The sequence below is a fragment of the Micromonospora orduensis genome (assembly GCF_006228125.1).
Classification (GTDB): Bacteria; Actinomycetota; Actinomycetes; order Mycobacteriales; family Micromonosporaceae; genus Micromonospora; species Micromonospora orduensis.
Genome location: NZ_VDFY01000154.1, coordinates 56,178 through 110,402, shown reverse-complemented (window position 1 = coordinate 110,402; position 54,225 = coordinate 56,178). Strand labels below are relative to the sequence as shown.

Here is a 54,225-nt window from a genome sequence, read left to right as displayed (position 1 = left end):
GTGGAACGTCAACTCCAACGGCACCATCAGCAGCGTCCAGTCCGGACGGTGCCTCGACGCCTGGAGCACCGCCAACGGAGCCCAGATCCAGCTCTACGACTGCCACGGACAAACCAACCAGCAGTTCCGGCTCGCCGCCCTCGGCGGTCCCACCTCAACGCCGACGCCGACGCCGACCCCGACGACGCCGCCGCCGACCGGCGGTACGTGTGACCTTCCCTCCTCGTACCGGTGGTCGTCGACGGGCGCGCTGGCGCAGCCGAGGTCCGGCTGGGTGTCGCTGAAGGACTTCACCCACGCGCCGTACAACGGCCAGCAGTTGGTCTATGCGACGACGCACGACACGGGCACGACGTGGGGCTCGATGAACTTCGGTCTCTTCTCGAACTGGAACCAGATGGGGTCCGCGTCGCAGAACCAGATGCCGTTCGCGGCGGTGGCGCCGTCGTTGTTCTACTTCGCGCCGCGCAACGTCTGGGTGTTGGCCTACCAGTGGGGTGGGCCGGCCTTCTCGTACCGGACGTCGTCCGACCCGACAAACGTGAACAGCTGGTCGTCGGCGCAGACGCTGTTCACCGGAAGCATCTCCAACTCCTCGACCGGCCCGATCGACCAGGCGGTCATCGGTGACGACCAGAACATGTACCTGTTCTTCGCCGGGGACAACGGCAGGATCTACCGGGCCAGCATGCCCATCGGGAACTTCCCGGGCAGCTTCGGGTCGAACTACACGACGATCATGACCGACTCCACGAACAACCTGTTCGAGGGTGTCCAGGTCTACAAGCTCCAGGGCCAGAACAAGTACCTCATGCTCGTCGAGGCGATCGGCGCGAACGGGCGCTACTTCCGATCGTTCACCGCCACCAGCCTGGGTGGTACGTGGACGCCGCAGGCCACGTCCGAGAGCAACCCGTTCGCCGGCAAGGCCAACAGCGGTGCCACCTGGACCAACGACATCAGCCACGGCGAACTGATCCGCAGCAACGCCGATCAGACCATGACCGTTGACGCCTGCAACCTCCAACTGCTCTACCAGGGGCGTTCTCCCAGCTCCGGCGGCGATTACGGCCTCCTGCCGTACCGGCCGGGCCTGCTGACGCTGCAACGCTGACGATCGGACATCACCGGGGGCGGGCAGGCTCGACACAGGACGAGCCCGCCCGCCCCTCGCTCTCCCACCACCAGGAGGTACCTACAGTGCGAGGACCCGCAGACCACCCCCCACCCGCGGGAAACACCCGTGCCGACCGAGTGTCGCCCGGCTTTCGAGGCAGGCTGTTCACGCTTGCCGCAGCCGGGATCGCAGTCGCAGTCGGGTTGTTCACCATCACCGTGGCGACCGGGTCGGCGTCGGCCGCCGACAACCCGTACCAACGCGGCCCGGACCCCACCCGGACCAGCGTCACAGCCGTGAACGGCCCCTTCGCCAACACGTCGGTCAGCGTCCCGACCGGGTACGGCTTCAACGGCGGCAGGATCTACTACCCGACCGACACCAGCCAGGGCACCTTCGGGGCCATCGCGATCTCGCCGGGTTACACCGCGTTGTTCTCCGCCGAACTGGCCTGGATGGGGCCGTGGCTGGCCTCCCACGGTTTCGTCGTGATCGGCATCGAGACCAACAGCCGCAACGACTTCGACACGGCCCGGGGCACCCAGTTGCTCGCCGCGCTGGACTACCTGACGCAGCAGAGCCCGGTACGCGACCGGGTCGACCCCAACCGGTTGGCGGTCGCCGGTCACTCCATGGGCGGCGGTGGCGCGTTGAGCGCGGCCATCCGGCGTCCGTCGTTGAAGGCAGTGGTCGGCATCGCCCCGTACTCGCCGTCCTCGAATCTGGCCAACGACCGGGTGCCCACGATGATCTTCTCCGGCCAGGCGGACACGGTGGTCACCCCGTCCTACGCCACCGGCCTGTACAACAGCCTCCCGGCCACGACGGAGAGCGTCTACCTGGAGGTCGCCGGCGCGGATCACGGGTTCATGGTCGGACGGTCGAACCCGGTGATGGTCCGGACGATGCTGCCGTTCGTCAAGATGTTCATCGACGACGACGCCCGGTACAGCCAGTTCCTCTGCCCGCTGCTCGACAACAGCGGCGTCGTCACCTACCGCAGCACGTGTCCGTTGCTGCCGACGACACCGACCACTCCGCCGACCGGCACGCCGACGCCGACCCCGACGCCGACCCAGACCACGCCGCCACCCGGCTCTGCGAGCCAGATCGTCGGCACCCAGTCGGGCCGGTGCGTCGACGTACCCAACGCCTCGACCACCAACGGCACCCGGGTCCAGCTCTACGACTGCAACAGGCAGACCAACCAGGCCTGGACCTACACCTCGACCAAGCAACTGCAGGTGTACGGCACCATGTGCCTCGACGCGGCAGGCACCGGCAACGGCGCCGCAGTGCAGATCTACAGCTGCCACAGCCAGACCAACCAGCAGTGGAACGTCAACTCCAACGGCACCATCAGCAGCGTCCAGTCCGGACGGTGCCTCGACGCCTGGAGCACCGCCAACGGAGCCCAGATCCAGCTCTACGACTGCCACGGACAAACCAACCAGCAGTTCAGACTCGCCGCCCTCGCTTGATGATCATGACCGACCCGACGAACAAGCTGCTCGGAGGCGTGCAGATCCATGAGCGGCGGGGCGAGATCCTAGGCACCTGACATCCGCGGCCGAACTGACATCGGGCGGGCTCGGCGTCACGCTGGGCCCGCCCGGACCATTGGTTGCGCGCAGGTGCCGCCGAGCCGGCGGTGCAGCCTCGATTTCGGCGATGACCGGGCCGGCGAGGTCCGCCGGTGCGGGTGGGCAGCCGACCTGTGGGCTTGCGGTGCATCGCCGCCGCCAGGGTCTCGTAGACCGGCGGATTGATGCTGTCGCGCTGCTCGTGCCGCGTCTTCACGGTGGTCTGCGGCCAGTCCGGGTCGGTCAGGAGTTCAGCCACCGCGTACTGCTTCACAATGCGGCGATCACGACCTCGGCCGCCTGGGCGATCAGCGCGTTGTCGTAGCTGGCGTCCTTCTCGTCGCGGCTGGACAGCACCGCGAGGACGATCGGCGCACGATCCGGCGGCCAGATCACCGCGATGTCGTTGCGGGTGCCGTAGCCGCCGGCGCCGGTCTTGTCCCCCACGACCCAGCCGTCCGGCACACCGGCGCGGATCAGCTCGCCGCCGGTGGTGTTGCCCCGCAGCCAACCGGTGAGCACGTCGCGGTCCGCCGGTTCGAGGGCGTCGCCGACGACGTACGCCCGCAGATCCTGGGCCAGTGCCCGCGCGGTGCTGGTGTCCCTCCGGTCACCCGGCCTCGCCTCGTTGAGCTCGGTCTCGTAGCGCGCCGGATCGGTGACGCTGTCGCCGACTCCCCGCAGTTCCTTCTCGAACCGCTGCGGCCCGCCGAGCTGGCGCAGGAGCAGGTTGCCGGCGGTGTTGTCGCTGTACCGTACGGCCGCGTCGGCGATCGCGCGCAGCGTCATGCCGTCCGCGACGTGCCGCTCCGTGATCGGCGAGTAGGTCACCAGGTCGTCCGCCGAGTACCGCACCACCCGGTCCAGCTCGGCGTCGGTGGTCCCGTCGAGGACCTCGGCGGCGGCCAACGCCTTGAACGTCGAGCAGTACCCGAACCGCTCGTCGGCCCGGTACCGCACCGTGCGACCCGTGCCGGTGTCGATCGCGTAGATTCCCAGCCGCGCGTCGAACCTCTCCTGCAACAGCCGGAACTCGCGGTCGCGGTCCGCGACGGTGGACGCGGTCACCCTCACCTCGCGGTCCCCCGCCGGCTGCTCTGCGGCGTCCACGGGGCCGCACGCGGCCAGCGACACCGCCGTCGCTGCGGCCAGCAGTCGTTGTGTCGCCAGAACCATGATCACTCCTCGTTGGTGCCGTAGTCGCGCGCCAGCGCTTCAGCGCCGGTCGACCAGTTTCGACGCTCGCAGCGATCCCGCATGCGGTCGAAGACCACCACGTCCGCGACGGCGGTGGGGACGTGGTCCGCCGCGCCGACGACGGCGCCGCCGTTACAGCCAGTCGTGTTCGCGGGCGTAGCGGGCCGCTTCGTGGCGGGTCCGGGTCTGGGTCTTGCGCATCGCGTTGGAGAGGTAGTTGCGAACGGTACCCGGGGCGAGGTGGAGCCGAGCGGCGATGTCGGCGACCGAATAGCCCTCGCTGGTGACCCTCAGGACGTCGGCTTCACGGTCGGTGAGGGGGCAGTCCTCGGTGACGGCGAGCGCGGACACCTCCGGGTCGATCCAGCGTTTCCCGGCGTGCAGGGTGGCGATGACGAAGGTGATGTGGGCCGGCTCGGCGGACTTGCTGACGAAGCCCTGGACGCCGAGCCGCAACGCCTTGCGCAGCACGCCGGGGCGTGCGTGCCGGGTCAGCATGAGGATCACCTGCTCCGGGCGCTCGCGGCGGATCTCAGCGACCGCGCCCAGGCCGTCCACGCCCGGCATCTCCAGGTCGATGACCAGCACGTCGGGCTTGTGTCGCAGGGTGGCGGCGATCGCCGTCCGGCCGTCCTGCGCCTCGGCAAGTACAGTGATGTCACCCTCCAGGGGCAGCAGCGCGGCCAGGGCCGTGCGCAGCAGCGCCTCGTCGTCGGCGAGCACGATGGTGGTCACTGGCCGTCCCTCCCCATGACCGTCGGGACCGCGTCGGCCCGAGTGGGTGGGAAGACCGCTGCGGTCAGGAAGCGCTCGTCCTTCTGTTCCACGGTCAGCTCACCTCCGTCGCCCGCGATCCGTTGCCTGAGTGCCGCCAGTCCCCTGAGCTCGGGGGGCGCGGTGGCGGTCGCGCCGTCGTTGACGATGGTGATGCCCGACGTGGCGAGCGTGATCTGCACCTGGGTGGCCTGGGCGTGCCGCAGGATGTTGGTGGTCGTCTCGCGCAGCACCTGGCCGAGCAGTTCGCTGGCGCGGGCGTCTACCTCGGCCTCCCGGGTCACCCGGACCCGGATTCCGGCGGCCTCGAACAGGTTCTTCGCGTTCTCGATCTCCGCGGTGAGGTTGAGCCGACGTTGCGCGTAGGCGAGTTCTTTGGTCTGCGCGATGGTGTCGCTGACCAGCGCGTACGTCTCCCGCAGCTCCATGTCCGCCCGAGCGGTGTCACGAAGGAGCAGTCGCTGGGCCAGGGCGATCTTCAGCTTGACCACGTGCAGGGTGTGGCCCTGGATGTCGTGCAGGTCGCTGGCGAACCGCACGCGCTCCCGGACCACGGCCAGCTCCGCCGCACGTTCCCGGGTCTGTTCGAGCTCTCGGATGAGGTCGTAGAACCGCTCGCCCACCACGGTGAAGATCGTCACGACGACGGTGAGGGCGGTCGGGATGAGCACGTAGGTGACCAGGACGTGACCGATGTCGTCCCGCTGCACCAGCAGCCGCGCCGCGCCGACGGCCGCGACGTAGGTGAACAGCCCGGCCATCGCCAGCTTCCGGTGCCGTCGCACCTCGCGCAGGGCAAGCGAGCCCACGGCGCAGAAACCCCAGTAGGCGTTGGGGCTGCCGATCACCAGGACCCCGAGCGGCCAGACCGCCGCCGCCACGACCAGGCAGGGCAGCGCGACCCGGGCGAGGTCGTTGGCCGTCCACCGTTCGAAGGCCACCACGCCCGCCACGGCCCCCGGCGCCAACACGACGACGTGCCACCAGGTACGCGCGTCGGTGTAGAGCAGGACCACCGCGGCGAACACCACAGGCGGTAGTGACGTGGCGAGGTTGAGCCGGCGCAGTCTTCCCTGCGTCGACTCGGTGAAGCGCGGCGATCTCGCGGTCACCACACCAGTATCCGGCAGCCAGGGGCCGCGACCAGTGACACCACGTCACATGCGGTGGTGACGTGGTGTCACTGACGGGTCGGCCGCGCCCGCGCTGTCATGGGTGCATGTCCACCACACCTGTCATCGAAGTCGAACGGCTGAACCTCACCTACGGCGATTTCCACGCCGTGAAGGACCTCTCCTTCGAGGTCCGGCCCGGAGAGCTGTACGCGCTGCTGGGCACCAACGGGGCCGGGAAGACCACGACCCTGGAAGTCGTCGAGGGACACCGGAGGCCGACCTCGGGCACGGTACGCGTCTTCGGGCACAGCCCCGCCGAGCGCCGAGCGGTACGTCCCCGGATGGGCGTCATGCTCCAGGAGAGCGGATTCTCCCCGGACCTCACCGTCCGTGAGTCCGTCGGCCTGGTCGGCCGACTCACCCGACGCACCGACAACGTCGACCGGGTGCTCGACCTGGTCGACCTCACCGGCCGAGCCGGCCGCAAGGTGTCGCAGCTGTCCGGCGGGGAGAAACGGCGGCTGGACTTCGCCACCGCGGTCTACGGCACCCCGGAGCTGATCTTCCTGGACGAGCCGACCACCGGCCTCGACATCCAGTCCCGCGATGCCGTCTGGACGACGGTCGACCGACTGCGGGAGAACGGAGCGACCATCGTGCTCACCACGCACTACCTGGAGGAGGCGCAACAACGCGCGGACCGGATCGGGCTGATGCACGAGGGCGCCTTCCACCGGGAGGGCACCGTCTCCGAGCTGACCCGCACCCTGCCCGCGGTCATCCGCTTCTCCGTCCCGGTGCCGGCGCCGATGTTGCCGGTGCGGGCCGACGTCGCCGCCGACGGCACGGTCATGGTCGAGACCTTCGAGCTGCAGAAGGACCTGCACCTTCTGCTCGGCTGGGCCCAGGACCACGCCGTGGAGCTGCGGGACCTGGCGGCGGGACCGACCCGGCTCGACGACGTCTTCCGCGCCATCAACAGTTGATTCGTTCTTCCGAGAGGTGCGTCACCGTGTTGTCCATCGCGTCCAGCGAACTGATCCAGATTTTCCGTAACCGGCTGGTGCTGATCACCAGCCTCATCATCCCGGCCGCGGTCTCCGCGTTCTTCGTTCGTCAGCACGAGACCTACGCCGCCATCGGGAGCCTCGGCTACATCGCCGCGATCGTGATGTTCACCGTGGCCGCGTTCGGGCTCTACGCCACGGCCGTCACCACCCTGGCCTCCCGGCGCCAGAATCTCTTCCTCAAGCGACTGCGCTCCACCGCCGAAGGCGACGCCGGCATCCTCGCCGGCCTACTGCTGCCCGCGCTCCTCCTCACCCTGGTGCAGGTGACCGCGATCCTGACTGCACTGGCCGTGGTCGCCGGCGGACCGGCCAACGTCGCCCTGCTGATGGTGGCGGTCCTCGCGACTGTGGCCATGATGATCGGCTTGGCGCTGGCCACGGCCGGGCTGACCAACTCCCCCGAACATGCCCAGGTCACCACCCTGCCCGTTACCCTCGGTGTGATCGCGATGGCCAGCTGGGTGGGCATTTCCGGCACCGAGAACCTCGCCTGGCTCAAGCGGCTGCTGCCCGGCGGCGCGACCACCGAACTGACCATGAACGCCTGGAACGGCGGCGTCGCCGTCACCGACTCCCTGCTGCTGCTCGCGCCCACGCTCGGCTGGGTCGTCGTCGCCGTCGCCCTCGCCACCCGACTCTTCCGTTGGGAGCCCCGCCGATGACCCCCGACCCCCGGTCGGACGCCCCGACCCTGGCCGAAGATCTCCTCCTGCTTCTCTTCCAACCCAGGTCCGGGACCATCGCGGGTGAGAACACCCTCTTCTATGTCCTCGGCGGAGCGGTCCTCGCGGACCTCGCCCTCGGCGACCACCTGACCACGGTGGCTCGGGGGCGGGTCAGCAGCGTGGCGGGTCACCCACCGTCGGACGACCTCCTGCGCCCGGCGTGGGACTACCTCGCCGGGAAACCGAGGGGGGTGCAGATGGCACTGGCGGCGATCGGTCCCGCCCTGCGCAAGCCGGTGTTGGAGCGACTCGTCGCGCGCGGCGACATCGACCAGGAGCCCCGTAAGGTGCTCGGCCTGTTCCGGACGACGGCTCTGCGCGACGGCAGAACCGAGCGACGGGCTCGCCTGCTCGCCGACGTTCGGCAGGTCCTCGTGGACGGTGCCGAGCCGCAAGTCCGTGTCGCGGCGCTCGCGGCGCTGCTCTCGGCGAGCGGAACGCTCCCGCAGTTCCACCGCGAGATCCCGTGGACGTCATCGGTGATCAGCCGAGCCAAGGAACTCGAGCGGGGCGACTGGGGTGCCGACGCCGCAGCGGCGGCCGTGACGCGCACCGTGACGGCCACTGTCGTCAACAGCGCCATCGTGGCCATCACCGTGCTTCCCAGGGGCTAGTACGCCGAACGGCCGAAGGCGCCACGCCCGCGCAGATCGCACTGGCCTGGCTCCCCGCGCAGGGCGAGGGCATCTCGCCCATCGACGGTTGACCAGAGCAGACGTACGCAGCGGCCACGCCGCGGTCGCAGGTCAATGAAAGGAGCGGCACACCATGCGGAGCAAGATGATTCGAGTCGGCATCATCGGCGCGGACACCAAGGCCAGTTGGGCCGGGGCGGCACACATTCCAGCGTTCGCGGCACAGCCGCAGTTCGTCCTGGCCGCCGTAGCCACACGTCACGAGCAGAGCGCTCGCGAGGCTGCGGCGGCCTTCGGCGCCGAGCGCTGGTACGCCGACCCGCTCGAACTCATCCACGATCGGACCACCTCGGCGCCATCGTCAAGACCTCGTCGGGGGCCACCGTGGGTGTGCAGATCCTGGCCGGCGTGCCCCCAGGGACGCCGGCTCCAGCCTGGATGTCCGCGGCTCGGACGGCTGACCGGCAACCACCCGACGGGGGTTCAGGTCGGTGACCTCACGCTGTCGTCGAGCGTCGACTTCGCCGTACCCGACCGCCCGATCGCCAGCGGCACCGGCCCGACCGCCGCGGAGATCTGGACCGGCGCGTCCATCACCGTGGGCGAGGTGTACGCCAGCCTCGCGCGCGACATCGCCAACGGAGCCCATCGCACCCCGGGCTTCGGGCACGCCGCGCACAACAGCCGCCTGATGGCCCGGGTCGGCTGACAGCCTGCGGCTAACCGAACAATGCGGCCAGCTCGGCATCCGACGTGGCCAGGGCGGCCCGGTCGAAGGTGCTGCCAGCGGCGACGAGCTCCGCGGCCCCGGTGCGGTCGAGCAACTCGGCGAGCTCGCGTTCCACCTGGGCCGGCGAACCGGCGATCGCCGCCGCAGCGGTCTGCTCAAGATACTGCTGCTGGCGCGAAGTACGGTGAGCTGACCGCACCGCCTCCACCGGTTCCAACGGCGGGAAGACCCCGGTGGTCTGGCCTTGAGCCATCGCCCACGCTTCAGGCAGCAGCAGGTCGGCGGCCTCCGCGGCGGTGTCGGCGATCAGCACGTCGAGGCTGACCGCCACCCACGGCTCCGGTTGCTGTGGCGAGGGCTGGAAGGTGCGCCGGTACCCGGCCAGTGCCGCCAGCCCGGGCGCCGGGTCGCCGCCGACTCCCAGGAGAGGGCCACCCACGATCACCGGCAGGCCGAGCTCGGCCGCGATCCGCAGGCCGCTTCCGGTGGCCAGCGCGTACAGCGGCAATGGTCCCCGCGGCTGCGGGTGCATGGTGATCTCCGCTGTCCCGGTGAGAAAGTGGCGCAGCTCGACCAGGTCGGCGGCGAAGTCGCTGTCGGTCTGCCGCAGCGCACGGCGCACGGGCGCGGTGAAGCCCGGCGAGCGGCCCAGTCCCAGGTCGACCCGGCCCGCTGCGAAAGCGGACAACGTCGCGAACTGCTCGGCTACCACGAGCGGCTGGTGGTGGGGCAGCATCACCCCGGCCGAGCCGATCCGGATGGTGGACGTCGCACCGGCGACGGCGGCCAGCAGCACCGCCGGGGCCGCGCCCGCGATCCCGGGGACGCCGTGATGTTCGGCGACCCAGAAGCGGCCGTACCCGAGTCGTTCGGCCCGGACGGCGCGCGCGACAGTGCCCCTGAGCGCCTCGAACTCGGCCTCGCCGGCGCGGGTCCGGGATCGGTCCAACAGGGAGACGCGCAGGCCGCTGTCGATCACCACAGTTCCAGCATCCCCGCTCCCGTGCTTGTTCCCGGCCCCACACCTGTCATCTGTGTGGTCGAAACCCGACTGGGCGGTTCGAGGTGTTCCGCGAGCAGGGTCTCGCGTGGAGTCGGCGGCAGCGCTCACCCACCGACCCACTGCTTCGGCAGGTCAGTGAGCCTCATTGGCGTTGGCGTTCATCGCAACGGCTTCTCCTTATCGTCATTGTGTCCCCGACGATCGTCACGACGCCGGTCGTCGTCCTGACGATCTTCGGGGAGCGGTTCTACGACATCATCCGCGGCTGCGTCCGGGCAGCGACCCGGGCGTGTCCGCGCTCGCCGTACATTCCGACCCGGCACATCTTCAGCCAGTTCCCACCCACCGCTGGTCACCGAGGAACAGGTCGTCGCGCTGACAGCGATGCTGTCCAGCGGTTAGGTACTCCGCGACCGGGGGCGCGGCGGCCAGGTCGTAGCTCTACGTCTCGGTGAACCGACTGAGACACAAGAGCGCCTTCCATGAATCCGCTACACCGGTCGGGGCGGTCTCTTACGCTGCGGGGGCGGCGCGCGGTACGACGAGGGCGTCGCGGTGGCCCTGTACGGGCTGGTCGTCCAGTCCTCCTCTCGGCAGGCTGACTCTGCCTCTACCTCAGCCGGCGTGGGGCTTCCGCGACGGCGCGTGACGCCTCGATTTGTTCGTCATCAGCGGTCGAGCCCGGCAACTGGCGAGGAGCATCGATGACCCACAGCGAACAGGACCGCCCGGAGATCGTCGTCGGACTGGTGGCGACACCGCCGGACCACCCGGCCCGGGTGGCCGCTCGGCTCACCGCCGAACTGGCCGGCCGGCTGGCCGAGCGGGTGGACGCGGACGTGCGGTGGACCATCCGGGAAGGCTGGGGTGAGGTGGCGCCGCGCCGTGACGGTGGCGTTGAGGCGCTGCTCGAGGATCTTGCCCAACGGCGCGCCGACGACCGGTGGGACATCGCGATCTGTCTGACCGACCTACCGCTGCACGCCGACCGGGTGCCGCTGGTCGCGCAGACCTCGGCTCGGCGCGCAGTGGCGATGGTGTCCCTGCCCGCGCTGGGGCTGCCTCAGCTGCGAGCGACCCGCGCGGCCGTTCCGGATCTGGTGAGCCGACTGCTCACCGACGCTTCCGACAGGCGTGTGCCGCCGGCCGGCTGGGCACCGGCCGAGATCACCAGGCGTGTTCCCGCCATCCACCGGGTGGTCGGCGAGGCCGACGGGGAACTGGGCTACGTCGCCTCGGGGCTGGTCGGCCGGGTGCGGCTGTTGGCCGGCATGGTCCGAGCCAATCGCCCGGGGCGTGCCCTGCTGGGCCTGTCCAAGCTGCTGGTCGGCGCGTTCGGCACTGCTGCGTTTGCGCTCACCACGGACACCATCTGGCAGATGGGCGATGCGCTCGGCGGACTCCGGCTCGCTGTGATCATGGTGCTCGGGCTGACGGCGTTGGTGGCCTGGCTGATCGTCGCGCACGGCCTGTGGGAGAAACCGAGCCGCGAGACACCGACCGAGCTGGCACGGTTGTTCAACCTGGGTACGATCCTCACCCTCACTCTGGCCACGTCGGTGTCCTACGTGGTGCTGTTCGTGGGAACGGTGCTCGTCGGGGCGCTGCTGATCGACACATCCGTGCTGGAACAGATCCTGCAGCGGCCGGTCAATGTCAGCGATTATCTGACGCTCGCCTGGATCACCAGCTCGCTTGCCACCGTCGGCGGCGCGATTGGCTCCGGGCTGGAGAACGAGGAGACGGTCCGGGCTGCCGCTTACGGCTACCATCCCCAAGCAGACGGCTGGCGGGACGAGAAAGGCGGGCAGTCCCGCAGCGGGGGGTAGTGGGCACACGCCCCAGCTCGGCCTCATCCGACGCCGACCTGGCCGGCCGCTCTCCGCTGAATCTGAGCGCGATTCGGGAGCCCTCGGCGCCCGGCACCGCCGAGCACGTGTCGCAGCCGGCGTCGGTGGCGACTCAGCACGGCCGGGTGCGACCGGGTGCCGTCACCGCCCGATACCCGGCGGGGCCGGCGACGTCGACGCCTTCGACGGCCACACCCGGGAACAGTTGGCGCTCGGACAGAGCCCCGCTTGATGGGTGGTCGGTTTCCCGTGACGACGAATGGGTCACGGGGATCGTGGCGTCACTCGGTCGCTCGGGCTGTACGGACGGTTGTGCTCAGCGTCGCGGCGAGGGCGAGGAGTGTGAGCCATCCGGCCAGGATGAGCGTCAGCGTCGTCGTTCCGAGCAGAGCTATCAATGTGCCGCTGGCCATGGTGCCTATCGCTGCGCCTCCGGTGGTGAGGGCTTCGACCGCGCTGGTGACTCGACCGCGCAGAGCATCGGGGGTGACGGCGAGCCGGTAGGAATCGAGGGCGACGTTGTAGACCGGCGAGACCACCGACTCCGCGAAGGCCACCAGCGACAGCAGCCACCATGTCGGCGCCACGGCGTAGAACGGAAAGGCCAACGCTTCTGCCCACAGCATCGTCATCGAGAGCACCCCGAGCGGGAATCGGCGAGCGAGCGCGGGCGCTATGAGGCTGCCGAGCAGTGCGCCGACACCAGCGCTGGCGAATACCGTGCCGACCTGGGTGGGGTTCGCGTGTAGCTCCTGGGCCAGAATGATGATCAGCAGATAGCCGGCGCCGTACCGCAGGCCGTCTGCCGCATCGAGCAGAGCCAGCGTCCGGATTACCGGTTTGTGCCACAGCCAGGCCAGACCGCGACCGATGTCGGTCAACAGTGCACGTGGCGAGCCGGGCGCCGCGACCCGTACCTGCTGGAAGTCTGTGCGGATGGCCCGCAGGGACGCTGCCGACGCCAGGAACGAGACGACGTTGAACGCGAACGGGAGCATTCGGCTCACGGCGTAGGTGGTGCCCGCCACAGCCGCGCCGGCGATGCGGAGTGCGTTGGACATCGCGCCGAGCGTCCCCAGCGCGGCGGGAAGGTCGCGGCTGGGGACGATGTTCGGTAACGCCGAACTGTTCGCCGCCCCGAACAGGGTACTGAGCACGCCGTTGAGCACCGCGACGGCATAAAGCTGCGGCATCCCCAGCGTTCCGACCATGGCGGCGACAGGGATGGTGGCGGTGAGTGACCCGCGACCGATCTCGCACCAGATCATCGTTGCCTTGCGATCCCAACGGTCGACCAGAGCGCCCGCGAGCAGCCCGAAGGCGAGGTGGACCACAGTTTGCAGACCGAGCAGGATGCCGGCCTGCGTCGAGGACCCGGTCAGGGCAATGACCAGAAGAGGCAGAGCGAGGAACTGAAGCGAGTCACCCAGCTGTGAAACCAGCCGTCCCCCGAGCAACAGTCGGAAGTCGTGCCGGCGCCACAGGGGCTCAGGCAGCGTCGACGTGGCGCTGTCCATTCTGAACTCCGGTCGATGAGTGCGCCTGTCCGGCGCGCCGTCACGGGCTGACAGACACGCAGGCACCGCGAGGCCGGGGGCGTCGCAGTGGAGGGCGAGGAGCACCAGAAACCGCCGAAGAGCGGACAGACTCCACCCGCGTGTCGAAGCGTGACCGCTAGACGTCACGGGGTGTGAACATGAGCCGAGACGGTACGGGGGCGAGGTGACCGCCAGCAACACCATTCGTTGAACACTGACCCGCGAGCCCCGGCGGGGGCATCCCCTCGTGCTACGCGTCGCGGCGGCGTAACTGGATCCGGCCGCCGCCCGGGTACCAGGACGGTGGCCGGAGTGCCAGAACCGGTAGTCGGCGGCGCTCGCCGCCTGCATTCGCACGTCGAGGACGGGTCCGGTGGGCCATTACCATGCGAGCGTGACGAGTTTCCCGACGATGGCCCGCCAGTCCGAGCAGGACAGGCGACGCCTCGTCGGGACGCTCGACGACATCCACAACACAGGGGTCCGCTGACGCGCCGTGCGTTAGCGGCCGAGCAGCGTGCTCAGGAGCAGGCGCGTCGTCCCACACCATCCGCCCCGCAGCCGCACGTCACGCTGACTCGGCAGCGGCCGGGGACAGCAGGACTGGCAACTCGTCCCGACCGTTCATGATGAATGTGCTCTGCGGCTTGATCTCCGACGCCGGAACCGCGAGGGCCAGGTCGGGGAAGTGGGCGAACAGCGCAGGGACCGCGATCTCGGCCTCCAGCCGGCCCAGGGCCTTGCCGATGCAGCTGTACCCGCCGTGACCGAAGGACAGATGATCCTTGCGCGACCGGGTGATGTCGTAGGAGTTGGCGCTCGCGCCGTGGATGGCGGGATCACGTCCAATGGCGGCGAAATTCATGAGGACCGGCTCGCCCGCGCCTATCGTCACGTCGCCGAGCTGGACATCCTCGGTGGGAAAGCGGAACGGCAGATGTGCCACCGGAGCCTCGACGCGAAGCGTCTCCTCGATCGCGTCCTGCCACGAGGCATCCCCGGACCTGATCAGCTCGAGCTGGTCAGGATGGGTGAGCAGGGCGAGGATCGAGTTGATCACCAGGTTGGTGACGGTTTCGGTGCCGGTCCCCAGCAGGAACGACAATGTGCCGACAATCTCGGCGTCGCGCAGCCCCGAGCCGTCCTTCTCCTGGGCGGCGAGCAGATCACTCATGAGATCGTCCGCCGGGTCTCCGCGCTTCGCCTCGACCAGATCGGCCATCTCCCTCAGACCCCGGTCGACGCTCGCCGCTATCTCTTCACCGGTCTTGGTTGTGTCGACCTGCGCCTCGCCATCGCCGAGAATGGTCCCCCGGGCCGCATCGGCGATACCGAGGACATCAAATATCACGTGGGCGGCCAGCGGGTACGCGTACCTCGCCTTGAGGTCCACGATCGAGCCCGTCTGGCTGGTGGAAAGACCTGCCAGAAGGCCCGCGACAGCCGCGTCGATCGTCGGCCGCATCGCCTTGATCCGTTGCGGCGTGAATCTCCTTGCCACCAGCGCACGCATCTTGCTGTGCGCGTGTCCGTACGTTGTGTTCATGTTGTCCATGAGCGCCCAGTCGATGAGCGGGAAGCTCGGGTCGACCTCGCCGTCGACGAACGCGGTCCAGTGCTGATGCCCATCCTTGGACATCCGCGGGTCGCTCAGCACTTGCTTACCGGCTTCGTAGCCGGTGATCGACCACGCCCGTACGCCGTTGGGCAGCTCGACCTGGGTGACTGGCCCACGCTCGCGAATCTTCGCATTCTCCCGGTGAATATCGGCACCGGACGTGTCGATGACAATCGGAGGGGTTTCGATCTGCATAACGCCGTCCTCGCTGCTCTAAGCCCAGCCTTGTACCGGAAAAGTCCAATCGACCACCAGAGTGGTCGCCGCGCGTTGAACGGATGTCCGCTCAGTAGGTGACGACGGCGCGGAAACGAACCTCTCCAGCGGCCACTCGGTCGACCGCCTCGGCGATCTCCTCCTTGGCAAAGACCTCGATGTGCGGGGTGACGGCCCCGCGAGCTGCCAGGTCGAGGGCTTCGACGAGATAGGGAAGGCCGTTGTGGGTGGCACCGAGGATCGACTGACCCATGGCGAAGAACTGCCGCGACGGGTCGATGGTGAAGGAACCCGACGGGTCAATGGTCGCGAGCACCATGCGGCCATTGACGCGAAGGCCCGCAAGGCATTCGGCGGCGGCCTCGTACGAGGTGCCTGCGACGACGACGACGTCCGCGCCGCCGATCCCCGCGAGAGCCTCCCCGTCGGAAACCACGTGGTCGGCACCAAGCTCGCGGGCGACCTCGTGCTTGTCCGGCGTGCGGGTCACCGCCACGGTCTCGAAGCCGCATGCCTTGCTGAACTGCAAGGCCAGGTGGCCGAGGCCGCCGATGCCGAGCACGGCGACCCGTTCGTGTGGCTGTGGATTCGCGGCCCGCAACGCCGACCACGAGGTGTACCCGGCGCACAGCAGCGGCGCGGCCATCTCGTACGGCAGCTCATCCGGCAGCAGCACCGTGGAGGACGCGGGTACCACCAGATATTCGGCGTGGCCACCGGCCCTGGTCAGCCCGGTCATCTCCGGGTTGTCGCAGTTCATGCCGGTGATGCCGGTGACCGGGAGGTTGAGCCGGCAGTGATCGCACGAGCCGCAGCCGCTCTGGATCCAGGTGGCGCCGACCCGGTCACCGACCTTGCGCGCGGTCACCCCGAGACCGACCTCGGCGACCTCACCGGCAGGCTCATGCCCGACGATGGCCGGTTCGATCGGCGGAAACGGATACGTACCGTCGGTGAGCCACACGTCATTGCGGCACAGACCGCTCGCGTGCACGCGGATGAGCACTTCGCCGGGACCCGGCACGGGCTTGGGAACCTCGGTCAACTCCCAGGTCTGACCGGCTGCGGGACACACTGATGCCAGCATCACGACGACGCCTTTCCGAGATGGCCGGCCGGTTGAGCCGGCCGTTCCTGATGAATGAAGTCCTCAGCCGGATCCCAGCGGCGGGGCGAGCACACCTGGGACACCGGATCGTCGACCAGCCACCGTCGGACCCACGTCCCGGAGACGCTCTCTGGCTGGCCGAGCCGGGTAACACCTCCGGAGGCCGTCCGCTGGCCACCATTGCACCGCAGGTCCCAGGGGGTGAGCTGCGGACGGCACTCCGGAGCGGTGTGACCAGGCACCGATGCCCGTCAGCCACGACGGGCAGCGGTGCTACTGGTTGCGGTCACCGGCCACCCTGTGCGGGCCCTGGTGAACGCGCCGGTCAGATGAACGGCGTGTTGGAGTCCAGTCCGCAGACGATCCGGCCGTACAGCTCGAGGTTCGTCTTCGGGTGCAGGATGGCGTGCAGGTTGAGCGCCTGCACGTCCCGCTGGATCCGCTGGATCGGCACGTCCCGGTGGATGGACGAGCCGCCGCTCGCGCCGTGCAGGATGTCGACCGCCTCCTTGGCCCGCTGGCACACGGCGCCCAGGTCGAGCCGGACGCGAGCCCGCTCCTCGAGCGACCAGGCCTCACCCGCCTGACCCTTGGCGTCGATCATGTTCGCCGCCCGGTGGGCGTGGAAGCCGACCTCGTCGATGTTGGTGATCGCCTCGGCGATCTCCAGGTGGGTGACGGGCGCCTCGGCCTGGTTCTCGTAGCTGGTGTAGGTGATCTTCCGGCCGGGCAGCCGCTCCAGGAAGGCGTCCTTCGCCGCCAGGGCCAGGCCGAGCGCCGGCGCGCTGATGGTCGCGCAGGCCGTCGGCATGAACGGAGCCTTGTAGATGGTCGCGTCCGCGTTCCGCTTGGACTGGTGCTGACCCTGGAGCACCGGCCCCATCTGCAGCACCCGCTGCGCCGGGATGAACACGTCCTCGGCGATCGTCGTGATGCTGCCCGAGCCCCGCAGCCCCGACGTGTGCCAGTCGTCGACGATCTGCAGGTCACTGATCGGTACGGCCACCATGACCGGTGCGAAACCGCCGTCCCCGGTCGGCGTGACCGCGGCGTTGGTGTTCCACGTACTTTGCTGCGCCCCGGTGTTGAACGACCACCGGCCGTTGATGACGAAACCACCGTCGGTCGGGACGGCCACCGCCCCGGGGCTGAGGATCCCGCTGATGCGCACGTCCGGAGTCCCGAACACCTCGTCCTGCACCTCGTCCGGGAAGAGTCCCGTCATCCAGGTGCTGATCGACCACACCGCGACCGTCCACGCGGTCGAGCCGTCGCCGCGCCCGAGCTCGGCCAGGACGTCCACGACCGTGCCCATGTCGGACTCGTAACCGCCGTAGCGCACCGGCACCCGCATCTTCAGGAGGCCCGCGTCGGTGATCGCCTCAATCACATCGTCATGGATCCGCCGGTTCTCCTCCATCCAGAGAGCCTTCTCCCGCAGCAGCGGGACAAGCTCAGAGGCGCGACGAACGAGCTCGTCCCTGGGCGGCGCTTGCGTAATCTCCATCGAGTCTCTCCTTAGCAGGCGTCCCGCTGCCGCGCTGCGTCATAGGGGCCGATATCGGAATCAGCGGCTATGCAGACATTTCCAGGTCGGCCGGCTCGGCGCGACTTCGCGCTTGCTGCCCGCGCGCTACACGTCGCGGCGGCCCGCTACGGCGCCGGGTCGGTGGGACGGCACGCGCTCGTGGATACGGGCCAGGACGGCGAGGAGCCTTCCGGCGTTGACTCGTAGCCAGGAAAGCGCAATGGTGTGGAAGCGCTCCCATCGTCAGGCTTCTATCCGGAAGGAATGCTCGTGCGTCCCACCACCGCTCTGCTCCCGGTCGTGCTCGCCACGGCCCTCGGCGGTCTGGCCCTGCCGGAGCCCGCCCTGGCCGCAGCCGGCCCGGCCCTGGCCGTCGACGCCACCGCCGCCCGGCACCAGATCAGCCCGTACGTCTACGGCATGAACTTCGCCGACGAGGCCCTGGCCCGCGACCTGCGGCTGCCGGTGCACCGCTACGGCGGCAACGCCACCACCCGCTACAACTTCCGTGCCGACACCACCAACCGAGCGTCGGACTGGTACTTCGAGAACATCCCCAACGACAACCCGAGCCCGGCCGACCTCCCCGAGGGCTCGGACTCCGACCGGTTCGTGCGGCAGAACAAGGCCACCGGCGCCGCCACGGTCATGACAGTGCCGATGCTCGGCTGGGTCGCCAAGGACCGGTCGCGGGCGTGTGGCTTCAGCGTCGCCAGGTACGGCCCGCAGGAGTCCACCGACCCCTGGGCACCGGACTGCGGCAACGGCAAGAGGCCGGACGGGTCGCTGATCACCGGCAACGATCCGCAGGACACCAGCGTCGCCGTCGGTCCGGAGTACGTCGCGGACTTCGTCAACCACCTCAAGGGGCAGTTTGGCACCGCCGCGAACGGCGGGGTCCAGTTCTACAACCTGGACAACGAGCCGGACCTGTGGCACGCCACCCACCGCGACGTCCGCCCGACCGGGCTGGGCTACGACGAACTACGCGACCGCACCTACGAGTACGCCGCCGCGATCAAGGCTGCCGACCCCGGCGCGAAGACGCTCGGTCCCGTCGGCTGGGGCCTGAACTCGATCTTCTATTCGGGTCTCGACCAGGACACCTGCTCGCGCACCGGCTGCTGGTCGAACCCGCCGGACAAGGCCGCGCACGGCGGCCAGGACCTCGGCCCGTGGTACCTGGACCGGATGCGCGAGTACGAGCAGCAGCACGGCACCCGCATCCTCGACTACTTCGACGTCCACCTCTACCCGCAGCAGTCCGGCGTGTTCGGCGACGCGGCCGGCGACGCCGCCACCCAGGCGCTGCGACTGCGCTCGACCCGCCAGCTCTGGGACCCGACCTACGTGGACGAGAGCTGGATCAACAGCCCGGTCCGATTCATCCCGCGCCTGCGCGAGCTGGTCGACCAGCACTACCCGGGCACCAAGATCGCGATGACCGAGTACAACTGGGGCGGCCACGGGTCGCTCAACGGCGCGCTCGCCCAGGCTGACGTACTCGGCATCTTCGGCCGCGAAGGGCTCGACCTGGCCACCCTCTGGACCGCACCCGCGGCCGACCAGCCGGTGGCCAACGCCTTCCGCATCTACCGCAACTACGACGGCAAGGGCGGCGCGTTCGGCGAGACCTCCGTCAAGGCGACCAGCGCCGACCAGGGCAGGCTCGCCGTGTACGCCGCCGAGCGCAGCGCCGACAAGGCCCTCACCCTGGTCGTGGTCAACAAGACCGGCGACGACCTGACCAGCCCGGTCGCTCTCACCGGCGCCTCAGCCAGCACCGCCCAGGTCTACCGTTACAGCGGGGCGGACCTCGCCGGCGTCGTCCGGGAGGCCGACCAGCCGGTGACCGCCGGCGGCCTCACGGCCACCTTCCCGGCCAACTCGATCACCCACCTGGTGCTGCCGCGCGGCACCACGCCCGGCGACACCCAAGCGCCGACCGCCCCGGGTAAGCCGACCGCCGGCACGATCACCGGCGACAGCGTCGCGCTGGCCTGGACGCCGTCCACCGACGACACCGCCGTCACCGGCTACGACGTGCACCGGGTCGACACCACCGGCACCGTGAAGGTGGGCAGCGCCACCGGCACCACGCACACCGTGACCGGGTTGACGCCGGACACCCCGTACACCTTCGTGGTGACCGCCCGCGACGCGGCGGGCAACGTCTCGGCGGCCTCGCCCGGCCTGACCGTGCGGACCGCGCCCACCGCCCCGGCCCTCGGCTGCACGGTCGCCTACACGACGAACAGTTGGCCGGGCGGCTTCACCGCGACCGTGACGATCAAGAACACCGGCACCACCGCGATCGACGGCTGGAAGCTCGCCTTCGACTTCCCCACCGCCGGCCAGAAGGTCGGCCAGGGCTGGTCGGCCACCTGGAAACAGAACGGAACGAGCGTCACCGCGGACAGCATGAGCTGGAACGGCAGACTCAGCCGCGGCGCGTCCACCAGCATTGGCTTCAACGGCACATGGAGCGGCACCAACCCGACGCCGACCGCCTTCACCCTCAACGGTCAACGCTGCGGGTGACCTGAGAGACCCCTGCTCCGTCCCGGACCGGCGGAGCAGGCCGAGAGGGTCCGGGGCGCCGCTGCGCCCCGGATCCCTCGATCTCGACGGGAGGGCGTTGGCCTCTGCGGACCTGCCGCAGCGATCAATGACCTCGGTCCCGGCGGAGGAAGCACGACAGCAGTTGCCGGAACTCGTGCGGGTGCTCGATCGCCGGCACGTGCCCGCACCGGCCGAGCACGTGCAGACGGACATTGGCCAGGTGTTCGAGCAGGGGCTGGGCTGCCGTCCCGAGCGGGGTGACTCGGTCCTCGGCGCCGTGAACGAGCAGCACGGGAGCGCGCACCGCGGCCAGCGTCTGCGTCGAGAGGGTGAGGTCGTCGACCCATCGTGCCCTGGGTGGAGGGAACAGCGCCGCGAATGCCGCCGCCCCGGCTCGCATCGCAGCTGCACGGGCATCGACGGCCGCATCGGTCACGAGCGCCTGGTCGAGGACGAGGCGACTCAGCATGTCTCGTGCCCCGAGGCGGCCGGCGGGGGCGGCCCAGACCGCGTCGAGCTCGGCGGACAGCGGCGCCCCGGGGGCTCCCATCGTCGAGACCGCCACGACACGGGTGACCTGCTGGGGGCGCGCGGCCGCCAACGCCAGCGCCACGGCGCCGCCCATGGAGTGACCCACCACGGCGTAGTACTCGATACCGAGAGCATCCATCAGGCCCGCGGCCTGCTCCGTCCACAGCCGGAGCCCACCCCTGGAGCCCGCCGGGACAGGTGTACGGCCGAACCCTGCCTGGTCAGGAGCCACCAGGTGCCAGGACGTGCCCAGCGCCTGCGCCGTCGCTGCCCAGGCGCCGGACCCGGTCGTGCCGGGTCCGGAGCCGTGCAGCATCAGCACCGCGGGGCCGGTGCCGCTCTCCAGGACGTGGACGGGGGAGCCGTCGACTGCCACCGTCCGAAATGCCGTCACCAGGGCGGGCCGGGTGCGCTCATGCCGATGCGGGGTCGACGGACTTCGAGAAGACCTCCATCATCGCCCTGCCGAACTGCGGCATGTCGGGCCACCCCCGGCAGGAGACGAGGTTGCCGTCCACGACGTCGGGAGCGTCGACGACGGTCGCGCCGGCGTTCTCCATGTCACCGGTGATGGGTGGGAAGCACGCCGTCCTTCGACCCTTCAGCAGCCCGTACACCGCTGGCACCTGCGCGCCGTGGCACACAAGCGCGATGGGGAGGTTGCGCGCGAAGAAGTGCTCGGTGATCCGCCTGACGTCGGCGTCGACCCGGATCCACTCGGGGGCACGTCCCCCGGGGATGATGAGGGCGTCATAGCGCTCGACGTCGACCTCGGCCCAGGGCACGTCGACCGGCAGCTTCCGGCCGTTCTTCTCCACGTAGGCGTCGGAGTTGGGGTCGAACTCGTGGATGACCAGTTGCACGTCGCGCATCGTCCGTGACGAGACGTCGACGTCCCAGCCGCCCTCCTGGACGCGGTAGTAGGGATACATGGTGTCGAGTTCCTCGGCGGCGTCGCCGGTCAAAAGCAGCGCTCTGGGCACCTGCTTCTCCTCGCATCTGGGGACGGTGAGGTAGATCCAATCCGATCCGATCCGGTTGAGTTAGCATTCCTCGGCTCCCGCCCGCCCGTCAAGCCTCTACCGGCACTCCGTCCGCGTCCTTGACCTCGTCGAACAATCGTCGGAAACGCTCGCCGGACCGCAGGATGTGCCGACGCATCGCGTAGGCGGCGGCGTCGGGGTCACGTGCGGCGATCGCGGCCACCACCTCCTCGTGCTCGGCCATCGCCAGGTGAGTGACCTGGGTGTCGTGGTGAAGCCGGAAGAGGTGCACGTGGCTGTGCAGGCGAGCGAGCGCTTCACGGATGACCTGGTTCTCCCCGCTCAGGGCGACGAGATCGTGAAAAGCGGCGTCGCGTAGCCCGAAGGCGCCATAGGCCAGGGGCCCGTTGCCCCCCTCCAGCTCCGCCATCTCCTCCAGCATTCGTCGCAGACCGGCCACCTGCTCCGAGGATGCGCGTTCGGCGGATCTGCGCGCCGCTGCCGGCTCGAGCAGCAGGCGGACCTCGAGCATGTCCTCGAATCGGTCACGGGTGATGTGAGGTGGAATGCGGTAGCCAGCATGGGGCACACGCACGACCAGGCCCTCGGCCTCCATGCGGTTCAGAGCGTCTCGGATCGGCGTCTGCGAGACCCCCAGCTCTCGCGCCAGGACATCGATCGTGACGCGGGAGCCAGGCTCGATCCGTAGCGACATCAGCTGTCCGAGCAGCGTGTCGTACACCTCGTCGGCAAGCCGGCCGCCAGATCTTCCCGGCGGCGTTCCGCCCGCCGCGACCCTACGGCCCCGCGCGATCATCGCTTCGTCGTCCATTGTGACGTGAGGTCCCTTCTTGCGTCTTCGTGAACCTGTTGACATCAGTCACAACGCTGCGGCATGCTGACGCCCCCACCAGATCGTATAGGAAAAGCGACAGGATGCCCGCCGTCCTGCACCGTCGCGGAACCAACCGCCATCGCTCTACTCGATCACCCGGAGCTCCCATGAGCATGCTCGACGTCCTGCCCGGTTCGTCACCGGGCCGCAGCTGGACCGAAGGGCTTCTCGACAACATGAGGACCCGGTACCTCGCGGCGTACTCGTGACCCCGGTTCGCGGGTCGGCCCCCGCGACAGCCCGGCGACACGCCTGAACGACCCAGCAACCGCTCGGCGAAACACATAGCGAGGCCTTAGAAGTCCGAACCCAGAAAGCAGGCGAAAAGATGCGGTATCAAAGGCGAATAGGACGAACATCCGTTCCCGGTCGGAAGGTGCGGCTGGCGACGGCGGCCATGCTGCTGGTGGCCACGACCGTGGCGGCTTGCGGCGATGGCCAGGACGACGACGCGAAGGCGAGCGCTCCCAAGGCGCCGGCGACCATCCCGGAGCTCACCAAGGACCCGCTGACCCTCAGCTTCATCTGGTTCGACTGGCCCCCCGCCCAGGCGCTGGAAGCCTTCGCGAACGCGGAGTACAAGAAGGAACGGCCGAACGCGACCATCAAGGTCAACACCGTGCCGAACGCGAACTGGCACGACGCGATGTTCACCCAGTTCGCCGCGCGCAAGACCGACTTCGACATCGCGATCCTGGACTCGCAACACATCGGTGAGGCCGTGACGAACGGCAACATCCTCGACATCACCGACTTCGTCAAGAACAACATCGACGTCAAGGCCTACAACCCGTACCTCCTGGCGGCCTACGGCCAGTTCCCCCAGGCGGAGACCGGCAAGCGCGACGAGAACGCCAGCCTGTACGGACTGCCGCTGCTCGGCGACACCTGGACGATGATCTACCGCAAGGACCTGATCGGCGACAAGCCACCGCAGACCTGGGACCAGATGATCTCAGCCGCCGAGAAGTGCCAGGCGGACAACCCCGGCGTCAGCGGGCTGGCTTTCCACCAGGCCAACGGCTCCGACGCCGCGGCCGTCACCTACAACACGGTCAACGGCATCTACGGCGGCAACCTCTGGGACGCCAAGACGCGCAAGATCGAGGGCGTCCTCAACGACGCTGCGGGCCAGGAGGCGATGGACGTCCTGGTCAACAAGATGAAGCCGCTGACCGCCAAGGGCTCCGGCAACTGGTTCATCGACGAGGTGAACGCGGCGGTCGCCCAGGGCAAGGCATGCATCGCGTTCAACTGGATCGCCGCGAGCGGCGGCCTGCTTGACCCGAAGCAGTCGACGCTCGGCAGCACGCGGGAGCAGATTCTCGACAAGCTGGGTTTTGCCACCCTGCCGAGCCAGAAGACGAACCTGGTCCCGCTCGGCGGCATGGGGATGCACGTGTCGGCCTACTCCCCCACGGCAAACCAGGCGGAAGCCCTGAACTTCATGAAGTGGTTCGAGCGGGCTGATGTCCAGAAGAAGTGGGCCGCGGCTGGTGGCGTGCCATCGCGTACGGACGCCCTGGAGTCGCCCGAGTTCCTCAATGCCGGGCCGTTCAACCAGGTGTACACCGACTCGGTTCCACGGATGCGGGACATGTGGAACGTGCCCGAGTACGCACGCCTCGTCGACATCGAGAACACCAACGTGAACGCGGCTCTCAACGGCGCGAAGAAGCCGAAGGATGCGCTCGACGACATCGCCAAGGAGCAGCAGGGCGTACTCGACTCCAGCAACCGCAAGGGCGGCGGCGGACTGTGAGTGACCCCGCCCCTCTGACGATCGACAACCCCGGGCAGGTGGCGTCCACGGCGCCACCTGCACCGGGTCGGTCCCGCCGGCTGAGCGACCGCGGGCTCGCCGTGGCCTTCATCTCCCCCGCGATGCTGCTGTTGCTCGCCATGTCGGTGTTCCCGTTGCTGTGGTCGTTGTACCTGTCCTTCACCGACTACTCGGCCACCCGCGGCGGGCCTGCCAATTTCATCGGGTTCGGGAACTACACCGCCATCCTGACGTCGGCGCAGGTCCACACCAGGGCCCTGACGACGCTGATCTACGTGATCGGCGCGGTCGGCCTGCAGACCGTGCTCGGGTTCGGCATCGCCTACCTGATCTCACGACGCACGCACGGGCGAGGAGTGCTGACCACTCTGTTCCTGGTTCCGATGATGCTGTCGCCGGTCGTGGTCGGGCTGTTCTGGCGATTCATGCTCGACGCGCAGTTCGGGGTGGTCAACAGCATGCTCGGCTCGGTCGGTCTGGGGCAGGTCGAGTGGCTCACCCGGCAGCGGACGGCACTGATATCCCTGATCGTGGTCGACACCTGGCAGTGGACACCGTTCATCATGCTCATCGCACTTGCCGGCCTCAGCGCGGTGCCCAAGTACCTCTACGAGGCCGCCTCGATCGACCGGGCGTCCGAGTGGTTCCGGTTCCGCACCATCACGCTTCCGCTGGTGTGGCCGCTGCTCCTCATTGCCGTGATGTTCAGGGCCATCGAGGCGTTCCGGCTCTTCGACCTCGTCTACATCCTCACCAACGGAGGCCCGGGTGTCTCCACCGAGACGTTGTCGTTCCACATCTACAAGGTCGCGTTCCTCGGCTTCAACACCGGAACCGCTTCGGCGTACGGGATCCTCATGGTCCTCGTCGTCATCGTCCTCACGCAGTTCTACCTGCGCTACCTGAACAAGCTCAAGGAGGGCTGATGGCCGTCTCCGTCGACGAGGCCGTGTCCACAGGTAGTGCCCGGGATCACACGCCCCCCGCGCGCCGCCTCGGCGGCCGGGGCCGCTCCGTGCTGGAGGTCGCGCTGCTGACCGTGCTGGCCGTCGTGATGCTCTTTCCGGTGCTGTGGATGATCGAGACGTCCATCAAGGAGAACCGGGACGTCTACGCCATTCCGGCCAAGTTCTTCGACTTCACGATCACTCTCGACCATTACAAGGACGTGTTCGTCGCCCCCGACGGCGGTCGCTCGGCCCTGTCCGTCTCGTTCCTCAACTCCGTCGTGGTCGCCGGGGTGTCCACGGTGCTGGCCACCGTGCTGGGGGTCCCGGCGGCCTGGGCCTACTCACGCTTCGCCGTGAAGGCCAAGAAGGACCAACTGTTCTTCATCCTGTCCACCCGCTTCATGCCGCCCGTGGTTGTCGTGATCCCGATCTTCCTCATGTACCGCCAGGTCGGACTCATCGACAACAAGCTCGGCCTGATCCTCATCTACGCCGCGTTCAACGTCCCGTTCACGATCTGGATGATGAAGGGGTTCGTCGACGAGGTGCCCGCGGAGTACGAGGATGCCGCGATGCTCGACGGCTACACCCGGTTGCAGGCGTTCCGGCGATTCACCCTCCCCCTGCTCGTGCCCGGCATCGCCGCGACGGCGGTCTTCGCACTCATCTTCTCGTGGAACGAGTTCGTGTTCGCCACCTTCCTCACCTCCAGCGACAGCGTCCGGACGGCGCCACCCGCCATCGCCGGCCTCATCGGCGGCACCACCACGGACTGGGGCCTCGTGGCCGCCTCCTCCGTGGTGTTCGCCCTACCGGTGCTCGTCTTCGCGTACCTGGTGCGCAAGCACCTCATCGCCGGTGTGACGCTCGGGGCGGTGCGACGCTGATGGCGGGTATCGAGGTGACCGCGCTGCACAAGCGCTACCCGGACGGGACGGTCGCGGTCGACCACGTGGACCTGTCCATCGGCCACGGCGAGCTGTTCGTGATGCTCGGCCCTTCGGGTTGCGGCAAGACGACCACGCTGCGGGCCATCGCCGGCCTGGAGAGGCAGACGACGGGCGACATCCGCATCGGCGACACGCTTGTCAACGACCTGCCGCCCGCCGAGCGCGACATCGCCATGGTGTTCCAGTTCTACGCTCTCTACCCGCATCTGAAGACCCGCGACAACCTGGCGTTCCCACTGCGGGCCGAGGGACTGCCCAAGCCGGAGGTGCGCAAGCGGGTCGACGAGGCCGCCCGGCTGATGCGGCTCGGTCCGCTCCTGGACCGGCGACCGCGCCAGCTGTCCGGCGGGGAGCAGCAGCGCGTCGCGCTTGCTCGCGCACTGGTACGACGACCGCGCGCATTCCTCATGGACGAGCCTCTCACCAATCTGGACGCGGAGCTGAGGGCGGACATGCGCACGGAGATCAAGCACCTGCAGGGGGAACTGGGGGCGACGATGGTCTACGTCACCCACGACCAGGTCGAGGCGATGTCGCTCGGTCACCGAATCGCCATCCTGAACAAGGGCCGCGTCGAGCAGATCGGCACCCCGCTGGAGGTCTACGACCGTCCGGCGAGTCTGTTCTGCGCCGCATTCATCGGCTCCCCGCCGATGAACCTGATCGAGGTGGAGGTGGCCGACGGGAAGCTGCACGGTCAGGGCGGACTGGTTCTCACGCCACCGCCAGGCCTGCCGCGCGACCGTCGCCTGGTGGCGGGCGTCCGGCCGGAGGCGCTGGAAGTCACCGCACCAGGGGCGGAAGGCTCGATCCCGGCCCGGGTGGTCTCGGTGGAGTGGCTGGGCGACGAAATCATCTACGTGGTCGACCACAGCGGCCAACGTGACGTCCGGGTCCGGATGCCCCCGACTGTTCGTTTCGCCGCTGACGCAAAGGTCGGGCTGCGGCACACCGGCGGAACCCCGACGGTCTACGACGTGAGCACGGAAGAGCTGGTGGCCTGATGGGAACCGTTGCAGCGCACGGGCTGCGCAAGTCCTTCGGGAAGGTCCAAGCCCTGGACGGGGTGACGCTGGACGTGCCGGACGGCTCGTTCTTCGTCGTACTCGGGCCGTCCGGGGCAGGCAAGACGACGACCCTGCGAGCGATCGCCGGCCTGGAGAAGCTCGACGCCGGGTCGGTGCGTCTGGACGGCAGGGACGCGACAGGTGACTCCCCGGCCGCACGCGACCTGGCCATGGTCTTCCAGAGCTACGCCCTCTACCCGCGACACACGGTGTACGAGAACATCGCCTCGCCGCTGCGGGCACGCCGCTCCTCTGCCAGCGAGATCGCCTCAGCCGTCGAGCGGATGTCCAACCTGCTACACATCGAACGTCTGCTGCAGCGTCGTCCCGCGCAGCTGTCGGGCGGTGAGATGCAGCGGGTCGCCCTGGCCCGGGCGCTGGTCCGTCGCCCCCGCGCGTTCCTCATGGACGAGCCGCTCACGAACCTCGACCTCAAGCTCCGCGTCGAGATGCGCACCGAGCTCACCCGCATCCACCGGAGCCTCGGCGCGACCTTCGTCTACGTGACAAACGACCAGGTCGAGGCCCTGTCCATGGCCGACCAGGTCGCGATCCTCAAGGAGGGGAAGGTGCAACAGGTCGGAACGCCGACCGAGGTGTACGAGCGTCCCGCCAACCAGTGGGTCGCCGGATTCGTCGGGAGCCCGCCGATCAGCCTGCTCGCCTGCCGCGCCGAGGGAGATCGTCTGGTCGGTGCTGGAGGCTGGACGCTGCCGCGGCCCCGCTGGACCACGGCCGAGGACGGTCGTGCGCTGCTGCTGGGCCTGCGCGCGGAGGACCTGTCCGTCGAGCAGCGTGGGGACGCGTCGTTGTCCGGGGAGCTCTACGGGCTTGAGCCGCTCGGTGACCGCACGGTGGTCGACGTCCGAGTGGGCACGGAGATCCTCAAGGTCAAGGCACGACCCACCGTCACCGGTACGCCCGGCGAGCAGCTGCACGTCAGCGTCGACCTGGGCCGTGCGCACCTGTTCGACGCGGGCACCGGGCTGTCGCTGTCCGAGGCTGGGCGGTAACCGCGCCGGGCGGCGACGGCACCATGCGCCGGCACGTGGCAGTCGAGCCTCGGCGGACCGTCACCAGCGAGCACGGCCTGACGACGCTGAGACGGCCGTGGCCCTCGCCCGCGACGAGGGCGTGTGGGCCGTCCGTCTACGCGCACAGCGCGATCGCCGAGGCACGCCGGACATCACCAAGAAGATCGCAGGAGGCGACGCGATGAGTGACCCGATGGACGTCCTGGCCCCCGAGCACCGGCGGCTCCGGATCGGCGACGCCTGGCGCGACGCCGCAAGCGGAGCCACCTTCGCCGTCGAGGACCCGGCCACCGGCGGGACCATCGCCGAGGTGGCGGACGCCGACGTCGTCGACGGGCTCGCCGCTCTGGACGCGGCGAGCAGAGCGATGGCGGAATGGGCGGCGACCCCGCCGCGGAAACGGTCGGAGTTGTTGACCGCGACGTACCGGGCGCTGACCGAGCGATCCGAGGAGGTCGCCCGGCTGATAACGCTCGAGATGGGCAAGCCGCTCGCCGAGGCTCGGGCGGAGGTCGCCTACGGGGCCGAGTTCTTCCGTTGGTTCGCCGAGGAGGCGGTACGCGTCGAGGGGCGCTACAGCACCGCTCCCGCAGGTGGGTACCGCGTCCTCACCGTGCCGAAGCCGGTCGGACCGTGCGTCTTCGTGACGCCCTGGAACTTTCCGTTGGCGATGGGTGCCCGCAAGATCGCTCCGGCGCTGGCCGCCGGCTGCACGACGATCACCAAGCCGGCAGCCCAGACGCCGCTCACCATGCTGTTCCTGGCCCGCATCATGGAGGAGGTCGGCGTTCCCCCGGGCGTCGTCAACGTGGTGACCACCAAGCGTTCCGGCGCTGTGGTCTCCGCGCTGCTGGCCGACGGTCGGACCCGCAAGCTGTCGTTCACCGGGTCGACCGAGGTCGGGCGCGTGCTGCTCCGACAGGCTGCGGACAACGTGCTGCGTACGTCCATGGAACTGGGCGGCAACGCGGCCTTGATCGTGTGTGCCGACGCCGACCTGGACGTCGCGCTCGACGGTGCGATGGTGGCCAAGATGCGCAACATCGGGGAGTCCTGCATCGCGGCCAACCGGATCTACGTCGAGGAGCCGGTACGCGAGGAGTTCACGGCGCGCTTCGCCGAGCGGATGGGCGCGCTCTCGGTGGGCCATGGTCTCGACGACGGCGTGGACGTCGGGGCGTTGATCGACGAGGCCTCGGTCACCAGGATCGACGAGCTCGTCACCGACGCGGTCGATCGCGGCGCCCGGGTCCTGGTGGGCGGCGAGCGTCCGGATGGGCCGGGCCACTTCTACCCGCCTACGGTCCTCGTCGACGTGCCCGACGATGCGCGGATGCTGAAGGCGGAGATCTTCGGCCCGGTGGCGCCGATCATGTCGTTCACGTCCGACGACGAGGTACTGGCGAAGGCCAACGACACCGAGCACGGCCTGGTCGGATACATCTTCACCCGTGACCTCCAGCGGGCGCTCCGGTTCACCGAGGGGCTGGATACGGGAATGGTCGGCATCAACCGTGGTCTGATCTCGGACCCGTCAGCTCCGTTCGGAGGGGTCAAGCAGTCCGGGATCGGCAAGGAGGGGTCGCACGAGGGCATCCTCGAGTACCTCGACCTCACCTACGCGGCGATCGACCTCCCGTGACCGGCCCGCTGCTCCGGCCGCCCGGTACGCGCGGCTGCGCCACCCGTGCGGCCAACCTTGCCGACGCCGTTCCGGTCTCGCAGGTGACCTGGACGTCCGCCCAGCACATCGCCGCCGACGCTCCGGAGAGGCACCGACATGCTTGAGACCGTCCGCGGACCACGCCAGCTGATCGTGGGCGAAGGGGTCGCGCAGAACATCCCACGAGTGGTGGCCGAGATTGGCTCGCGAGTCCTCATCGTGACCGACCAGGTTCTTCTGGGGCAGCCGGGCGTGGCCGAGATCGTGGCCGCCGTACGGGAAAAGGTCGAGGTCGTCGAGGTGTTCTCCGACGCGACTCCGGACGTGCCACTCGCCGATGTCGCCCTGGCCGTCTCGGCCGCCGCCGAGGTGGACGCCGACGTGATCCTCGCCATCGGGGGTGGCACGGTGATCGACCTCGCCAAAATCGTCGGCGTCATCCGTTGCCACGGTGGGACGCCGCGCGACTTCTACGGCGAGTCGAAGGTGCCGGGGCCCACGATTCCTCTCGTCGCGGTCCCGACGACGTCCGGCACCGGCTCCGAGCTCACACCCGTCTCGGTGTTGACCGACCCGGACCGCGAGCTGAAGGTGGGGGTCTCCAGCGTCCACATCGTGCCCGACTTCGCCATCGTCGACCCCGAACTCACCTACACCTGCCCTGCGACCGTCACCGCCCACTCCGGCATCGACGCGTTCTGTCACGCGGTGGAGAGCTACACCGCGCGAGGGCGGGCCCACGGACCGCGCGACCCGGTGGAGCAGGTCTTCCTCGGCCGCAACCCGATCACGGATCACTACGCGCTCCTGGCCGCGGAGCGGATCGCCCGTAGCTTGCGTCGTGCGGTCAGGAACGGAGGCGACACGGACGCGCGCGCGGACATGTCCTACGGGTCCATGCTCGCCGGGCTCGCATTTTCCCACGCGGGTAACGCGGCCCCGCACGCTCTCCAGTACCCGATCGGCGCAGCCACGCACACGCCGCACGGCCTGGGCGTCGGGCTGCTACTGCCCTACGCGCTGGACGCGGCCAGGGAGGCCATCAGCGACCGGTTGGCCAACCTCGCCCGGGTGTGCGGGCTCGACGTGACCGACGCCTCGGATGCCGAGGCCGCAGACACGTTCCTCACCTGGCTCGACGGGCTCCTTGCCGACATCGGCATCCCTGCCACCCTGGCGGACATCGGCGTGGCACGCGCCGACCTCCCGCGCTTCGCGGAGATGGCCAGTGGCGTCACCCGCCTGATCCAGAACCATCCAGGCCCGACCGACACCGCCAGCCTGACCGCGATCCTCGAAGCGGCCTGGACCGGGGACCGAACCCGACACTCCTGACTCCGAGCAGAGAGGGTGGCCGGCCTTTCCCATGACGAGGTCGGTCATGCCGGATGGCCCGTACGACGGTGCGGCGGAGGTCGACCGCGTCGTCGACGTCGAAGCGGCCATGGCGGCCCAGCTCTTGCGTGTCTTCGCGGACATGTGGCGCACGTCGGGGTCGGCCGGGAACATCGGGTCGTCGCAGAGTTCGCTGGCCTGCGGGCGGATCAGCGTCGGCACGTGCCAGATGCCGTCCGCGGCGAACAGCTGGAAGAAGATCGCCGCCGGCGCCGTCGGGTAGGACGGCACTAACGAGGGGTACGCGTCAGCGTGGTGGCGAGGCCTGCTCTAGTGGGCGTCCGTGGGCTCGGATCGCGTCCGCGACGGCGACGCCGAGCAGGACGGCGGCAGCTGCCGCAGCGACCCTGAGTGGCGGCAGGCGGACCATCAGCGGCGCTAGGGCCACGAGGGCGAGGATCCCGATCAGCCGCGGCCGGGACACGCGGGCGAAGGCCACGTGCTCGAATAGTGAACGCCCGGCGAGGTAGAGCGCGGGCCCGCCGAGGATGGCGCCGACCCAGGCGGGTTTGGCGTGTCCGGATGGATCTATCAAGACGAGTTCGGAACCGGCTGAGGTCACGAGGATGCCGGACACCATGAGCAGGTGACAGAGCTCGGCCGACCGACCTAGTCGGCCTGGGTCGACGGCTGCCGCGATGGCCTCGCCCAAGATCTGGCCGGCTCGGTAGAAGTAGATCCGCCACAGCAACACCGTGGTGAGGAACGACAATGCAAGAGCCAGTGTTCGTTCATCCACAATCGGACCACGTAGGAGACTCGAGCCGGAGGTCAAAATCGTCTCACCAAGCGCGACGATGACGAACTGCCAGTAGCGTTCGGCCAGGTGCTCGCCGGCGACGGCCCACGGGGACACCCGCGAGCGGCCCAGCCCCGGTACCGGCCAGCCGAGTCTGCCCCCCAGGTAGTCGATCGCCAGGGCCAGCGCCCACAGCGAATTGCGCGTCAACTCTGGTCCGAAGGCTCCGACGAGCCACGGCACGGCCGACGCGCCGAACCAGACGAGCGACAGCATGTTGACGCGGCGCAAATCGTGGCCCCGCAAGGTCACTACGAAGAAAAGGGTGCGGCCCACCTGGATCGCGACGTACGTGCTCGCGAAGAGTAGACCGGTCTCGGCGAGAGCCCCGGATATCGCGACCGCCAGGAACAGACTCCCGAACATCGTCGCGAGGACAACGAACTGGATCTCCGGCTGGAACGGGTCGAATCTGCTGGTCATCCACGCCGTCTGGGTCCAGATCCACCAGACGGCCAATAGCAGCAGCAGAGTCTCGCCGTTTTCCGCAAGGGCAGTGGTCAACGTCTCGGCGACGTGACCTCTGGTGTAGTCCAGCACCAACTCGTGCACGATCCGGGTGAGCGCGAAGACGTACACGAGATCGAAGAACAGTTCCAGGAAGGTCGGCCGCTGCGGACTCTCACGCCCGCGCAGCAGGTTGGCCACTCTGTTCGTCGTCACCGGCCCGCCTGCTTCGTCGGCTTGTCCTTGAAGCAGTCGTACCACGTGGCCGCGCCGTCGACAGATAAGACGCACTCCCGATGACTGAAGGCCTGACGGCCGACGAGGGCTGCGGCCCCGCCGCGTCCGCACCGCCGCCCTCGAGGAAGCCTGCGCACATCCGCGACAAGCGCACCCAACTCCAGACGCCGGCCACCCGGTCGTGACGGTTCGCTCAGCCGCACCGGCAGGATCGGCCGTCTGCGGGTCCGTCGTCGTCGCGGCGGGTCAGTGCGACAGGCAGCGCGGGGCACGCTGCCACTCAACCCTTGGCATAAATACCCCCAGGGGTACGCTGTCGCAGCAGCCACGTTCAGAGCCCCACGGCGACTGCCGCGCCGCGCTCGGCCGGCCACTCTGGGCATGGTCATCGGCACCACGGCCGGGCTGCACAACGCCGCCACCGTGGTGCTGTCGATCGCCCTGGCCTTCGTGTTCGGCTACGGGATGACCATGCGCGGCGTGTTGCGAGCCGGTGTCAACGTCCGCACCGCGCTGAAGGTGGCGCTGACCGCCGACACCGTGTCGATTGCGATCATGGAGCTGCTGGACAACGCGTTCATCGTCGCGGTGCCCGGGGCGATGAACGCCGGGCTGACCAGCATGCTGTTCTGGGCGTCCCTGGCCGGGTCGCTGGTCGGGTCGTTCCTGCTGACCACGCCCCTCAACACGCCCACCGAGAGACCGGCGACCGCGGCGGCCGAACCGTTCAGGGTTCGGCCGCCGCTGACCGGCTAGACCTTCTTCAGCAGATCCTGCATCTGGGTGATCTCGGCCTGCTGATCCGTGATGATCTTCGCCGCCAGAGTCTTGGCGTCCGGGTTGCTGCCCTGCGCCGTCTCCTGCTGGGCCATGGTGATCGCACCCTGATGGTGGCTGATCATCATGGTGAGGAACTGCTTGTCGAACTCGGCGCCCTTGGCCTTCGCCAGCTGGGTCATGTCCGCGTCGGACATGACGCCGGGCATCGGGCCGTGGCTCATGCCCATGTCCATGCCGCTCGCGCTGGCCATCGGGGCCGGCTTGCCCCAGGCGGTCAGCCACCCGCTCATGGTGTCGATCTCAGGCTGCTGCGCCTGCTTGATTTTCGTGGCGAGGGCCTTGACGTCGCTGCTGGCGGCCCGAGTACCGGCCAGCGACGCCATCTCGATCGCCTGCCGGTGGTGGACGACCATCATCTGAGCGAACATCACGTCCGCGTCGTTGAATACCGCGCCCGCGCCCGCGCTCGCCGAGGCCGCCGGCGCGCTGGTGGCCATGCCGGAGCCGTGACCCATCCCGGAGCCCACGGAGTCATCGCCGCCGCAGGCCGACAGCAGCACCGCAGCGGTCACCGCTACGCCGGCCAGTCCGGCACGGCGCAGCACAACAGAACGTGTCAACACAACAAGAAGCCTTTCGGTGTCGGTGAACGTGCGAGAAGAACCTCGGCGCACGCCCTGCCGTACGCGCAGCGCGGTACGGGCAGCAGCGGCGCAGCGGAAGTTCTATGTGCGCAGCACCGACAGCCGAGCGAGACTCAGGCCCACCGGCCGGGGCGGGCCCCGCGATACCCGCGACAGCGCGCTGACGTTGCGGGTCTGCGAGCCGACCGGACGCGGCCTCGCCCACCACCACGCGGTCAACAGCACGAGCACCGCCAGGCCGGTGAGCACCGCCAGGCAGACACTCCACCCGGGCATGCCATCGCGCCCCGGGCCCTGCGGACCGCTCACGTGCGCGCAGCCGGGACACTCACCGGTCACGGCAGTCACCGCGGCCGCCACATCCGCCGGCACGTCCATCCCGCCAGCCACGGCGACCGCACCGGCCGGCCCGTGGCCAGGGTGGGTGCCCATGTGCATCCCGGCGTGTCCGAGGGTGTGCATCGCCGCGAGCCCGAACAGCGTGCAGGCCAGCAGCACCCACCGGGCCATCCGCCCGGCGCCCACTGCCCGCACGCCTGTCACGGCAACCACGGTACCCACCCACCGAGCGGGGACCCCTGACACCCGCCCTAGAGGTGACGGACAGACGACGGTTGACCCACCAGATCGACCAACGCACGGACGCACTACGCGTGCGAGCTGCGACGCGACCTGATCGTGGCCACACCCCAGATGGGCCTCCCGCAGGTTCCGCCCGGCGTCCGGCTACGCCGCCGGGCCGACCGGCGACCGTCCCCGAGTCGCTGCCCAGGCGGTGACGCCACCGGGTTTGAAGACCGACAGCCAGCCCGTCCCGCCGCCGACCCGCATCCCGAACCCAGCCCCGGGGGAGATCGACAACACGCCGCCGCGACGCAGCACGGTTACCGACGGACTCGCCGTACTCGCCTGCTGCACGCTGCCGCTGCTGATCGCCGCCGGGGTGCTCACCGGCGCGGGCGTCGCGATCCTGGAGAAGACGCTGTTCGCCGTCGCCGCCGGCCTGGTGACTCTGGCGCTGGGCATGTGGTGGCTGCACCGCCGCCGCTCGGCCCAGCGTGCCACCGCTGGAGCCGGATGCGGCTGCGGTAGCACCTGATGCGGCTGCTGACCCTGCACGCGGCGCCGTACCCGCACAGTGCCGCGCCCGGCTGGTGTGCTGCCATAAGCCCGTGACGATCATCCGTTCATCCTGCTCTTCGCCCTGACCGCGCTCGCCGAGATCGGCGGCGCCTGGCTGATCTGGCACGGCGTCCGCGAAGACAAGGGCATGCTCTGGATCGGTGTGCTGGCCATGGGTGCGCCGCTGCCCGTGCGAGAGTGGCATCGAGATCCGGTGGGTGCCGTTCGAGCCCGGCCGGGTACGCCGTGCTGAGTCCGGAACGCGAGGGGCTCACCTGCGGGCGCAGATCGCGTACCGATTAAGTTTCCGCGCCGCGCCCGTCTGTACGTATGAAATGGACTTACGGGAGGCTGGCACGATGCGGAAACTGATCTTCGGTATGAACGTGAGCCTGGACGGCTATATCGCCGCGCCTGGCGATGACCTCGGCTGGGGCGTACCGAGCGACGAGCTGTTCCAGTGGTGGTCCGACCGGGTGGGGGCAACCGGCCTGGCGCTGTACGGGCGCAAATTGTGGGAGGCGATGAGCTCCCACTGGCCGACCGCCGACCAGCAGCCCGGCGCCACACCGGCGGAGATCGAGTTCGCCCGCCGCTGGCGGGACATGCCGAAGGTGGTGTTCTCCTCGACGACCCGCACGGTCGACTGGAACACCCGCCTGGTCACCGGCGACGCGGTCACCGAGATCACCCGGCTCAAGGCCGAAGACGGCGGCCTCATGGACATCGGCGGCGCCACACTTGCCGCGGCGGCCATGCGTGCCGGGCTGATCGACGAGTACGTGCTGGTCACCGCACCGGCCTTGCTGGGCGGCGGCACGCCGTTCTTCACGGCCCTGGACAGCTGGGTGAACCTCAACCTGGTGGAGACGCGGCCGTTTCCCGGCGGCGTGGTACTGACCCGATACGAGACGAGGCGATGAGCACACGCCCGGTCCTGGGCTCGTGAGGCCAGGTCGAAATCCTTCCTGGCGTGCTCACCGTGACCCTCGGCCTTGAGGGAACCTTTCCGGGCCCTCTTGAGGCATGAAGATGCCCCGCCGGCAACGCCGGCGGGGCGGTGGTATCGCGTTGTCGCGTTGGTGTTCAGCTGGTCGGGGTGCTTGTTCCGCGGTGACTTCGGTGACGCGGCCCGTGCGCTGGACTCGTCGACGATGGAGACTCGCCTGATCGCAGTGTCGGAGGCAGGCCCAGCCATGGTTTGTCGGTGGCGTCGAATCCGGTGAGCTCGGCGATCCTCCCGTGCACGATGCGCAGGACCGCGATGGTGAACAGCCGGTACGCCGGGTCGTCGGGGGTGCGGAGGTACAGCGCGGCGGCAGGCATGCGGTTGATCGTCGTGGTGATACCGCGCCAGTCGTCGTAGCCGCGTTGGAAGAGCCCATTGGAGACCCAGCCGTCCACCGCTTCCCTGGCCGTCGTGGTCACGGTGCCCGGATCGGGCAGCATCGCGAAGCGCAGGTCGTCGCGCAGTAGGGACGTCAACCCGTCGAGGTCGTTGCGCTCATGGGCCTCGATGTACGACTTCACCGCGCCGCGCTCGTCATTCGACAGCTCGTGGGTGGCGGGGCTCCGCCAGTCGAGACGGCGGTCGGGCAGCTGCTCGCGCATCGTCACACGGGCCCGTTGCAGTGCGCTGGTCACCGATGCGACGGTCAGCTCAAGGGCGTCGGCGGCTTTCGACGCCGGCCAGCCGAGGACGTCGCGCAGGATGAACACCGCCCGCTGCCGCGGCGGCAGGTGCTGGACGGCGATGATGAACGCCAGCTCGATCGTCTCCCGCGCCACCACCGATTCCTGCGGGTCCTCGGGGAGCATCCGGTCGGGGTACGGCTGCAGGTACAGCACCTCGGAGTCGGGGTCCGGCAGCTCGGACGGTACGGGTGTGCGGTCGTTGCGCTTCTCCAGGAAGTCGAGGCAGGCGTTCGTCGCGATCCGGTACAGCCAGGTCCGCAGGGCCGCGTGGCCCCTGAACGACTCCCGCTTCTTCCATGCTCGCAGGAACGTCTCCTGCGTCATGTCCTGGGCGTCCTCGTAGTTCGCGAGCATCCGGTAACAGTGCACCTGCAGCTCACGCCGGTGGCGCTCCGTGATGAGCGCAAACCGCGCCGTGTCGCCTGAGTGGACCGCCGCGATGAACGCGGCCTCGGTGGCGCTTGGCTGTCTGGCGTCGGTCATGGTCATTGATCCTTCCACCGGGTGCGTGAGGTCCAACAGAACTGACGACGTGGCGGAGGATTTCTGATCGGTGAAGCCGCCGACACTTAGGGCGTGTTTGGGAAGGTCGGTGTGGCTGTCGTTGAGCATGGCCTGCAGGCCGGGAAGCGAGCGGGCGGATTAGGGTGTGCATCCCGGAGGCCCATCGATCGGCCTGGAGGTGCTCTGCCCTTGCAGATGAAGTTGAACGCGATCACCCTTGATTGTCCTGATCCGCTTGCTCTGGCAGCGTTCTATCAGCAGGCCACCGGCCTGAGACCTCATCCGAAGTCAGACGCGGAGTTTGCCGGCCTCACCTGTGAGGACGGTATGTTCATCGGCTTCCAACGGGTCGATGACTGCCGGGCGGCGCACTGGCCCGATCAATCTGTTCCTCAGCGGATCCACCTCGACTTCGCGGTGGAGGACCTGGACGAGGCTGAGACCAGGCTGCTGGAGTTGGGCGCAGGCAAGCCCGTCAACCAGCCGGGAAAGGATAGGTGGCTGGTCCTCACCGATCCGGCCGGCCACCCGTTTTGGTCAAAGCCACAGCGGACGGGTCGTGACCGGTCTGTTCGGTGACGACCAGGTGCTTGTTGAGGGTGTTCGGCCAGCACTGTTGCCGTTCGGCCAGGTGGCGATCAAGCAGGGTGCCGGTCACGTCGTAGCGGCGCGATCACCGCCCACGCCTCATCAGTCAGCTCACCACGACGCACCACCAGCACATCGCCAATGACCAACCACTACAAGGTGGTCAGTCCACCTCGACTTCGACCGAGGGCGTGATCTTGTGGTTCTTGCGTTTCTCGGCGCCCCCTTCAGCGCACGCGGCGCGCTGGTGAGCGCGCACGATCGTCGAGTCCACCGACACCAGCCAGGACCGTCGCGTTCGACATGGCGCACCGTCTACGGGCCGCGGAGGTGCGGATCCCCATACTGATCTTGGTCGACGCCATCGCGCCGGGCCGGGTAGGGCATCCGACGGGCCGGGCCAGGGTGCGCCAGTTCGTCTCGGATCTGCTGGAGGGGTCGGGATGCCGCTGTCAGGGATTGACGCCGCTCTGGCTGCCGTACCCGACAGCTTCGGTGCCGCCGGCACCATCACAACCCTCGCAAAGTACGGCATCTTCCCGAAGGTTTCGACGAGGCGACGCTGCTTGGTCGCTATCGAGTCTTCAATGCCCACGTCACAGCAATCAGTCGACGCCGTGCCACAAGTGGTAACGACGGTCCGGTGTCAGTTCTGAGAGCTCGGGATTCCGGTCCCCACCGTGCCCCGACCATAGGCACCCGCAGGACGGCGGGCGACCCTGTTGGCCAGGGCGTACTCCTCACCGGTGGTGTTGGCCGACAAGGGCCTGTCCGGCAAGCAGATCGATCGGTACGCCGCCGAGCAGGTCGGGGTACTGCTGGCCCGCCCGGACCGCAAGGACGAGCAGCGCCGCTTCGGCAACCTCGCCGGTGTCCGGCAGTGGATCGAGCCGGTCCACGACACCCTCGAAGGCCAGCTCAACCTGGAAGGACACGGTGGGCGCACCCCAGCCGGAATGGTCGCCCGCGTCGCGCAACGGCTCCTCGCGATGGCCGCGGCGATCTGGCACAACTGGCGGGCCAACACACCCGTCAAGCAGGTCGGTGCGGTCGAGGTCGGGCACAGGGATGGCGTTCGGGTCGCCGTCCAGGTAGCCCGAGGAGACGTGCTCGGGCATCTGGTCGATGCGGTACGCCGTGCGCGTCGCGGTCGTTCCCGGCGTCGCGGGCCCCCTCCGGTGGGATACCGACTGGTCGGTATGGTGGCACGCCGCCGGGCGGCTGTCACCGACGGCCACCGGCTCCGGCGGCATGCCGGGCACACCGCCGGAGCCCGCTCAGGCCGCCACGGCAACCCCCGGCACCACGTCGGGCGCGTCCAGCCGGAAGGCGTCGGCCGCCGCGTCGTCGGGCTGCTCGTGCGCGGCCCGCTCGGCCCGGACCCGCGCGACGTAGTGCGCCACCTCCCGGTCGACCCGCTCGTCGCCCCAGCCAAGGACCGGCGCCATCAGCGTCGCCGCCGGCCGGGCGGCCATCAGGCCCCGGTCGAAGCTCTCGATCGAGATGTGGGTGCGCCGGGTCAGCACGTCCTCCAGGTGCAGCGCCCCCTCGGCGGACGCCGCGTAGACGACCTCCACCCGCAGGTAGTCCTCCGCGCCGTCGAGCGGCTCGCCGAGCGTGGGGTCCTCCCGCAGCAGCGCCAGCACCTCGTCGACGGCGGCGCCGTAGCGCCGCAGCAGGTGTTCCACGCGCTCGGTGTGCAGGCCGGACTGCTGCGCCAGCCGGCGGCGCTGGTTCCACCGGGCGACGTAGCCCTCCGCCCCCAGCAGGGGCACCCGGTCGGTGCACGAGGCGGCGACCGCGCCGCCGAGGCCGCGCACCGCCTCGTCGACCGCATCGCGCGCCATCACCCGGTACGTCGTGTACTTGCCGCCGGCCACCACCACCAGTCCGGGCGTCGGACTGACCACGGTGTGCTCCCGCGACAGCTTGGCGGTCGCGTCGGACTCTCCGGACAGCAGCGGGCGCAGGCCGGCGTACACGCCCTCGACGTCGTCGCGGGTCAGCGGGGTGGCCAGCACCGCGTTGACACGCTCCAGCAGGTAGTCGATGTCCCGGCTGGTCGCCGCCGGATGCGCCTTGTCCAGGTCCCAGTCGGTGTCGGTGGTGCCGACCAGCCAGTGCCGGCCCCACGGGATCACGAACAGCACGCTGGACTCGGTGCGCAGGATCAGGCCGGTGCTGGACCGGATCCGGTCGCGCGGCACCACGAGGTGGATGCCCTTGGAGGCGCGCACCTGGAACTGGCCCCGCTCACCGACGAGGGCCTGGGTGTCGTCGGTCCACACCCCCGTGGCGTTGATGACCTGCCGGGCGCGCACCTCGAACACCCGGTCGGTCTCCAGGTCGTGCACCCGCGCGCCGGTGACCCGGGCGCCCTCGCGCAGGAAACCCACGACGCGGGCCCGCGACAGCGGGTGCGCCCCGTGCGCGGCGGCGGTGCGGACGAGGAAGGTCACCAGCCGGGCATCGTCGACCTGGGCGTCGTAGTACTGCAGAGCGCCGACCAGCGACTCGGGCCGTAGCGACGGGCAGGCGCGCAGCGCCCCGCGGCGGCTCAGGTGCCGGTGGGCCGGCAGGCCGCGCGCGTGGCGGCCGGACAGGCTCATCGTGTCGTAGAGCAGCACGCCGGCGCCGGCGTACAACCGTTCCCAGCCCCGGTGGCGCAGCGGGTAGAGGAACGGCACCGGGCGGACCAGGTGCGGGGCGAGCCGCTGCAGGAGCAGGCCCCGCTCGCGCAGGGCCTCGCGGACCAGCCCAAAGTCGAGCATCTCCAGGTAGCGCAGGCCACCGTGGATGAGCTTGCTGGACCGGCTCGACGTACCGCTGGCCCAGTCGCCGGCCTCGACGAGCCCGACCGACAGACCCCGGGTGACGGCGTCGAGAGCGCAGCCGGCGCCGGTGACGCCGCCGCCGATCACCAGGACGTCCAGTTCCTGGCCGCTGCCGAGGGCGGCCAGGGACCGCTCGCGGGCGGCCGGTGACAGTGTCGCGGAAAGCATCCGTCTTCTCTCTCCTGAGGAGGGTGGGGGCGGCCGGCGACGGGCGCCGGCCGCCCGGATCCTTGAGGGGTGGGGCGTCAGTCGACGTCGACCCAGTCGAGGGTGCGCTGGACCGCCTTCTTCCACCGGCCGTAGCCGTTCTCGCGCTGCTCCGGCGACCAGCCCGGCTGCCAGCGCCGGCTCTCGTTCCAGTTCTCGCGCAGCTCGTCGGTGTTCTTCCAGAAGCCGACGGCGAGGCCGGCGGCGTACGCCGCGCCGAGGGCGGTGGTCTCGGCGACCACCGGCCGGCTGACCGGTACGCCGAGGATGTCCGCCTGCATCTGCATGCACAGGTCGTTGACGGTGACGCCGCCGTCGACCTTGAGGCACTCCAGGTGCACCCCGGAGTCCTGCTCCATGGCGTCGGCCACGTCCCGGCTCTGGTAGCAGATGGACTCGAGAGTGGCCCGGGCGATGTGGGCGTCGGTGTTGAACCGGGAGAGGCCGACGATCGCGCCACGGGCGTCGGAGCGCCAGTACGGTGCGAACAGGCCGGAGAACGCGGGCACGAAGTACACCCCGCCGTTGTCCTCCACCTGGCGGGCCAGGATCTCGCTCTGCGCGGCGGTACTGATGATCTTGAGCTGGTCGCGCAGCCACTGCACGGCCGAGCCGGTGACCGCGATCGAGCCTTCGAGCGCGTACACCGGGGCGTCGTCGCCGAACTTATAGCACACCGTGGTGAGCAGCCCGGCCTTCGACCGCACGATCTCCGTGCCGGTGTTGAGGAGCATGAAGTTGCCCGTACCGTAGGTGTTCTTCGCCTCACCCGGGGCGAAGCAGACCTGCCCGACCGTGGCGGCCTGCTGGTCGCCCAGGTCGCCGGTGATCAGGACCCGGCCGGCGAACGGGCCGTGCTGCCGGGTGCTGCCGTACGAGCGGGGGTCGGACGACGGCCGGATCTCCGGCAGCATGGCGCGGGGGATGTCGAAGAAGGACAGCAGCTCGTCGTCCCAGTCCAGCGTCTCCAGGTTCATCAGCATGGTGCGACTGGCGTTGGTCGGGTCGGTGACGTGCACCCCGCCCTCGACGCCGCCGGTGAGGTTCCACAGCAGCCAGGTGTCGGTGTTGCCGAAGACGGCCTCGCCGCGCTCGGCGGCCTCCCGGACCCCGTCGACGTTCTCGAGGATCCACTGGATCTTCCCGCCGGAGAAGTACGTCGCCGGAGGCAGGCCGGCCTTGCGTCGGATGACGTCGCCCTTGCCTTCGCGTTCCAGGGCCGAGGCGATGCGGTCGGTACGGGTGTCCTGCCAGACGATGGCGTTGTAGTAGGGCCGGCCGGTCCGGCGGTTCCACACCACGGTGGTCTCGCGCTGATTGGTGATGCCGAGCGCGGCCAGATCGGAGGCGGTCAGGCCACGGGCGTTCATCGCGGTCTGGATGACCGTCTGGGTCCGCTCCCAGATCTCGACCGGGTTGTGCTCCACCCAGCCGGCCTGCGGCAGGATCTGCTGGTGTTCGAGTTGGTGGCGACCGACCTCGTTGCCGCCGTGGTCGAAGATCATGAAGCGGGTGCTGGTGGTGCCCTGGTCTACCGCGCCGACGAAGCCAGCCATGCGGGTGTCTCCTTCTGTGATGGTCGCGAGAATGCGGGTCGGCGGATGTCAGACGCGGGCGGGCTCGGCCCGGGCCGCGTCGGTCTCGGTGGCCAGGGCGCCCGGCTCCAGCTCGTCCTCGCTGGGCAGGAAACGGCCGATGATCAGCTCGTAGAGGCCGGCGCCGACGACGCCACCGACGAGCGGCCCGACGATGGGCACCCAGAAGTACGGATATCCGCTGGTGTCCTGGAAGGCCGTTTCGTAACCGGTCAGGAACGAGGCGAGGCGGGGGCCGAAGTCGCGGGCGGGGTTGATGGCGTAGCCGGCGTTGGCGGCGAAGGCCATGCCGATAGCCACCACGATCAGGCCGATGATCAGCGGGGCGAGGTTGCCGGCGGGCAGCGAGTTGCGGGCGTCGGTGACCGCCAGGACGAGGAACAGCAGGATGGCCGTTCCGATGATCTGATCGCGCAGGCCACCCCACTCGCTCACGCCGGCACCGGGCATGGTGGAGAAGACGCCCTGGCTCTTGCTGGTGAGGCCCGGGTCGAACCGGGACAGCACCTCGCTGTAGTTCCAGCGGATGATCAGGGCCGCGACGAACGCGCCGGCGGTCTGGGCCAGCGAGTACGGCAGCACCTTGCGCCAGGAGAAGCCCTTGAAGACCGCCAGGGCGACGGTGACCGCGGGGTTGAGGTGCGCGCCGCTGATGCGGCCCGCCACGTACACGCCGAGCGTGACGCCGAGGCCCCAGGCCCAGGCGATGCTGTCGAACTCTCCGGTTCCCGCCGCGGCCACCTGGGCGACCACGCCCACGCCGAACAGGATGAGGATCGCGGTGCCGGCGAACTCGGCGGCCAACTCGCCAACGAGCCCGGGCGCTTTCAACCGTTGCGCCATCTTGCCTCCAGAAACGGTGGGGGTGGCAGCCCTCCCGTCGGGGGAAGTGGAGGGCCGGTCGGTGACGCCGCGGTGCAGTAACGTCACCGTGCGGTGAACCGTAGGGAACCCTCGGGGCCGGGTCAACGAACCCCGGTCGACAATGCCGAACACTGTTGCGGCCGCCGAAACGCGATTAGCATTCCGCCCCATGCCGGGCCAGGTGCAGTCCATCACGCGGGCCGCGGCGATCCTCCGCCTGCTGGCCAGCAGCTCCGGCCGCCTCGGCATCGGGGAGATCGCCCGCTCCCTCGACCTGGCCAAAGGCACCGCGCACGGCATCGTCCGGACGCTGCAGGACGTCGGCTTCGTGGAGCAGGACAAGACCTCCGGCAAGTACCAGCTCGGGGCGGCCCTGCTGCACCTGGGCACCAGCTACCTCGACGTCAACGAACTGCGCTCACGCTCCATCAACTGGGCCGACCCGCTGGCCGCGCGCAGCGGCGAGGCCGTCCGCATCGGCACCCTGTTGGACGGCAAGGTGCTGGTGGTCCACCACGTCTTCCGGCCCGACGACACCCTGCAGACCCTCGACGTCGGGTCCCTGCTGCCCCCGCACGCCACCGCGCTCGGCAAGGTCCTGCTCGCCTACGACGTCGGCGCCGCCAACGCGGTGATGCAGGGCGAACCCGAGCCGTACACCCGGCGCACCCTGGTCACCGCCCGGACCCTCAGCCGGGCGCTGACCGAGATCCGGGACAACGGCTGGGGCGCCGAGATCGAGGAGATGACCCTCGGCAAGGCCGGTATCGCCGCGCCCATCCGCGGCTACGGCGGCCTCGTCGTGGGCGCGATCGGGCTCTCCGGCCCGGTCGACCGCGTCTGCGACGCGCAGCGCCACCCCCGCCCGGCGCTCGTCGCGTACGTCCGCGACGCCGCACGCGCGGTATCCCGGGATCTCGGCGCGGCGCGCTGGTGATCCGTCCACCCTGCCCCGCCATTTGCGCCAGAGAGGACGAGGAAGTGACTGACAGCTACGTCGTCTCCATCGACCAGGGCACCACCTCGACCCGCTGCATCGTGTTCGACCGACGGGGCAACCTCGTCTCCGTGGCGCAGCGGGAGCACCAGCAGCACTTCCCCCGGCCCGGCTGGGTGGAACACGACGCGCTGGAGATCTGGCGCAACGTCGGCAAGGTGGTGCCCCGGGCCCTCGCCCAGGCCGGCATCGTCGCGGGCCAGGTCGCCGCGATCGGCATCGCCAACCAGCGGGAGAGCACCGTGGTGTGGGACCGGCGAACCGGCGTCCCGGTGGCGCCGGCGATCATCTGGCAGGACACCCGCACCGACACACTGGTGGAGGCGCTGGCCCGGGCGCCCGGCGCCGAGGACCTCCGGCAACGCTGTGGGCTGCCGCTGGCCACGTACTTCTCCGGCCCCAAGCTGCGCTGGCTGCTCGACCACACGCCCGGGCTGTACGAGCGGGCCGAGCGCGGCGAGGTGCTCTTCGGGACGATGGAGAGCTGGCTGATCTGGAACCTCACCGGCGGCCCGGACGGCGGTCTGCACCTGACCGACGTCACCAACGCCAGCCGGACCATGCTGATGGACCTGCGCGCGCTCGGCTGGCACCCGGACTCGCTGGCCTTCTTCGGCATCCCGGCCGCCATGCTGCCCGAGATCCGCTCCTCGTCGGAGGTGTACGGCACCGCGACCGCCGTCCTGCCCGGCGTGCGGATCGCAGCGGCGCTCGGCGACCAGCAGGCCGCCCTGTTCGGCCAGACCTGCTTCGCGCCGGGCGACGCCAAGTGCACCTACGGCACGGGCAGCTTTCTGCTGCTCAACACCGGCACGGAGCCGGTGCACTCCAGCCACGGGCTGCTCACCACCGTCGGCTACCAGATCGGCGGCCAGCCGGCCGTCTACGCCCTCGAAGGCTCCATCGCGATCACCGGGTCCCTGGTGCAGTGGTTCCGCGACCGGCTGGAGCTGATCAGTTCGGCGCCGGAGATCGAGACCCTCGCCCGCACGGTGGACGACAACGGCGGCTGCTACATCGTGCCGGCCTTCTCCGGACTGTTCGCGCCGCACTGGCGCAGCGAGGCGCGCGGCGTGATCGTCGGGCTCACCTCGTACATCACCAAGGGGCACCTGGCCCGCGCGGTGCTGGAGGCCACCGGCTGGCAGACCCGCGAGGTGGTCGACGCGATGAACGCCGACTCCGGCCTGGAGTTGACGGCGCTGCGGGTGGACGGCGGGATGACCGCCAACAACCTGCTGATGCAGTTCGTCGCCGACGTGGTCGCGGTGCCGGTGGTGCGCCCGATGGTCGCCGAGACGGTCTCCCTCGGCGCGGCGTACGCCGCCGGGCTGGCGGTCGGCTACTGGCCCGACCTGGAGGGACTGCGTAGCAACTGGCACCCCGCCGCCCGTTGGGTGCCCAAGATGGACAACGCCGTGCGCGCCGAGGAACGGGAGAACTGGCAGCGCGCGGTGGAGCGCACCTTCGACTGGATCAAGCCCGAGGCCCGGGCCGCCAACGAATGACCTTCAGGTATTGACCGTGACCTAACGCACATATTGGATGTCGGGGCGGGGAGATCCGCCGTCGGAGCGGCCTCGAGGTCGGCGAGCAGGCGTACGACGGTGCTGACGGGATGCACGACGAGCAGGTCGTGCGTGACGATGGCGGCGAGCAGCACGGGTTGACCGGGCTCGATGCGGCACACCTGCCGGGCATTCACCGGCAAGGGTAGGTCACCTCGGCTACCCACCTGGTGGAGGCCGTCACCGGCCGAGCAGATGACGATGTTCCTTCGGTCGGATAGGTCGTGTCATGACCGAACGATCACATTCGCACAGTACGTGATGAGTGTCTGTTGGAGGGCTTCGGTGCGGAGAGCTTCGTTCGGGTGGTGACGCCGATGGCGGCGAGCGCGCAGCAGGTGGCGAGGCCGACGAGCAGGGGTGCGTAGCCGGCGCTGGCGTGTAGAAGCGCGGCGGCGGCGAGGGGGCCGGTGGCTTTGGCGATGGTGACGGGGGCGGCGAGGCGTCCGGCGATGGTGGCGTAGGCGGTGGTGCCGTACCGGTCGGTGAGCAGGGCGGGGGTGGCGAGGCTGGTGATGCCGAAGCCGAGTCCGAAGCCGATCACGCTGATGATCGCGCCGGTGCGGGTGGCGGCGAGCAGGGGCATGGCGAACACGGCGGCGGCCTGGGTGGCGTAGACGGCGCCCACGATGGTGGTGACGGGGAGGCGTCGGCGGGCGGCGGTGAGGACGAGCCTGCCGGTGACGGACAGGACGCCGAGCAGGCCGGTGGCGGTGGCGGCGAAGGTGGCGGGGTGCCCGCGGCTGATCAGGTAGCCGATGAGGTGCACGGTCATGGTGCTGGTGGCGAGGCCGTGGGCGGTGAAGGTCGCGGTGAGGATCCAGAAGCGGATGTCGCGCATCGCGGCGTGAGCGACCGACCGTCGTCCGGGGTGCGCGCGTCGGACCGGGTCGGCTGGTGCTGTACCTGCCGGTCGGGGCTGGCGGACGGCCGTCGCGTGCAGCGGGATGGTCACCACGCCGTGGACGGCGGCGAGGGCGAGCAGCGCGCCGCGCCAGCCGAAGTGCTCGGTCAGCAGGCCGGTCAGCGGCATGAAGATGGTGCTGGCGAACCCGGCCACGATCGTGACCGCAAGAAGGGCGGTGGCGCGCCGGTCGGGGGTGAACCAGGAGACGATGACGGCGAAGGCGGGTTCATAGAGCACCATCGCGCCGCAGGCGCCGATGCCGATCATGACGGCGTAGAGCTGGCCGATGGTCTGCACCTGGGACCAGGCGATCAGCAGCGCGGTGGCGGTGATCGAGCCGGCGGTCATGAGCGCGCGACCGCCGTGGTGGTCGAGCCACCGGCCGACGGGGATGGCCATGAGGGCGCCGGTGAGGACGGAGGCGGTGAGCGCGCCGGTGACGGCGGTGGTGGACGCGCCGATGCTGGTGGCCATCGGCGTCAGCAGGACCGGGTAGGCGTAGTAGAGGGTGCCGTAGCCGATGGTGGAGGTGACGGCGAGGGCGGCGAGGATCCGCCAACCGTGGTGCCCGCCGACCGTGGGGTCGGCGGGCACCGTCGTGGTGGTGGGCATCAGCTGCCGCAACAGCCGCCGGCCTGCGTGTCGGCGGGTGCGGCGTCGAGGGTGACGAGGTTCAGCGGCGCGGTGAGCAGCCCGCCGGTGATGCCGGTGGCCAGTCCGCGTCCCGTCGGTTCGGTGGCCGGTGCGGGTCCGCAGCAGCTGTCGCCGGTGGCGGAGTCGTCGGGGTTGCTGTTGCACACCCCGGTCTCGGGTAGGTCGAGCTGGACGTCGCGGGCGGCGGTCCAGTCGCCGGCGAGGGCGGCGACGACGGAGCGGACCTGCTCGTAGCCGGTGGCCATGAGGAACGTCGGCGCCCGGCCGTAGGACTTCATGCCGACGGCGTAGTAGCCGACCTCGGGGTGGGCGAGTTCGTCGACGCCGTGCGGGGGCACGGTGCCGCAGGAGTGCTCGTTGGGGTCGATGAGCGGGGCGAGGGCGCGGGTGGCGCCCATGACCGGGTCGAGGTCCAGGCGCAGTTCGGTGGCGATGGTGTGGTCGGGGCGGAAGCCGGTGGCGGCGACGATGCGGTCCACGGTGACCGATTCCTCGCTGCCGTCACCGTGCCGCACCACGACGGTCACGCGGTCGTCGGTGGGGGTGAGGGCGTGGACGGAGAAGCCGGTGAGCAACCGGATCCGGCTGGCGTCGACGTGGGCGCGCAGCCGGGAGCCCAGCGCCCCGCGGGCGGGAAGGGCGTCGGCGTCGCCGCCCCCGTAGGTGCGCGCCGGTGAGGTGGTACGGATCGCCCAGGTCACCTCGGTGCCCGGGTGCTCGGCGGCGAGGTCTGCCAGGGAGAGCAGGGTGTTGGCGGCGGAGTGGCCGGCGCCGACGACGAGGGTGTGGCGGCCGGCGAACCGGTCGCGGTCGGCGCCGAGCACGTCGGGAAGGGCGTGCTCCAGGTACGCCGTCGCGTCGGTCTCGCCGCGGGCGGGCAGGCCGGAGGCGCCGAGGACGTTGGGGGTGTGCCAGGTGCCGGAGGCGTCGATGACCGCGCGGGCGAGCACTTCCTGGCCGTCGGTGAGGCGGATGAGGAACGGGGTGGTGTCGCGGCCGGTGGTGCGTAGCCGGTCCAGGCCGAGCCGGCTGATGGCCTGGACCCGGGTGCCGTAGCGCAGGTGGGGCTTGAGCGCCGGTAGCTCGGCCAATGGCTGGAGGTAGTCGGTGGCCAGTTCGGCGCCGGTGGGCAGGGCCTCGAGGTCGGGGGCGATCCAGCCGGCGTCGTCGAGGAGGCGCCGGGCGGCGGGGTCGATGTCGTACCGCCACGGGGAGAAGATGTGCACGTGGCCCCACTGGCGCACCGCCGCGCCGGCGGTGTCGCCGGCTTCGAGAACGAGGAAGGGCAGGCCGCGCTCGTGTAGGTGGGCGGCGGCGGCCAGACCGACGGGGCCGGCGCCGATCACCACGACCGGAAGGGTGTCCAGGGCGCTCATCAGGCATCTCCTCTGTGTTGATAACTGTCGAATCAGATAGGTGGACGGGGCCCCGGGTGTCCGGGGCCAGGAACGGGTCAGACGATGGCGGGGCTGCGGCGCTCGATCAGGACCACGTCGCGCCACCGGCCGTGGTGGCGGCCGACGCGTTCGCGGACGCCGACGACCCGGAAGCCGGCTCGCTCGTGCAGGGCCAGGCTGGCGGTGTTCTCCGGGAAGACGCCGGACTGGATGGTCCAGATCCCGGCGGCCTCGGTGGAGGCGACGAGCGCGTCGAGCAGCAGCCGGCCGGCACCGCGACCCTGAGCGGCGGGGTGCACGTAGACGGAGTGTTCGATGACCCCGGCGTAGACCGCCCGGGTGGAGGTCGGCGACGCCGCGACCCAGCCGACGACGACACCGCCGGCCACGGCCACCAAGCGGTGCGCGGGCAGCCGCGCGGCGTCGAAGTGCGCCCAGGCCGGCGCCGTCGTCTCGAAACTGGCGTTGCCTGCGTCCAGACCCGCCTGGTAGATCGCCAGGACGTCGCCGGCGTCCGTCGCGGCCATGGGTCGAATCGCGACACCCGCCCTGCCTACCGAGGTCGTCGGGCGGTCAGTCCCGGCAGTCATCGTGATCCTCCACCTCACCGCAGCCTGTCTCGACGCCTGTCAAATCAGAGAGTTGCACGCTGATTAGAAGCCTGTCAACCTAGAGGCATGTCTAAGCAGCCGGCGCCGCTCGTGGCCATCGACCTGAACGCGGCGACCTCCTGCTGCGCGCCGTTGACCCAGCGGCGGGTGCCCGCGCAGGCGGCGGCTGCTCTCGCGGCGGCGTTCAAGGCGCTCGGCGATCCGGTGCGCCTGCAGCTGATGTCGATGATCGCCTCCGCCGAGGGCGGGGAGGCGTGCGTCTGCGACCTCACGCCGGCGTTCGACCTGACCGGTCCGACGATCTCCCACCACCTCCGGACGCTTCGCGAGGCCGGCCTGGTCGACGCCGAACGGCGCGGCACCTGGGTCTACTACCGCGCCCGGCCCGGCGTCCTTCGCCAGTTGGCGTCCCTGCTCGCCGTCGAGCCCGCCGGCTCGTAGCAACCCGCCCGCCTTTGGCGGGCGGGTTCGGGCGGGGAAGTTCGGAACGCTCCGGTCGGCCGATGCCGCGCACCCGACTCTCGGGCGGCCGCGTCTCGGGGACGTTTTGCCAACCCCAATTAGCTCAGCTATGGTTGAGTCAATGAACATTGAGCGTGATTCTTTGGCTGGGCGGGCGCGCATCCACGCTGCGCTCGGCGACCCGGCGCGGCTGGCGATCGTGGACGCGCTCACCCTCGGCGACGCGTCCCCCGGCGAGATCGCCCATACCCTGGACCTGCCCACCAACCTCGTCGCCCACCACGTCAAGGTCCTCACCGAGGCCGGCCTGGTGGTCAAGGGTCGCTCCGAGGGCGACAAGCGCCGCACCTACTTGCGGCTGCGGCCGGACGCCCTCGCCGCGCTGACCCCGCCGCCGCTGACCGGCGTCGGCCGGGTGGTGTTCGTCTGCACCCGCAACTCCGCCCGCTCGCAGCTCGCCGCCGCGCTCTGGCACGAGCGCACCCACGCCCCGGCAGCGTCGGCCGGCACGCATCCGGCCTCCCGGGTGCACCCCCGCGCGGTGGCCGTCGCCGGCCGGCACGGGCTGCGCCTGGACCCCACCGCCACCGCCCACGTCACCGACGTCGTCCGCGACGACGACCTTCTCATCGCCGTGTGCGACAACGCCCACGAAGACCTCACCGGGCCCGTGCGCCCCCGCCTGCACTGGTCGGTTCCCGACCCGGTCCGCGTCGACACCGACGAGGCGTTCGAGGCCGCGTTCGCCGACCTCGCCGCCCGCGTCGACCGGGTCGCCCACGCCGTCACCACCGCCCCCGGAGACCGTCATGACTGACACCAGCCCTCACCCTTACGACCAGGTGTCCATCGACCAGCAGGTCGCCCTGCGCACCGCGGCGATCCGCCTCGCCGAGGCGTTCACCGGCGTCTACGGCGCCGAGACCATCGAGACGTTTCTGCATTCCAGCTACGACCAGTTCGCTACCGCCAGCACCATCCCGCACTACCTGCCACTGCTCGCCGAACGCTTCGCCCGTCAGCGCCTGCAGGCCCTGGCCCGCGTCGAGGGCCACCACCGCGACGGCCGCCCCGTGGTGCTGTTCCTGTGCACCCACAACGCCGGCCGCTCCCAGATGGCCCTCGGCTTCTTCACCCACCTCGCCGGCGACCGGGCCGTCGCCTGGTCCGGCGGCAGCGAACCAGGCATCGAGCTCAACCCCGCCGCCATCGCCGCCATGGCCGAACGCGGCATCGACATCGGCGAGGAGTTCCCCAAGCCCTGGACCGACGAGGTCGTCCGCGCCGCCGACGTCGTGGTCACCATGGGCTGCGGTGACGCCTGCCCGGTCTTTCCCGGCACCCGCTACGAGAACTGGGACCTCGACGACCCCGCCGGCCTCGACACCACCGGCGTGCGGCCCATCCGCGACGAGGTCGAACGCCGGGTCCGCCGGCTCCTCGACGATCTGCACGTGCACACCACCCGATAACCACCCTGCCCGAGCCTTCAGGACAGCAACACCATGGGAGAGAACAGACCGATGACCCCCACCCTGTGGCGGCGCCTGCTGTCCGAGTTCACCGGCACCGCCCTGCTGGTCACCGCCGTGGTCGGCTCCGGCATCATGGCCGCCACCCTCTCCCCGACCGACGTCGGCCTGCAGCTGCTGCAGAACTCGATCGCCACCGCCTTCGCTCTCGCCGCGCTGATCCTGATCTTCGGGCCGGTCTCCGGCGCGCACTTCAACCCCGTCGTGTCCGCCGCCGACTGGTTCCTCGGCCGCCGCGCCGGCACCGGCCTCACCGCCCGCGACCTCGGCGGATACGTCGCAGCGCAGGTGCTGGGCGCGATCGCCGGGTCGGTGCTGGCGAACCTGATGTTCGACCTCGCCGCCGTCGACTTCTCCGGCAAGGACCGCGCCGCCGGGCACCTGCGGCTCGGTGAGGTCGTCGCCACCGCCGGCCTGATCCTGCTGATCTTCGCCCTCGCCCGCTCTGGCCGCGCCCTGGTCGCACCCGCGGCCGTCGGCGCTTACATCGGCGCCGCCTACTGGTTCACCTCGTCGACCTCGTTCGCCAACCCCGCCGTGACGATCGGCCGCGCGTTCACCGACACCTTCGCCGGCATCGCCCCCACCTCGGTTCCCGGGTTCGTCATCGCCCAGCTCGTCGGACTCGCCGTCGGCGTTGGTCTCCTGGCCGCGCTCTACCCCGACGCCGGGCAGGCCGCCGACCAGGTGGTCGTCCCCGCCGACAGCGATCCGGCGCTGGACCACCGCGCATGACAGTCAAACCGGAGCACGGTGGAGCGCGAAGGCCGCACCGCAGCCTGGTCAACCCACCGCGTGCCGCCGGCCGCTACCGCGAGCTCGACCGCAACAGCCGCCCCGACCCACGCCTGCCCGCGACCTCCGACGAGGCGCCGGTCAACCGGCCCCGCAACCCGTGCAGCAAGAAAGGCTCCTGATGTCCGACAAGCCCAGTGTCCTGTTCGTCTGCGTCCACAACGCCGGCCGCTCCCAGATGGCCGCCGGTTGGCTGCGCCACCTCGCGGGCGACACCGTCGAGGTCCGCTCCGCCGGCAGCGCACCCGCCGACCAGGTCAACCCCGCCGCCGTCGAGGCGATGCGCGAGGTCGGCATCGACATCACCGACCAGACCCCCAAGCTCCTGGAGTACGCCACCGCGGAGTCCTCGGATGTGATCGTCACCATGGGCTGCGGCGACGCCTGCCCGGTCTTCCCTGGCAAGCGCTACGAGGACTGGAAGCTCGACGACCCGGCCGGCAAGGGCGTCGACGCCGTCCGCCCGATCCGCGACGACATCCGCGCCCGGGTGGAGAAGCTCCTCGCCGAGCTGCGCCCCACCGCCTGACGCCACCCTCGACGCCGCCCGCCGGACCACCTGTCCGGCGGGCGGCTCACCCCTGACCAGGAGTCCTTTCATGCTCGACCCCGAGCGCCTGATCATCATTGGTTCCGGACCTGCCGGATACACCGCCGCCGTCTACGCCGCCCGCGCCAACCTCGCACCCCTGATCGGTAGTGGCCGTCGGCGTGTTCGTCGGTGTCCTCGCTGACGGCGCGCCACCGACTCCGTCTCCGTGGGGTTTCACACCAACCTTCGTGGTGGCCGTGGTCCTGGGTGCAGGGAACCGGTGCCTGCGTATGCTGAGGCGCAGGGAAGAGGGGCACCGCCGGTCGTAGCTGGCAGCGGACGTTCCGGCCGTGGCTGCCGGTACGATGGGTTCCGGTGCGCCGGGAAGTCTGGTCGGCAATGGCTCCGACCCGTCTTCCGAAAGGTGCTCGCTTGTGATGTCCAACCCGCAGTCACCCCCTCGTGTCCTCGGCCGCGGTTCCTGGGCCGAGGCGAGTCGCATCGCCGAGGTGCTGCGCAAGGAGACGATCGGCGGCGCGCTGCTGCTGATCGGTGCCGCTGTGGCGCTGATCTGGGCGAACTCCCCGTGGGCGCACCGCTACGAGGCGATGACGGCGCTTACCATCGGGCCTCACTCGCTGCACCTTGACCTCTCGCTTGCCACCTGGGCGGCCGACGGGCTATTGGCGATCTTCTTCTTCGTTGCCGGCCTCGAACTCAAACGCGAGTTCGTCGCCGGCGACCTGCGTGATCCCCGCCGAGCCGCAGTCCCGGTCGCCGCCGCGATCGGCGGCGTACTCGTGCCGGCTCTGCTGTACGTGGTGGTGAACTCAG

At 69.8% G+C, this 54,225-nt stretch carries 51 protein-coding genes and 4 pseudogenes (1 of these 55 cut by a window edge); 32 read left to right on the top strand and 23 right to left on the bottom strand.

All coding sequences use genetic code 11. The features are described from left to right. Positions 1-1,114, top strand: a 1,114-nt coding sequence (locus FHG89_RS14850; RefSeq protein WP_208760969.1) for a non-reducing end alpha-L-arabinofuranosidase family hydrolase, incomplete at its 5' end; no start/stop codon positions are given. An 86-nt stretch (positions 1,115-1,200) separates the two neighbouring features. Next, a complete protein-coding gene (locus FHG89_RS14845) occupies positions 1,201-2,598 on the top strand; it encodes a poly(ethylene terephthalate) hydrolase family protein (protein WP_139584963.1) in 1,398 nt (465 codons plus the stop codon). Here the strand turns inward: FHG89_RS14845 and FHG89_RS14840 are convergent. The 4 genes from FHG89_RS14840 to FHG89_RS14825 form a co-directional block, all read right to left on the bottom strand. Next, positions 2,576-2,959, bottom strand: a complete 384-nt coding sequence (locus FHG89_RS14840; RefSeq protein WP_139584962.1) for a hypothetical protein — start codon at positions 2,957-2,959, stop codon at positions 2,576-2,578. The genes FHG89_RS14845 and FHG89_RS14840 overlap by 23 nt on opposite strands. A gap of 11 nt (positions 2,960-2,970) precedes the next feature. After that, on the bottom strand, positions 2,971-3,879 hold the full coding sequence (gene bla, locus FHG89_RS14835; RefSeq protein WP_425280176.1) for a class A beta-lactamase: 909 nt from the start codon (positions 3,877-3,879) through the stop codon (positions 2,971-2,973). Between the two features lie 150 nt (positions 3,880-4,029). Further along, positions 4,030-4,632, bottom strand: a complete 603-nt coding sequence (locus FHG89_RS14830) for a response regulator transcription factor (RefSeq protein WP_139584960.1) — start codon at positions 4,630-4,632, stop codon at positions 4,030-4,032. Continuing rightward, positions 4,629-5,783 carry a sensor histidine kinase gene (locus FHG89_RS14825; protein ID WP_139584959.1) on the bottom strand — a complete coding sequence of 385 codons (1,155 nt, stop codon included), beginning with the start codon at positions 5,781-5,783 and terminating at the stop codon, positions 4,629-4,631. Before FHG89_RS14825 ends, FHG89_RS14830 begins: the two co-directional genes overlap by 4 nt. Positions 5,784-5,890: 107 nt before the next feature. Between FHG89_RS14825 and FHG89_RS14820 the strand changes: the two genes are divergently transcribed. From FHG89_RS14820 to FHG89_RS14805, 4 genes are all read left to right on the top strand, one after another. Next, on the top strand, positions 5,891-6,772 hold the full coding sequence (locus FHG89_RS14820; protein WP_139584958.1) for an ABC transporter ATP-binding protein: 882 nt from the start codon (positions 5,891-5,893) through the stop codon (positions 6,770-6,772). Between the two features lie 26 nt (positions 6,773-6,798). Further along, the gene (locus FHG89_RS14815) at positions 6,799-7,518 is read left to right on the top strand and encodes an ABC transporter permease (RefSeq protein WP_139584957.1); all 720 of its coding nucleotides are present in this window, start codon (positions 6,799-6,801) and stop codon (positions 7,516-7,518) included. Further along, the gene (locus tag FHG89_RS14810) at positions 7,515-8,195 is read left to right on the top strand and encodes a GOLPH3/VPS74 family protein (RefSeq protein WP_139584956.1); all 681 of its coding nucleotides are present in this window, start codon (positions 7,515-7,517) and stop codon (positions 8,193-8,195) included. The genes FHG89_RS14815 and FHG89_RS14810 overlap by 4 nt, the downstream gene beginning before the upstream one ends. Before the next feature lie 154 nt (positions 8,196-8,349). Next, positions 8,350-8,925 (top strand): hypothetical protein, encoded by a 576-nt coding sequence (locus FHG89_RS14805; RefSeq protein WP_139584955.1) that lies wholly within the window; start codon positions 8,350-8,352, stop codon positions 8,923-8,925. A gap of 10 nt (positions 8,926-8,935) precedes the next feature. Here FHG89_RS14805 and FHG89_RS14800 read toward each other — a convergent pair whose 3' ends face one another. Continuing rightward, entirely contained in the window at positions 8,936-9,928 is a 993-nt protein-coding gene (locus FHG89_RS14800) for an MsnO8 family LLM class oxidoreductase (protein WP_244295449.1), read from the bottom strand. 725 nt (positions 9,929-10,653) lie between these two features. Here FHG89_RS14800 and FHG89_RS14795 point away from each other — a divergent pair. After that, the gene (locus FHG89_RS14795; protein ID WP_139584954.1) at positions 10,654-11,778 is read left to right on the top strand and encodes a hypothetical protein; all 1,125 of its coding nucleotides are present in this window, start codon (positions 10,654-10,656) and stop codon (positions 11,776-11,778) included. A gap of 302 nt (positions 11,779-12,080) precedes the next feature. On the opposite strand, the gene FHG89_RS14790 is transcribed toward FHG89_RS14795, so the two are convergent. The 4 genes from FHG89_RS14790 to FHG89_RS14775 form a co-directional block, all read right to left on the bottom strand. Further along, entirely contained in the window at positions 12,081-13,316 is a 1,236-nt protein-coding gene (locus tag FHG89_RS14790) for an MFS transporter (RefSeq protein ID WP_167517427.1), read from the bottom strand. A gap of 589 nt (positions 13,317-13,905) precedes the next feature. Further along, positions 13,906-15,150: a cytochrome P450 family protein gene (locus FHG89_RS14785; RefSeq protein ID WP_139584952.1), complete on the bottom strand. Its 1,245-nt coding sequence runs from the start codon at positions 15,148-15,150 to the stop codon at positions 13,906-13,908. 91 nt (positions 15,151-15,241) lie between these two features. Beyond that, positions 15,242-16,258: an alcohol dehydrogenase catalytic domain-containing protein gene (locus FHG89_RS14780; RefSeq protein WP_139584978.1), complete on the bottom strand. Its 1,017-nt coding sequence runs from the start codon at positions 16,256-16,258 to the stop codon at positions 15,242-15,244. Positions 16,259-16,604: 346 nt separating this feature from the next. Continuing rightward, on the bottom strand, positions 16,605-17,786 hold the full coding sequence (locus FHG89_RS14775) for an acyl-CoA dehydrogenase family protein (RefSeq protein ID WP_139584951.1): 1,182 nt from the start codon (positions 17,784-17,786) through the stop codon (positions 16,605-16,607). A 291-nt stretch (positions 17,787-18,077) separates the two neighbouring features. Here FHG89_RS14775 and FHG89_RS14770 point away from each other — a divergent pair, with 291 nt between their 5' ends. After that, positions 18,078-20,348: a glycoside hydrolase family 44 protein gene (locus FHG89_RS14770; protein WP_139584950.1), complete on the top strand. Its 2,271-nt coding sequence runs from the start codon at positions 18,078-18,080 to the stop codon at positions 20,346-20,348. A gap of 124 nt (positions 20,349-20,472) precedes the next feature. Here the strand turns inward: FHG89_RS14770 and FHG89_RS14765 are convergent, their stop codons facing one another. From FHG89_RS14765 to FHG89_RS14755, 3 genes are all read right to left on the bottom strand, one after another. Beyond that, positions 20,473-21,276, bottom strand: coding sequence for an alpha/beta fold hydrolase (locus FHG89_RS14765; protein ID WP_244295447.1), 804 nt, complete (start codon positions 21,274-21,276; stop codon positions 20,473-20,475). A gap of 37 nt (positions 21,277-21,313) precedes the next feature. Next, entirely contained in the window at positions 21,314-21,883 is a 570-nt protein-coding gene (locus FHG89_RS14760) for a DJ-1/PfpI family protein (protein ID WP_139584948.1), read from the bottom strand. An 88-nt stretch (positions 21,884-21,971) separates the two neighbouring features. Then, on the bottom strand, positions 21,972-22,715 hold the full coding sequence (locus FHG89_RS14755) for a GntR family transcriptional regulator (RefSeq protein WP_139584947.1): 744 nt from the start codon (positions 22,713-22,715) through the stop codon (positions 21,972-21,974). 439 nt (positions 22,716-23,154) lie between these two features. On the opposite strand from FHG89_RS14755, the gene FHG89_RS14750 reads away from it, so the two are divergent. The 8 genes from FHG89_RS14750 to FHG89_RS14715 all read left to right on the top strand — a co-directional run bounded on the left by FHG89_RS14750 (position 23,155) and on the right by FHG89_RS14715 (position 31,843). Further along, a complete protein-coding gene (locus FHG89_RS14750) occupies positions 23,155-24,540 on the top strand; it encodes an extracellular solute-binding protein (RefSeq protein ID WP_244295446.1) in 1,386 nt (461 codons plus the stop codon). Further along, positions 24,537-25,487 carry a carbohydrate ABC transporter permease gene (locus FHG89_RS14745; RefSeq protein ID WP_139584945.1) on the top strand — a complete coding sequence of 317 codons (951 nt, stop codon included), beginning with the start codon at positions 24,537-24,539 and terminating at the stop codon, positions 25,485-25,487. Before FHG89_RS14750 ends, FHG89_RS14745 begins: the two co-directional genes overlap by 4 nt. Then, positions 25,487-26,398: a carbohydrate ABC transporter permease gene (locus tag FHG89_RS14740; RefSeq protein WP_139584944.1), complete on the top strand. Its 912-nt coding sequence runs from the start codon at positions 25,487-25,489 to the stop codon at positions 26,396-26,398. Before FHG89_RS14745 ends, FHG89_RS14740 begins: the two co-directional genes overlap by 1 nt. Continuing rightward, the gene (locus tag FHG89_RS14735; protein ID WP_139584943.1) at positions 26,398-27,465 is read left to right on the top strand and encodes an ABC transporter ATP-binding protein; all 1,068 of its coding nucleotides are present in this window, start codon (positions 26,398-26,400) and stop codon (positions 27,463-27,465) included. The genes FHG89_RS14740 and FHG89_RS14735 overlap by 1 nt, the downstream gene beginning before the upstream one ends. Next, positions 27,465-28,541 (top strand): ABC transporter ATP-binding protein, encoded by a 1,077-nt coding sequence (locus FHG89_RS14730; protein WP_139584942.1) that lies wholly within the window; start codon positions 27,465-27,467, stop codon positions 28,539-28,541. Before FHG89_RS14735 ends, FHG89_RS14730 begins: the two co-directional genes overlap by 1 nt. Positions 28,542-28,743: 202 nt before the next feature. Further along, positions 28,744-30,204 (top strand): NAD-dependent succinate-semialdehyde dehydrogenase, encoded by a 1,461-nt coding sequence (locus FHG89_RS14725; RefSeq protein ID WP_139584941.1) that lies wholly within the window; start codon positions 28,744-28,746, stop codon positions 30,202-30,204. 138 nt (positions 30,205-30,342) lie between these two features. Continuing rightward, positions 30,343-31,560, top strand: coding sequence for an iron-containing alcohol dehydrogenase (locus FHG89_RS14720; RefSeq protein ID WP_139584940.1), 1,218 nt, complete (start codon positions 30,343-30,345; stop codon positions 31,558-31,560). 46 nt (positions 31,561-31,606) lie between these two features. Further along, positions 31,607-31,843, top strand: coding sequence for a hypothetical protein (locus FHG89_RS14715; protein ID WP_139584939.1), 237 nt, complete (start codon positions 31,607-31,609; stop codon positions 31,841-31,843). A gap of 24 nt (positions 31,844-31,867) precedes the next feature. Here FHG89_RS14715 and FHG89_RS14710 read toward each other — a convergent pair whose 3' ends face one another. Beyond that, positions 31,868-33,082, bottom strand: coding sequence for a low temperature requirement protein A (locus FHG89_RS14710; RefSeq protein ID WP_139584938.1), 1,215 nt, complete (start codon positions 33,080-33,082; stop codon positions 31,868-31,870). A 402-nt stretch (positions 33,083-33,484) separates the two neighbouring features. On the opposite strand from FHG89_RS14710, the gene FHG89_RS14705 reads away from it, so the two are divergent. Next, positions 33,485-33,859 (top strand): DUF4396 domain-containing protein, encoded by a 375-nt coding sequence (locus FHG89_RS14705; protein WP_139584937.1) that lies wholly within the window; start codon positions 33,485-33,487, stop codon positions 33,857-33,859. Here FHG89_RS14705 and FHG89_RS14700 read toward each other — a convergent pair. Further along, positions 33,856-34,455, bottom strand: coding sequence for a DUF305 domain-containing protein (locus FHG89_RS14700; protein ID WP_244295445.1), 600 nt, complete (start codon positions 34,453-34,455; stop codon positions 33,856-33,858). The two genes, FHG89_RS14705 and FHG89_RS14700, sit on opposite strands and share 4 nt — an antisense overlap. 153 nt (positions 34,456-34,608) lie before the next feature. Then, a complete protein-coding gene (locus FHG89_RS14695) occupies positions 34,609-35,070 on the bottom strand; it encodes a DUF6153 family protein (RefSeq protein WP_139584936.1) in 462 nt (153 codons plus the stop codon). A 247-nt stretch (positions 35,071-35,317) separates the two neighbouring features. On the opposite strand from FHG89_RS14695, the gene FHG89_RS14690 reads away from it, so the two are divergent. The 3 genes and pseudogenes from FHG89_RS14690 (at position 35,318) to FHG89_RS14680 (ending at position 36,572) form a co-directional block, all read left to right on the top strand. Beyond that, on the top strand, positions 35,318-35,626 hold the full coding sequence (locus tag FHG89_RS14690; protein ID WP_139584935.1) for a hypothetical protein: 309 nt from the start codon (positions 35,318-35,320) through the stop codon (positions 35,624-35,626). A gap of 90 nt (positions 35,627-35,716) precedes the next feature. After that, positions 35,717-35,830 (top strand): annotated as a pseudogene (locus FHG89_RS34135) (YnfA family protein); the annotation flags it as partial. 37 nt (positions 35,831-35,867) lie between these two features. Further along, positions 35,868-36,572: a dihydrofolate reductase family protein gene (locus FHG89_RS14680; protein WP_244295444.1), complete on the top strand. Its 705-nt coding sequence runs from the start codon at positions 35,868-35,870 to the stop codon at positions 36,570-36,572. Between the two features lie 163 nt (positions 36,573-36,735). Here FHG89_RS14680 and FHG89_RS14675 read toward each other — a convergent pair whose 3' ends face one another. Then, positions 36,736-37,827 (bottom strand): RNA polymerase subunit sigma-70, encoded by a 1,092-nt coding sequence (locus FHG89_RS14675; RefSeq protein ID WP_139584933.1) that lies wholly within the window; start codon positions 37,825-37,827, stop codon positions 36,736-36,738. Between the two features lie 216 nt (positions 37,828-38,043). On the opposite strand from FHG89_RS14675, the gene FHG89_RS14670 reads away from it, so the two are divergent. After that, entirely contained in the window at positions 38,044-38,427 is a 384-nt protein-coding gene (locus FHG89_RS14670; protein ID WP_208760974.1) for a VOC family protein, read from the top strand. A gap of 167 nt (positions 38,428-38,594) precedes the next feature. On the opposite strand, the pseudogene FHG89_RS33750 reads toward FHG89_RS14670, so the two are convergent. Then, positions 38,595-38,725: pseudogene (locus FHG89_RS33750) on the bottom strand (IS5 family transposase); the annotation flags it as partial. Between the two features lie 457 nt (positions 38,726-39,182). Between FHG89_RS33750 and FHG89_RS34435 the strand changes: the two are divergent. Further along, positions 39,183-39,476 (top strand): annotated as a pseudogene (locus FHG89_RS34435) (IS982 family transposase); the annotation flags it as partial. A 237-nt stretch (positions 39,477-39,713) separates the two neighbouring features. Here the strand turns inward: FHG89_RS34435 and FHG89_RS14655 are convergent. The 3 genes from FHG89_RS14655 to FHG89_RS14645 all read right to left on the bottom strand — a co-directional run bounded on the left by FHG89_RS14655 (position 39,714) and on the right by FHG89_RS14645 (position 43,915). Continuing rightward, the gene (locus FHG89_RS14655) at positions 39,714-41,438 is read right to left on the bottom strand and encodes a glycerol-3-phosphate dehydrogenase/oxidase (RefSeq protein WP_139584931.1); all 1,725 of its coding nucleotides are present in this window, start codon (positions 41,436-41,438) and stop codon (positions 39,714-39,716) included. Positions 41,439-41,515: 77 nt separating this feature from the next. Further along, positions 41,516-43,033 carry a glycerol kinase GlpK gene (glpK, locus tag FHG89_RS14650; protein WP_139584930.1) on the bottom strand — a complete coding sequence of 506 codons (1,518 nt, stop codon included), beginning with the start codon at positions 43,031-43,033 and terminating at the stop codon, positions 41,516-41,518. Between the two features lie 48 nt (positions 43,034-43,081). Further along, on the bottom strand, positions 43,082-43,915 hold the full coding sequence (locus FHG89_RS14645; RefSeq protein WP_139584929.1) for an MIP/aquaporin family protein: 834 nt from the start codon (positions 43,913-43,915) through the stop codon (positions 43,082-43,084). 190 nt (positions 43,916-44,105) lie between these two features. On the opposite strand from FHG89_RS14645, the gene FHG89_RS14640 reads away from it, so the two are divergent. Beyond that, positions 44,106-44,873, top strand: a complete 768-nt coding sequence (locus FHG89_RS14640; protein ID WP_139584928.1) for an IclR family transcriptional regulator — start codon at positions 44,106-44,108, stop codon at positions 44,871-44,873. A gap of 44 nt (positions 44,874-44,917) precedes the next feature. Continuing rightward, positions 44,918-46,441: a glycerol kinase GlpK gene (glpK, locus tag FHG89_RS14635; protein ID WP_139584927.1), complete on the top strand. Its 1,524-nt coding sequence runs from the start codon at positions 44,918-44,920 to the stop codon at positions 46,439-46,441. 301 nt (positions 46,442-46,742) lie between these two features. Here glpK (FHG89_RS14635) and FHG89_RS14630 read toward each other — a convergent pair whose 3' ends face one another. The 3 genes from FHG89_RS14630 to FHG89_RS14620 form a co-directional block, all read right to left on the bottom strand. Next, positions 46,743-48,020, bottom strand: a complete 1,278-nt coding sequence (locus FHG89_RS14630; protein WP_139584926.1) for an MFS transporter — start codon at positions 48,018-48,020, stop codon at positions 46,743-46,745. Further along, positions 48,020-49,438 carry an FAD-dependent oxidoreductase gene (locus tag FHG89_RS14625; RefSeq protein WP_139584925.1) on the bottom strand — a complete coding sequence of 473 codons (1,419 nt, stop codon included), beginning with the start codon at positions 49,436-49,438 and terminating at the stop codon, positions 48,020-48,022. The genes FHG89_RS14630 and FHG89_RS14625 overlap by 1 nt, the downstream gene beginning before the upstream one ends. Before the next feature lie 77 nt (positions 49,439-49,515). Beyond that, positions 49,516-49,986, bottom strand: coding sequence for a GNAT family N-acetyltransferase (locus tag FHG89_RS14620; protein ID WP_139584924.1), 471 nt, complete (start codon positions 49,984-49,986; stop codon positions 49,516-49,518). A gap of 150 nt (positions 49,987-50,136) precedes the next feature. On the opposite strand from FHG89_RS14620, the gene FHG89_RS14615 reads away from it, so the two are divergent. The 8 genes and pseudogenes from FHG89_RS14615 to nhaA form a co-directional block, all read left to right on the top strand. Then, complete coding sequence (locus FHG89_RS14615; protein ID WP_139584923.1) at positions 50,137-50,511, top strand: ArsR/SmtB family transcription factor; 375 nt, start codon at positions 50,137-50,139, stop codon at positions 50,509-50,511. 142 nt (positions 50,512-50,653) lie between these two features. Beyond that, positions 50,654-51,349 carry an arsenate reductase/protein-tyrosine-phosphatase family protein gene (locus tag FHG89_RS14610; RefSeq protein WP_139584922.1) on the top strand — a complete coding sequence of 232 codons (696 nt, stop codon included), beginning with the start codon at positions 50,654-50,656 and terminating at the stop codon, positions 51,347-51,349. Next, positions 51,342-52,004 carry an arsenate reductase ArsC gene (locus FHG89_RS33745; RefSeq protein ID WP_139584921.1) on the top strand — a complete coding sequence of 221 codons (663 nt, stop codon included), beginning with the start codon at positions 51,342-51,344 and terminating at the stop codon, positions 52,002-52,004. Before FHG89_RS14610 ends, FHG89_RS33745 begins: the two co-directional genes overlap by 8 nt. A 51-nt stretch (positions 52,005-52,055) precedes the next feature. Further along, complete coding sequence (locus tag FHG89_RS14600; RefSeq protein WP_139584920.1) at positions 52,056-52,799, top strand: MIP/aquaporin family protein; 744 nt, start codon at positions 52,056-52,058, stop codon at positions 52,797-52,799. Beyond that, positions 52,796-52,981 carry a hypothetical protein gene (locus FHG89_RS14595; RefSeq protein WP_139584919.1) on the top strand — a complete coding sequence of 62 codons (186 nt, stop codon included), beginning with the start codon at positions 52,796-52,798 and terminating at the stop codon, positions 52,979-52,981. Before FHG89_RS14600 ends, FHG89_RS14595 begins: the two co-directional genes overlap by 4 nt. Next, on the top strand, positions 52,981-53,388 hold the full coding sequence (locus FHG89_RS14590) for an arsenate reductase ArsC (protein WP_139584918.1): 408 nt from the start codon (positions 52,981-52,983) through the stop codon (positions 53,386-53,388). The genes FHG89_RS14595 and FHG89_RS14590 overlap by 1 nt, the downstream gene beginning before the upstream one ends. 70 nt (positions 53,389-53,458) lie before the next feature. Further along, positions 53,459-53,563 (top strand): annotated as a pseudogene (locus FHG89_RS14585) (thioredoxin-disulfide reductase); the annotation flags it as partial. Positions 53,564-53,828: 265 nt separating this feature from the next. Further along, positions 53,829-54,225 carry the start of a Na+/H+ antiporter NhaA gene (nhaA, locus tag FHG89_RS14580; RefSeq protein WP_139584917.1) on the top strand. The gene runs 887 nt beyond the window's last position, so the window shows 397 of its 1,284 coding nt (coding positions 1-397); its start codon is at positions 53,829-53,831; its stop codon lies off the right edge, out of view.

What these genes read in the sequence shown, in the direction of transcription:
- FHG89_RS14730 (WP_139584942.1), top strand. Translation starts at nt 27,465, where the DNA reads ATGGGAACCGTTGCAGCGCACGGGCTGCGCAAGTCCTTCGGGAAGGTC.
- FHG89_RS14755 (WP_139584947.1), bottom strand. Translation starts at nt 22,715, where the DNA reads ATGGACGACGAAGCGATGATCGCGCGGGGCCGTAGGGTCGCGGCGGGC.
- FHG89_RS14670 (WP_208760974.1), top strand. Translation starts at nt 38,044, where the DNA reads ATGAAGTTGAACGCGATCACCCTTGATTGTCCTGATCCGCTTGCTCTG.
- FHG89_RS14595 (WP_139584919.1), top strand. Translation starts at nt 52,796, where the DNA reads ATGACAGTCAAACCGGAGCACGGTGGAGCGCGAAGGCCGCACCGCAGC.
- FHG89_RS14600 (WP_139584920.1), top strand. Translation starts at nt 52,056, where the DNA reads ATGACCCCCACCCTGTGGCGGCGCCTGCTGTCCGAGTTCACCGGCACC.
- FHG89_RS14740 (WP_139584944.1), top strand. Translation starts at nt 25,487, where the DNA reads ATGGCCGTCTCCGTCGACGAGGCCGTGTCCACAGGTAGTGCCCGGGAT.
- FHG89_RS14725 (WP_139584941.1), top strand. Translation starts at nt 28,744, where the DNA reads ATGAGTGACCCGATGGACGTCCTGGCCCCCGAGCACCGGCGGCTCCGG.
- FHG89_RS14705 (WP_139584937.1), top strand. Translation starts at nt 33,485, where the DNA reads ATGGTCATCGGCACCACGGCCGGGCTGCACAACGCCGCCACCGTGGTG.
- FHG89_RS14810 (WP_139584956.1), top strand. Translation starts at nt 7,515, where the DNA reads ATGACCCCCGACCCCCGGTCGGACGCCCCGACCCTGGCCGAAGATCTC.
- FHG89_RS14785 (WP_139584952.1), bottom strand. Translation starts at nt 15,150, where the DNA reads ATGCAGATCGAAACCCCTCCGATTGTCATCGACACGTCCGGTGCCGAT.
- FHG89_RS14615 (WP_139584923.1), top strand. Translation starts at nt 50,137, where the DNA reads ATGTCTAAGCAGCCGGCGCCGCTCGTGGCCATCGACCTGAACGCGGCG.
- FHG89_RS33745 (WP_139584921.1), top strand. Translation starts at nt 51,342, where the DNA reads ATGACTGACACCAGCCCTCACCCTTACGACCAGGTGTCCATCGACCAG.
- FHG89_RS14590 (WP_139584918.1), top strand. Translation starts at nt 52,981, where the DNA reads ATGTCCGACAAGCCCAGTGTCCTGTTCGTCTGCGTCCACAACGCCGGC.
- FHG89_RS14775 (WP_139584951.1), bottom strand. Translation starts at nt 17,786, where the DNA reads ATGGAGATTACGCAAGCGCCGCCCAGGGACGAGCTCGTTCGTCGCGCC.
- FHG89_RS14610 (WP_139584922.1), top strand. Translation starts at nt 50,654, where the DNA reads ATGAACATTGAGCGTGATTCTTTGGCTGGGCGGGCGCGCATCCACGCT.
- FHG89_RS14805 (WP_139584955.1), top strand. Translation starts at nt 8,350, where the DNA reads ATGCGGAGCAAGATGATTCGAGTCGGCATCATCGGCGCGGACACCAAG.
- FHG89_RS14655 (WP_139584931.1), bottom strand. Translation starts at nt 41,438, where the DNA reads ATGCTTTCCGCGACACTGTCACCGGCCGCCCGCGAGCGGTCCCTGGCC.
- FHG89_RS14645 (WP_139584929.1), bottom strand. Translation starts at nt 43,915, where the DNA reads ATGGCGCAACGGTTGAAAGCGCCCGGGCTCGTTGGCGAGTTGGCCGCC.
- FHG89_RS14630 (WP_139584926.1), bottom strand. Translation starts at nt 48,020, where the DNA reads ATGCCCACCACCACGACGGTGCCCGCCGACCCCACGGTCGGCGGGCAC.
- FHG89_RS14795 (WP_139584954.1), top strand. Translation starts at nt 10,654, where the DNA reads ATGACCCACAGCGAACAGGACCGCCCGGAGATCGTCGTCGGACTGGTG.
- FHG89_RS14715 (WP_139584939.1), top strand. Translation starts at nt 31,607, where the DNA reads ATGCCGGATGGCCCGTACGACGGTGCGGCGGAGGTCGACCGCGTCGTC.
- FHG89_RS14720 (WP_139584940.1), top strand. Translation starts at nt 30,343, where the DNA reads ATGCTTGAGACCGTCCGCGGACCACGCCAGCTGATCGTGGGCGAAGGG.
- FHG89_RS14640 (WP_139584928.1), top strand. Translation starts at nt 44,106, where the DNA reads ATGCCGGGCCAGGTGCAGTCCATCACGCGGGCCGCGGCGATCCTCCGC.
- FHG89_RS14790 (WP_167517427.1), bottom strand. Translation starts at nt 13,316, where the DNA reads ATGGACAGCGCCACGTCGACGCTGCCTGAGCCCCTGTGGCGCCGGCAC.
- FHG89_RS14625 (WP_139584925.1), bottom strand. Translation starts at nt 49,438, where the DNA reads ATGAGCGCCCTGGACACCCTTCCGGTCGTGGTGATCGGCGCCGGCCCC.
- FHG89_RS14820 (WP_139584958.1), top strand. Translation starts at nt 5,891, where the DNA reads ATGTCCACCACACCTGTCATCGAAGTCGAACGGCTGAACCTCACCTAC.
- FHG89_RS14780 (WP_139584978.1), bottom strand. Translation starts at nt 16,258, where the DNA reads ATGCTGGCATCAGTGTGTCCCGCAGCCGGTCAGACCTGGGAGTTGACC.
- glpK (WP_139584930.1), bottom strand. Translation starts at nt 43,033, where the DNA reads ATGGCTGGCTTCGTCGGCGCGGTAGACCAGGGCACCACCAGCACCCGC.
- FHG89_RS14735 (WP_139584943.1), top strand. Translation starts at nt 26,398, where the DNA reads ATGGCGGGTATCGAGGTGACCGCGCTGCACAAGCGCTACCCGGACGGG.
- FHG89_RS14620 (WP_139584924.1), bottom strand. Translation starts at nt 49,986, where the DNA reads ATGGCCGCGACGGACGCCGGCGACGTCCTGGCGATCTACCAGGCGGGT.
- FHG89_RS14675 (WP_139584933.1), bottom strand. Translation starts at nt 37,827, where the DNA reads ATGACCGACGCCAGACAGCCAAGCGCCACCGAGGCCGCGTTCATCGCG.